Here is a 57,671-nt window from a genome sequence, read left to right on the forward strand (position 1 = left end):
GCTTCGTAATCTTGCCCTGGGTATGCCTGAAACTTGTCGTATTGATTAAGAAATACGCGAAACGGGGTTGTTCTATCTTTAAATTTAATTACGCAACAAAGCCGAAGCTGGCTTAGGTAATGCGGCGATTGGTTCATTATTTGATTTAGATAAAATAATCACCAATGAAGCTGGCACTCTGATAACGAAAGGCGAAGGTATTGTTTATTACTAATATTATCGAGCAATAAATACTACTAATATAAAATCTATTACAAGCCTCTTATTTAATTATAATGAGGCTTGTTTTATTCGGCCCGTTTAATGCTAGATTAGATAAATATTCATAAAATTGGAAGTTAAACCTGAAAATAATGAGTACATAATATTTTTAAATATACCAAAGCGTAATTATAACGAGACTTCATCCAAATAATGTTTCCAGTTCATTAAAAAACAATTCAATACGTTCACATCGGTGCATTCGCATCCGCTTGGTTCTCTGGCATCGCATCAATAAAAGCGGACAACTGATTACACGCTTCGACAATCGAATTTATTAGCGGATACGGCGACATATCAACATCAAAGCGCAACGCGTTATACACCTGCGGCACTATGCAGATATCGACAATGCATGGTGAATCCGTGAGGCTACACACCGAATCACCGTGTGTTTTTCGGTGTTTGGCCAGCTTCTCTTCTAACGCTGAAAACCCTTGGCTCATCCAGTAACGAAGCCAATCCATTTTCGCCTCTTGCTCGCACGACAATTCTCGCTCCAAATATTGCAACACGCGCAGGTTATTAAGAGGATGAATTTCCATCGCAATATCCTGAGCCATCGCCAGTGCTTGATAGCGCAGTGGTGTTTGCTCAGGAATCAGCGAGACTTCCGGGCTACTCTCACAAGAATAGTGCTCATCGAGATACTGAAGAATAGCCAGTGACTGATTGAGTTGAACGTCACCATCCACCAGCACAGGCACTAACTCACTGGCATTGAGTTCGCGATATTGTGGGTCATGCTGCTCGCCGCCATTACGTACCAAATGCACCGATTTAGACTCATAGTCGAGTTGCTTTAGGTTCAATCCAATACGCACTCGATAGGCTGCGGACGAGCGCCAGTAACCGTAAAGTATAATGTTCTTGTTCACGATGCTCTCGCTCATACTGAAACCCTATTACGTGGATTATAGCCCTCGATACTGGCTCACTTTTTGGTCTATCGCGCCAAAAATAGAATCACCTGCCGCATCAAACATCTCAAGCTTGATCGAATCGCCAAACGACATAAATTGAGTCGAAGGTTTACCATCGCGGATGGTCTCAATCATACGAACTTCAGCTATGCATGAATAACCCACACCGCCCTCGGCAATTGAGGTGCCATGGTCAGTGCCTTGCTTATTGGAAACCGTGCCCGAGCCAATGATTGCACCGGCCGATAGTGGGCGAGTTTTCGCAGCGTGAACAACTAATTCTGCAAAGTTGAAGGTCATATCCACACCTGCATTCGGGCATCCAAAAGGTGCGTCGTTGTAGGTCGATATCAACGGTAGATGTACCTTGCTGCCTTTCCATTGCTCGCCAAGCTCATCAGGTGTTACCGCAACCGGAGAGAACGCCGAAGACGGTTTAGACTGGAAGAAGCCGAAGCCCTTCGCAAGCTCCGCCGGAATCAAACCGCGCAGCGACACATCGTTCACCAACATCAGCAAGCGAATCGAGTCGTGCGCTTGTTTAGCGCTAGCGCCCATCGGTACATCACCGGTCACAATCGCAACCTCACCTTCGAAATCGATGCCCCACTCGTCGCTGGCAAATTCGATATTGTCACAAGGGCCGATAAACGCATCTGAGCCGCCTTGATACATTAATGGATCAACCCAGAAGCTTTCTGGCATTTCAGCACCACGCGCCTTACGCACCAGTTCAACATGGTTTACATAAGCACTGCCATCCGCCCATTGATATGCGCGTGGCAGAGGTGATTCACAATACTGAGATGCAAACACTTCACTGCCAGTCACATGCCCGTTGTTTAACGAGGTGTATAACTCTTGTAACTGAGAAGCCACGCTGTCCCAGTTATCCAATGCTACCTGCATGGTTGGCGCTAGATGCATCGCATGGAAAATTTCGGTTGCAGCTACACATTGTTTAAGATCTTTACTTACGACCATCAATAGACCGTCGCGAGTGCCATTTTTCTTGGTTGCTAATTTCATCCTTGTCCCTTACTTCTTATCGTCAGCCATGGTTTGAGAACCTGTCTCTTGCAAACCAGTGTCTTGCCAACTGTAGACATATTCTTTGTTCTCAACGCTATCGAGTTCATCAGAGAACTGCAGCGCGTGGCGAGTATCGATCATCACCGCCACTTCATCGGTAAACTTCTTCTTGTGCGCTTGCCCTGCCTTAAAGGCTTTAGGGTGAGGCCCATGCGTAAACCCAGCCGGATGGAAGGTCACCATGCCCGCCTCAATGTTATCGCGACTGAAGAAGTCACCTGCGTGATAGAACAGCACTTCGTCGTAATCATCGTTGTTGTGGTAGAACGGCACTTTTAACGCCCCAGGATCGCTCTCAATCGGGCGTGGCACAAAGGTGCACACCACAAAGCCTGCGCCAACAAAAGTCGTGTGTGCAGACGGTGGCAAGTGGTAGCGATGTGACATCAGCGGTCTGATATCGCGCCAGTTCACTTTCACCACAGCCAAGTCACCATGCCAGCCAATCGCGTCTAAAGGATTGAACGGATAAGTGATCACGCTGACTTTGTCGTGGCGTTTTACCTGAACTTGAGTTTGATCTTCTGAATACTGAGCGCGGAATTGATCGTTGATCGATGGTATTTCAAGAACCGCTGGATCAAACACCGCGTGATTGCCGACCATGCCTTTCTCTGGCAAGGAGTAAGCCGCGTCTGTGTTCTCAATCATCAAGATAAATATCGGCTCGCTTGGCTCTAAACGCCAGTTGGTCGAGCGCGGGATCATCACGTAATCCCCTTCACTCACCTCTAGATGACCATAGTCACAATAGAGATCGGCGCTGCCTTGATGAATGAACAGCAGCTCATCACCGTCGGAATTACGCACCAAGAAATCCATCTTCTCGTCCATGCGCCACACACGAATTTTGCAGTCCGCATTATGCAAAAGATGAGGCACAGCCCAAGGCGTTATCTGGCTGGCTTTTTCCACCAGCGTGAAATCAAAAGCGCGAGGGCGCAGATCACCCTCCCACTCCGACCAACCTGTTGGGGCATGTTGGTGATGAAAGTGAGCCGCTGGGCCGAAGAACCCACTTCGGCCCGCCTCTCGCTCATAAATTGCCTCTTCGGGAAAATCGGCGTGCGCTTGTTTAGAGCACACACCCTCCCGATGAGGAAACGAGATCCATTTATGCATCGTCTAATACTCCTCGACGAATCTGGTCCTCTTCAATCGATTCAAACAGCGCTTTGAAGTTACCTTCGCCAAAGCCTTCATTACCTTTACGCTGAATGATTTCAAAGAACACAGGCCCGATTACCGTCTGTGTGAAAATTTGCAGCAAGATGCCGTCTTTGGTCGGCGCACCATCAATCAGAACGCGTAGGTCACGCAACAGATCGGTATCTTCCCGGTGGCCTTTTACACGATCGTCAACTTTCTCATAGTAGGTATCTGGGGTTGGCATAAAGTCCATGCCGCGATCACGCAGGGTTTTCACCGTTTTGTAGATGTCATCCGTAGCAAGCGCGATGTGTTGGATACCTTCGCCGTTGTATTCACGAATGAACTCTTCAATTTGTGATTTGTCATCTGAAGACTCATTGATTGGAATACGGATCTTGCCACATGGTGAGGTCATGGCACGGCTCACAAGGCCTGTCAGCTTACCTTCAATGTCGAAGTAGCGAATCTCACGAAAGTTACCGATACGCTCATAAAACCCAGACCAAACATCCATATTGCCTTGTTTCACGTTGTGCGTGAGATGGTCGATTTCATACAAGCCAACATTGGCTTCGGCCATGCGCTGTTCCGCATCGTCATAGAATCGGAAATCGACGTCATAGATGCTCTGCTTGCCATAACGATCCACAAAATAGAGCAGGCTTTCACCGATGCCGTAAATGGCAGGAATGCTCAGCTCCATTGGCCCGATTTCTGTCTTGTACTCTTCACCACCACCGCTAGACGCCTGCGTCATTGCCGTGGTTGCATCGTTAACACGAAACGCCATGCCACACACCGATGGGCCGTGAACTTTAGCGAACGCTTCCGCTTGGCTGTGTGGTTGTTCATTGACGATAAAATTGATATCACCTTGTCGATACAGCCAAGCTTCTTTTGAGCGGTGCTTGGCTATCTCAGCAAAACCAAGTGACACAAACAGCGCTTTAAGTTGCTCTATTCCCTTGTGGTCAACGGCCGTGTATTCAACAAACTCGAATCCATCCGTGCCAAGCGGGTTGTATGTATCCACCATGAACTTTCTCCTTGTACCTATTGGTTTTGTGTTGTGTATTTTTTGTCCTTAATTAAATTTGGCCCACAAGCCGAGATAATGGAATGGGTGGAGGAAAATGGGCAATTTCGATGAAACCCTGTCAGTTTGTAAAATATTTGTTACACACAAACCATCGAGACAAGAAAGTGAGTGCTATCAAGGGATTGAAAGGTGGTGGTTTGATTTACAGAAGAAGAAGGAATGTTATTGAATTGTTACGTTTGAGCTTTATGGGCTAAAGCAGAAAGAGATAAGTGTATGTTGAACGTAAAAAGAGCATCACAAAACAGGTGATGCTCTTTTAAAAAGCTTCATATCCCAATGGTATTCTCATAGGGTGAGCCATCAACTCTAACCCATTACTTTAATGGTTGATGGTTGATGGTCAAATAGAGGTTGTTTATCTCGTGAGCACGTCATCAATTTAGGTAATCACAGAACGAGATTTTTTCAAGCGAACTGAAAGCACGGACATCAAACTGATAAGCACCAATAACCCGGTACCGGCACCACTACGTTCAACATCTTCAGCGCTATCATCACTTCTTTCAGCAATGTCTTCACTTGTTGCTCCAGATATCGGGATAAGTTTTACAGCCACCACCCTCTCGTCACCTACTCCATCATTACAATAAGCAAAGTGTGCGGTTGAATCATAAGCCATAGAAGAGGAGCTACTTTCACTCGCAAAACATTGTATTGCCGTCCCTGAGATAACACCCGCGTCATTAATGTCGGTTGCGTCCAATATTCTAAAGTGGTTGTTGGCATCACTGTCGTCACCACCGTTAGTTAGGTCGTCTAACCACCAAGCTTGATCATTATATCTTGCACGTCTATCAGCATCGGTACCAGTGTCGTTATAAGGGAAAATGAAGCCGCGATGCCTTCTTTCATGTCCGTCTACTTCAGCGTGAGTTTCGGCGTCAACATAGCCAACGATTTCATTGTAGCTGTTGATCTCACTTGCTTTTCCCTCTGCACTGTCAAAGAAAATGTCTTCACCTAAACTTGCGAAGAATGTGGCTGTTGGCGTTGTGTCATTCGCATCAGCGACGAACATACGATTATCAGACACACGATCCGACGGATAATCACCATCTCGTTTTGCATAACCAATAACCATCATGTTTTCATTAATGTCTGTTGCGACAGAATTACTGTGAATGTATGAATCACTAACTTCTACCGTCGCATTAGCGATAAATGTAGTCGTCCAAGCATTTTCCGAAACGCTGAAATTTGACGTACTGCTTGGCCTAAACACAGCAGCCTGCATAAGAAAGTTATCTGAATCATCTAGTTCCGTATTGTAACCAACTAAAACAGGATAAGAGCTATATGTCCCTCTAGACGAAATCGTTGCAGCCCTCACACTCGCTTGTGCTGAAGCTTCATCATCGTTGTAAGAGTAATAGGTCGAACTGGTTTCCCAATCGGATACTGCAAAACGGTTTCCATCATCATTGGGACCATTCGCATCGGTTATATTCCAGACAAAAGCTCTATTAGCAAAAGCAAAGTTCTGACACTCTGGATATAAAGCAGGCTCAATATCTTCATCGATACAATTATCTAGATCCTCAGCATCACTGTCGGATGTGTACGGAGAGTCATAATCTTTGTATCCATCACTGTAATAAAAAGTCGCAACGGACGCGCTTCCGACCACATAGCTTTCCCCTCCATAACTGAAAGAGTCAAAAGCCATCGTTCTTCCCATTTGGGATATTATATTCGCTTCGCCGTCAGCATCGCTGATCGTAATGCTGGTATCGGCTTCAGGTTGGAGAACCGTAAATTCAGTGCCTGTATCGTAGTAACCACGCTGCCTATACAACTGAATATATTGGTTGTTATAACTGTAGTAACCACTGCTGGTGTTACCAAGAACAAAACCATTCTCGTCAACTTTAGTGATGACCTTCTCCTCTGTTCCATCAACAAAGGAATAACTATAACTGCTCACATCAGGTGGGTTACTGCCAACATCGGGGATCTCACTTAATGAGTAAGAGTCATAAAAAGCCGTGGAATTCGTCTGATAGCTCAGCCCGTAATACGCATCACGCTCATTTTTCAAGCCTCCAATGCCTGCATCGCCATACCACAATAAAGAACTCCAAGCTTCACAAGTCGCGTAGCCAAGTTCGCTCGTGCAGTAGCTATAGATATCGTCATAATCCAAATAGTAGAACGTGTTATCGATACCAAAGGGGACCTCCTCTTTAAAGGAAAAACCTGGTTCTGCATTTTGAGCTTCCCCTGCGAATGCGTAGTCGGTGTCACCACAACTGGTACTAAAGCAATCCGTTGTACCAAGCTCTGGTTCAACTGCGACCCCATACACCGATTCCGTTTCTACTGGTGATTCCTCCAAAACCACCCTATAAAGCGCAGCGTTACTATAAGAAGCAACCAACAACGTAGAAGAGACAACGACTGATTTTTTTACCATTGCCTTCATTCTACGGCTCCTAAAAAATAATCCATTTCAATACCAACGATAGCTTTCTGCCTTTATTGCTAAAGGCATTAAATTCATGAGTTCAATAGTGGACTAGGATAAAAATAGAAAATGTGGAAACTATGTAGAAACAATGGAGGTTTAAACAACCTGACTTGATGAGCTGATGAACTGATGCCCTATTAAAGTTAAACGCTAACTTTCATCTCCTAGATTTATCCATTTTCTCTGCTAATTTGATCGCTAACCTATTTGCGTCAAAGAAATACACTTATATTTGGTTACGAATAGGAATTAAATTATGAAAAAAATCACGACAGCATTACTTTTACTGACATCGACATTCGCGCTTCAAGCGTGTGCTGAAAGCCGTGAAGGTCCAAGAGAAATGCCAAGTTTTGAAGAAATGGATGCAAACGGTGATGGCGAGTTACAATTAGAAGAGCTCAGAGGTCCACTCGCCGATGACTTTGATAAACTAGACGCAGATGGAAGCGGTGGTCTATCGGAAGAGGAAGTTCCGCCACCACCACCAAGACGTCAATAATGGTTAGAGGGTTATCCTAAAATAGTGATAATTCAATGCGAGCTGATGGGGTATAGCACCCTGTCAGCTCGCTATTCATTTCTAACAAAAGAGTGCTTATACATGGCCTAAGATGAATAAAGAAATCAATGTCCATATTTCCCACACGATCGAGGGCTAATATTGGTTTATCTCATTTTATTGTCTTAACTCACTCTATCGTCTTAATTCACTTTAATTTCTGGAGAGAACGTGCGCATATCAATTTTCACCAAACTGTTTGTTTCAATACTAATGGTGTGCGTGACCATGCTCTTTGTACTGACCTATTTTATTAACTCCAGTTTTCAAAGAGGGCTCCAAGATTTCACAAATAATAATGAGATTGCCCTAGCTCAAGAACTCGCCAATAACTTAAAGCAATATTACTCACCTTCCGAACAGTGGAGGCGGCTAGAGCGTGAACCACATTTAATCGCCAGTAGCATTGGCGGCCCCTCACGACCACATCCTCGTGACAGACACCCATCGCCACCACCATTAAGAGAGCCGGAAGCGCCAGGCCTTCAACCTATTTGGCAACGACTCAACATTTTAGATCAAGACGGGCGAGCCATAATTGGACCGCCTGAAAACCTACATCACCTTGAAGATGGTCAGCATCAAGCGCTAGTCGAAATAACACTGGATGATCAAGTTATTGGGTATATCTCTATCGTCCAGATGGATAAAATATCAGGGCCTTTAGCAGAAAGCTTTTTCAAACAACAAACGACGCATGTAAGCACTATCGCATCGATTACCGTGTTACTTTCATTCCTTATCTCTTTGTTTCTTGTTAGGCGATTTTTGAAACCATTGCGTGCTTTGTCGAAAGGTGCCAAATCTATCGAAAATGGCGATCTCGATTTCTACATTAAAAAAAGCGGCAATGATGAATTGTCTGATCTCATCGGAATATTCAACGGTGTTGTCGAGACACTAAGAAAACAGAAAACACTTAGAGAACAGTGGTTATCAGATATTTCACATGAACTTAGAACGCCTATCACCGTGCTTAGAAGTGAACTAGAGGCGCTACAAGACGGTATTCGATCACCTGAACCAAAATACATCGACTCGTTACATCAACAAATCATCACGTTGGGTCAACTCGTTGAGGATCTTCACCAACTCTCCCTGTATGACATCGGATTTAACCTCAATGTTAAAAACAACGTTGATATACATAAACTGATTGATTCTGTGATCGTTCAAAACTCGATCCGTTTAGAACAAAAAAACATCACATTAACAAAGCACTATGACCATTCAGCCCCACTGTTTACCTCGTGTGATGAGAGATTACTGACACAACTGTTTGTGAATCTGTTGGAAAATAGCGCACGATACACTAGCGATAATGGGCATGTATCGATAGATGTTACCGACATTAGTGATAGTATTATTATCAACGTTGAAGACAGTGATCCAGGTGTACCTGATGCATCACTTCCACGTTTATTTGAGAGGCTTTACCGCGTTGATAAATCGCGCAGTCGCTCAAGTGGCGGTTCTGGACTTGGCTTATCTATCTGTAAAAATATCGTTGAAGCGCACCAAGGACACATTACTGCCGACCACTCAGAATTGGGTGGACTACGAATCATCATAGCGTTACCAAAGGAAATAAAATCGTGATTTTAGTCGTCGAAGATGAGCCTGCATTAGCAAGTGTACTGTGTGAGTACTTAGAGCACTCTGGCCTTGAAAGTCATCATATTATCGATGGTAACCTTGTCATTGACTGGGTAAAGCAAGCATCGCCTAAACTCATTATTCTCGACCTCATGCTACCCAATAGAGACGGGTTGGATATTTATCGAGAGCTGAGAACGTTCAGTGACATCCCAGTGGTTATGGCGACAGCCAAGGTCGAAGAGATCGATCGACTCGTTGGGCTTGAATTGGGTGCAGATGATTATATATGTAAGCCGTACAGCCCGAGAGAAGTAGTCGTGAGGGTGAAAAATATTTTGCGCCGTTCCAACAAGTCCCAAGCCACGTCAACAACGAACGCCATTGATATTGATGAATTGAGTATGACCGCCGTCCTATGTGGTATTAAGCTAAGTTTAACGCCAGCTGAGTTTCGGCTTTTGCACCTTCTTTATCAAAATGTTGGCCGCATTTATAGTCGCGATCAATTGATTGATAAAATCTACGACGATAGAAGAGTGGTCAGTGATCGCACTATCGATAGCCATATTAAAAACTTACGCAAAAAAATGGTCTCGATAAATGAAAAATGTGACTACATCAAATCCATTTACGGGATAGGTTACAAACTAGAAATAGAATAATACGAATCAAAAAGCCGCTGTAGTCAGCGGCTTGATAAGTTCTAAAACGAAGCTAATTCGAATATAGGATTCACGTTAATCCCAGTTTAAAATCGACCAATTCGGTTGATCAGCCAGTGCTTTCAAACGCGGGCATGGGTTTACTAGGTAAGCAAAATCAGCGTGTTCACACAAAGGTAAGTCGTTGATTGAATCCGTATAAAAGTGAATGTCTGAGTAGTTAGTTTCTTGATTGTCTAACCACTCTTTTAAACGGGTGACTTTACCTTCACGGTAGCTTGGCACACCTGATATTTGAGAAGTAAAACGGCCTTGGTTTTCAATCAAATCAATACCGAGTGCATTCTCGATACCAATCTTGCGACCCACAGCTTCCACCAAGAAAGTCACGCTGGCAGAGATGATCAACATGTCGATATCATCATTCTCAAGCTGCTCAATCAAAGGTTTCGACTGCTTGAACTGTCTAGGCAAAATATGCTGTTCAACACACTCTTCCACCAATGCGGTGACTTGCTCTGTTGGCATATCGGCCAAAGGCTGCATGGAAAACGTGAGGTAATCTTCCATGTTCAGTTTGCCTTCCGAATACAAGCCCATTAAGCGCTTATCTTCTTCAATAAAGTTGGGCGCTGTGGCAATGCCCTTTTCAACCAAGAACTCATTCCAGAGCATCGCTGCATCGGCATTGATCAGCGTTTCATCCATATCAAATACATACAAAGGTTTGAACATCTTAGGCTCTCACAGGTTGAATTTCGTTAAGGTTAAACAGGAGTTCAAGTTGGCTGCCATTTGCCAACAGTCGTTCAGAGGAACGGTTAAGTAGGTCGACCGTTAATTCGCACTCATCAACGTCCACTTGGTAGCGAATCACGTTACCCAAGAGCTGGTGGTTACGAATGGTGCCCGTTTTCGGCGCGGAGATATGCTCGCCATACTGTCGACCTTGCTCCTTAACATAGATAGATTCAGGTCGAATCGCCACTTTCCATTCGGTTTCAATATTGAACAACTGCTTAGCCTTATTTGCTTGCACCAGATTGTAGTGCCCCATGAACCCTGCCACGAACTCATTGGCAGGTTGAGTGTAGATCTCTTCAGGCGTACCGGCTTGGACGATCTCGCCTTTGTTCATCAGGAAGATACGGTCAGACATGATCATCGCTTCTTCCTGATCGTGGGTCACGAAGATCGTGGTCAGGTTCATCTCTTTTTGAATATCTCGGATCTGTTGGCGAAGGTGTTTACGGATCTTCGCATCCAACGCAGAAAGCGGCTCATCCAACAACAAAATACGCGGCTTCACCACCAAAGCTCTTGCCAAGGCCACACGTTGGCGCTGACCGCCCGATAACTGATGCGGGTAGAACTTCTCTTTGCCCGTTAAGTCCACCAGCCCAATCACTTTCGCCACTTCACGCTTAATCTCATCAGCAGCAAGCTTTTTCATTTTCAGGCCAAAGGCAATATTTCCTTCAACCGTCATGTTCGGGAACAGCGCATAAGATTGAAACACCATGCCGATACCACGCTGTTGCGGCACTTGGTGGGTGATCTCTTCGCCGTTCACCCAGATCTCGCCACCATCGACAGGATTCAGGCCAGCCAAGCTGCGCAGCAGAGTCGATTTGCCACAGCCACTTGGGCCAAGCAGAGTAATGAATTCACCCTTCTCGATGGAAAATTGAATGTCTTCAAACACTGTATTGTCACCAAAGCTCTTAGTGAGGTTTTTCGCATTTACATAGCTCATTATTTTGTTCCCTGGCTGAAACGACTTGCCAACCAAGTCAGTAAGAAAATAAACAGGAAGTACGTCATCACAAGGGCTGACGTGAAGTGACCACTGGTTTGACGCATGTTGTATAGGTAGATTTGCAGTGTCTCGTAGCGTGTTCCCACCAAGATGTTGGCGAACACGAACTCGCCTAATAGGAACGAAAACGATAAGAACAGCGACACCATTAAGCCTTTCTTAAGGTTTGGCAGAATAATCAATAAGAACGCCTTGGTGGTGCTTGCGCCGAGCAGGTGTGCTGCGTCCATCAAGTCATGCAAGTTAATCGCTTCAAAGCTGTTGGCAATCGCGCGATACATGAATGGCAACGCGATGGTGAAGTAGGTGCCAATCAAAATCCACGGCGTGCCTATCAGTGAGATTTCACTGTCTGCATACAATTGAAGTAAACCAACCGATGACACTACTGGCGGTACTGCGAACGGCAATAAAATCAGGATATTCATCACCTTGTCGAGTTTCGGGAAATAGTAAAACACCACGAAAATCGCAGGTAAGACCAACACCACACTCAATGACAGTGCCGCCACGCAGATAAACAGTGAACGACCAAAGGCTTGCAAGAAGCGAGGATCGGTCAGCAGGTTGATGTACCAATCTAACGTGAAGCCATCCGGCAGGATCGTTGCGCCCCATCGAGAAGAGATCGAGTAGATAAAGGTCGCTAAGATCGGGATCATCATGATGCCGACAATCGAATAGACAACCGTTTTATGAAAGCGAGTATTTACGGTGTTCATTACTTTCTCTTCCCTGCGTAGCTTTTACTGATCAGCCATTGGTTAATCACTGTGATGAAGGCCAGCATCGCCATCAGAATCACGGAAATTGCAGCGGCTAGGTTTGGCTCTAGGAACAAGTCGCCCGATACTAAGCTCGCGATTCGAATCGTAATCACGTTGTAGTTGCCCGAGGTCAACGCATACACACTCGCATAGGCGCCAATCGCATTAGCAATCAAGATGATGAAGGTGCCGAACAAAGCCGGAGATAACACAGGCAGCGCGATTTTGGTCCAGTATTGCCAAGTTTTCGCGCCAAGCAGTGCCGAAGCTGCTTGCCAGTCGTCACTCAGAGCATCAAACGCTGGATAGAGCAACAACACCGCCAATGGGATCTGGAAGTAGATGTAAATCGCCAGCAAGCCCCACTTGCCGTAAAGGTCGAAATCACCCAGCAATCCATACTGCTTGAGCAATAAGGTAATCGCACCATTGGTGCCCAAGATGATGATGAATGCGAACGACAGAGGCACACCAGAGAAGTTGCTGCTCATATTGGTGAAGGCAATCACCGCATCACGGATTTTAGAATCAACACGGCGCAATGAAGAGACCAACAGAGTCGCGATTGCCAAGCCAACAATGCTCGACCAAATCGACAACCATAAACTGTTGCCAAAAGCCTGCATCATGAAGGCAGAATCGAAGACTTCAGAATAGTTTTCTAGAGAGAGCTCATCGTCATAGAAGAAGCTGTTGATCAGCACCCAAACCATAGGTGCCAGTTGGAACAGGTAGAAGAACAGCGCGAAAGGCGCAAGCCACAAAGCGGGCTTGAAGCGTTGAAACAAAGATTTGGTTTTGGGTTTAAGCGCAGAGCCATCGCTCTGCATGATTACAGAACTGCTCATAAGGCCAACAATTCCTGAGTGTAATATTTATCGTGTTCAAGGTTGAGTAACTGACAGACGCTGCCGCAGATATCGGTCTGTTTCACTGAACAGGCTTGGTGTGTGAACTTATCGCCAATCACAAAGAATGGCACTTCACGCTCTTCAGGCAGAATGCCACCGTGAGACAAGTCATTGTTCATGCCGTGGTCACTGGTGATGATCACTTGATAACCATCGTCTACCCATTTCTCAAGATAGTTTGATAGGTAAATATCCGCGCCACGAGCACTATTACGGTACTGGCGAGAATCCAGCCCATGCTTGTGTCCCATGTCGTCAATGTTCATTGGGTGAATCAGTAAAAAATCAGGCTGATGAGTCACGCGCAAGTGCTCTGCATCCAAGAACAAGGCTTCATCTGGGTAGTGGTCCCAATGGTAGAAACAGCCGTGTTGAATGTTCATGCTTTCATCGTTGGTAAAACGGTCACGCACAGCGTCAAACGGCGCTCGGTTATACAGCTCACTCACCCAATGATATGCCGCAGCAGCCGTCACTTTGCCCTGCGATTTAGCCAAGCTAAAGATCGACTCGTGATTCGATAAACGCACGATTTGGTTGTTAACGATGCCACTCTCGACAGGGCGAACCCCAGTTAAAATGCACTCATACAGCGGGCGTGACATAGATGGCAGCTCACATTGCACAGGGTAAAGCGTGGCGCGCAGTTTGTTTTTTTGCGTGCTCTGCGAAGTGCTCTGTTTTGTCTGCAAATTGCTTAGTTCTAGAAGGCCGTTCAGGTAGCCCATGCAATCACGGGCTACCTGATAGTTCAGTCCATCTAGAACAACAAGGATAACCTTATTGCTCATGGTCTATTCTCTATTGCTTGTTTCTATAAGCCACCCGTACAGGTGGCGTGTTAAGCGGGGTTATTGCTGGTGAATCAATACGCTTTCTTGCCATTGACGTGGCAGGCGGCGTGCTGATTTTTCCCATGCTGAGAAGTCAGATACTGGGTGCACGTTGCTGTATTCATCGTTCGAGATCAGCTTGTCTTGTACTGATTTAGGCAACGTAACGTTGCTACGGATTGGACGTGCGTAACCTTCTGCCAGGTTGATTTGGCCTTGGTCGCTGAAGATGTATTCACGAGCCAACTTCGCCGCATTCGGGTTTTGTGCGTATTTGTTGATGATGGTGGTGTAACCAGAGATCACTGAGCCATCTTGTGGAATGCTTACCGTAAAGCGCTCACGGTCGATCTTGTCGCGGTAGTTCAATGCGTTGAAGTCCCACATGATCGCGACTTCCACTTCGCCTTTTTCAAGGTTCGCAATGCTTGGATCTGTGTAAGATAGACGGCCTTGCTTCGCTAGTTCACCAAAGAATTTAATCGCTGGTTTTAGGTTCGACTCATCACCACCGTTAGCAAATGCAGCCGCTAGAATCGCGTTGTTTGCTTGTGCTGCTACGCCTACGTCACCAACAGTGACTTTGTAGTCGCCTTCTAGTAGGTCACTCCAAGATTTTGGGGCATCTTCAACAAGGTTATTGTTTGAAATGAACGAGATAGTACCTGTGTAAGCCAGAGCCCAGTGACCATCTTTGTCTTTCGCCCAATCTGGAATGTCATCCCAAGTCGTTGGCTTGTATGGCTGCGTTACGTCTTTCTGCACAGCGACACGTGCAAAGGCGAAACCAACATCACCGATATCTGCAGTTGCGTTTCTTTTCTCTGCTTCAAATTTCGAGATCTCTTGAGCCGAGCTCATGTCTGTATCCTGATGCTTCAAACCGTAGTTTGCTTTCAGATCAGTCCATGTGCCTTTCCAGTTTGCCCAACTGTCTGGCATACCTACACTGTAAACCGCACCCTCTTTTTGAGCGGCTTCAATCAGTGACTCAAGATCAGCATCCTTCGCCATCGCTGGCATTGAAAGTGTTGCCGTTATTAGCGTTGCGCCGATTAATTTTGCAGGTGAACCAATCAGTTTGGCTGGCGATACAGTTGAACGGCTAAGCAAAGTTTTCATTGTCTCTATCCCTCTGGACTAGGTCAGTAAGTTCGTTTTGTATGCTATCGCCAGAGTGTGACGCTTTCGCGCAACTTATTTGACAGTTAGGGTGCATTTTCGTGGCAGTTATATTTCACTCATATGACAGTAAGCCTTTGTTTAATGTCACATTCCTGTTAACTCCATGGTTTACCTTATTGAGCATACGAACTTATGGACTAGATCAGTAATGAGAACATTGGCTACAGCGCAATCAGGGACACAGCTAGGCAGAATTAAGGCGAGCATTAGAGAGCAGCTTCAATCAGGCATCTTCACCGAAGGGCAAAAACTGCCATCCGAAAGAGAGCTCAGCGAGCTGTTTTCAACCACACGAATTACGCTCAAAGATGCGTTGGTCTCATTAGAAACCGAAGGTTTGATATACCGAGAAGAGCGCCGAGGCTGGTATGTGTCACCCGAACGTGTTCGCTATAACCCATTATCACGTTCTCACTTTCATCAAATGATTCGTGAACAACACCGCATAGCAGAAACCAGACTGCTCAGCACCCGTACAGAGATGGCGACAGGCGATTACGCCAAAGCATTAGAGATAGAGCAGATAACGCCAATACACGTGATTGAGCGCTTGCGTTTTATTGATGGTAGAGCAGTGCTGTTTGTTGAAAATGTACTGAAAGCGCCCTTATTTGATGGTGTCTTGTCGGAAAACCTCACCATGTCACTAACAGGCATCTACCGAGAAAAATACGGCTACGAGACCCAACGCTCGCGCTTTGATGTGATTCCCACTTCTGCCCCTGCTCATGTCGCCAAGGCGCTGAATTTGGCAGAGGGACAGCCTGTTTTGAAGATCTGCCGAGTGAACTACAAGCAAGATGGCGAGTTGATGGACTGCGAACTGGAGTACTGGCGACCAGACTCTGTAGTCATTCATATTGACAGTATTGGTTAGCGCCACATGACCATTTGCCTAGATTTAGGTTTAGGAAGAAAAAGCTAACATACAAAAACTCCGACAAATTCTGTCGGAGTTTTTTAACGGTCGAACCTTGAAGCTGTGCAAGCTATCTAACTCATGAATCAAGCTTGAGGAACTGTCTTACCCTTGATGAATCTGGGTTAGTGAAAAACTTCTCTGGGTTGGATTTTTCAATCAAGATGCCCTTCTCAAGAAACACCACCTGATCCGACACCTGACGCGCAAACTCCATCTCATGTGTCACAACTACCATGGTGTAGCCCTCTTGCGACAATTTCTTCATCACCAATAACACCTCTTCGACCAATTCCGGGTCGAGTGCTGACGTTGGTTCATCAAACAGCAACACATCCGGCTCCATCGCGAGCGCTCTGGCAATAGCGACACGTTGCTTTTGCCCACCCGATAACATGCTTGGGTAGTTCTCTAGTTTGTGCGACATCCCAACCTTATCTAGCTGCTTACGAGCCATTTCCTCTGCGTCTGATTTCGCTATCTTCTTAACGTGAACGAGCGCTTCCATGACGTTTTGCAACACGGTTAGATGTGGCCACAAGTTGAAGCTTTGGAAAACCATACCAAGGCGCTCTCTGAGTTTCGCCAGCTCTTTATATTTGAGTGGTTTACCCGTTTCAGAGTTGATACCAATACGCTCATCACCCATAAAAATCGTGCCGCGCTCTGGCTGTTCTAGCCAATTCATGCAACGTAATAGCGTCGATTTCCCCGACCCAGACGAACCGAGAATACTCACCACATCGCCTTTGTTGATATTGAGGTTGATGTCTCGCAGTACTTCGATGCCATCAAACTGTTTCGACAGGTTTTCAACCTTGATGATCGTCTCACGCTCTTCCAATAATGGCTCGCACTCAATCACTTCCAAACTCACGCTAGAAGAAGGGTTAATCGGTGCTTCCGTTTCAATAATCTCTGATTGTTTAAGCATGGCTAAGCCCTCTAAGTTCAACTTTGGTTTGGATTCGTTTGGTGATGGTTTCAAGTGCAATACTCACAGCCCAGTAGAGCGCGATAGCAATGATGAACGCATTCAATGGGATGAAGTAGGTCGATTGAATGCTGTTGGCTGCCGCGGTAATTTCTGCGACGGTAATGATGCTAAGAAACGCAGTGTCTTTTAAGCAGATGATGAGTTGGTTCGTGATCAGTGGAACCGACTTAAACAACACATTTGGGGTAATAACTCGGGTAAATGTTTTGAGTTTAGAAAAGCCATAAGCGTGCGCCGCTTCGATGTAACCTGGCTCTAATCCTTTACGAACACCTCGGAAAATCTCACAAAAATAGGTACCGTGATAGAGACTTAGCGCGATGATTCCCGCTGTAATCGCATCGAGTCGAATACCAACCTGCGGCAACCCGTAATAGAGCAGGTACGCTAAGATAAGAAACGGCAAGGTGCGCATCATGCCTATCAAACTATTGATGGTGTACTTCACACCAAGTTTTGAGTTTTCGAGGCAATACAACAAACCGATGCCAATGATGAAACTCAAGATTGAAGACGAAACAAAAAGATAAAATGTGGTCACAAACCCTGAAGCAAACAGCTCTTTTTGTTGCCAGATAATATTCCATTCTTCCATATTTACTCCTTAAACTTACCCGCTCAATAACGCATCACAAGCAGGTAAATGGTGTTTCTGACCAAGTAGCCATGACGGCTAAACTGTGGTTGTTGTTGATAGCTGTGACTGAGGTAGATTACTGATAGCCACACTTACTACTGCAGATAAGTGGCTCGGTTTTCAGCCACAGCTTGCAACTTCACCAACACGCCAATAATCAACATGTAAATGGCACCGGCACATAGAATCGGCCCAAGTGGTTCATAGGTAACCGCAGAGATTCGATTGGTGACACGAGTTAGGTCGACGATGCCGATCACCGCAATCGCTGGGCTGCCTTTGATTAAGAACGACATCTCATTGACTAGCGCTGGTAGGCTCATGATCACCATTTGCGGGAACATGATGCGGCGAAAATAAGTGATACGTCTCATACCAATGGCTTCTGCCGCTTCCATTTGTCCTTTTGAAAAGTTAAGAAAGGCATTGCGCCAAATCTCTGCATTGAATGCCGATGTATTGAGTGTGAGAGCTAAAATAGCAGAAACGTGTTTATCTAAATTGATGCCAAATGACGGAAAAGAAAGGAAAATAAACAGAGCCAGTGTCACCAAAGGCGTTGCTCGTGCCCAGCTGACATAGATACCCAACATTTGATCCACAAACGGGATTTTCATCATTCTAACTAAGGCAATCATTAGGCCGATGACGACACCTAATACAATCGATACTGCCGATATCCATGCCGTTGCCCACGCGCCCTGTAGCAACTGTTCCCAAGCGTAATAATCCATAAACGACCTCTTTGATCAGCGACTTCTTTCGATAGATTGTGCGCCAATGACTCATGGGTTAAACCGCTTTGAACCCAATGGCATGGACACAAACAGCCGCTAACTGTTTGTGTCGGCGCATGCTTATTCATCTATTGAACGGCTGTTAGCTTGCGATACTGCTCAACGGAAGTGATGGCTTCTGAAGGGAGTTGGTCGAACGATTCACCGAACCACTTCTTCTGCAACTCTGCCATTTTTCCTGTTTGCTCAAGGTGTAGGAAGAATTCCGTTAGGTAAGCCAAAAGCTCAGGATTATCTTTAGGAACTGGCCAGCTAACGAAACCTGGGCCAGAGACTGCTTCGCCTTTTTTGAATACCTTTGACTTCGACTTCACTACCTCGTTAACTGAAACCACACTGTTGATCACATAGTCTATTCGGCCGATTGCCAAGTCGGAATACGCTTCTGGGTAGGATTGATACTGCACCACTTTACCCAAAGATTTGCCTTGTGCTTCGAGCATCACTTCGAGCTCTGGAAGCCTTTCTAGCAAAGCACTGCCCGCTTGTAAGCCCACTGTTTTTCCATCTAAATCGGCTACCGTATTAATATCTTCCGCGTCAGCTCTGGTTAAGAAGTAATGCTGCGCTGAAGCGATAGGTGGAGTGAAATCAAAGGCCTTCAAGCGAGCATCGGTAATGATCGCGCCAGTTAACGCCACATCATATTGACCCGCAGATACCGAAGCGAGTAGTCCTGTCCAAGGTAAGATCTCTTGTTCGATATCGAACTTCGAATATTCACGTAACTCATCAAGCAAATCTTTGTTAATCCCCGCAGGCTTACCGCGGTCGATATAGTTGAATGGAGAGTAGTTGTCTTCTGTCGCCACTTTCATGAAGCCTTGCTTTTCGATGGCTGCAAGCTCCGATGCTTGTGCGACTCCAAAACAACCCAGTACAACTGTCGCTGCCGCTGTTGAAACCCATGCCTTCATCGTCATTCCCTGTTTCATACGCTTTCCTTATCGAGATTATTTGCCTGCCTTTACTTTATGAACGGAATGCATCGGAGACGTAGAGCCAATTTAATTTTCAGGTTGGGACAGAACGATTTTCTAGTTTGGGACAACGTAATTTTCGGGGTTGAGAGAGAGCAAAACACACTCTTAAAACATCAATATGAACTCTGGCGCATTTCTTGCTCTTTTATACAAATTGGACTGAGGTTCACTGAGAATAAGGACTGTATCTAATGGCGATAAATCACAATTGTTTCATCGAGTTTGATTCCAAAAGAAGCCTGCAAGAACAAGTACGTAGCTATTTGGTGACGGCGATATTGAATGGTATTTTTCCGGCTGAACAAGCGCTTCCGTCTTGTCGTAAGCTGTCTAGCCAATTGGGTGTTTCACGCAATACTGTCTCGTTGGTGTACGACAGTTTGCTCGACGATGGCTACCTCATCAGTAAGCCTCGCAGTGGTTATTACCTTTCAGAAAAGTATGAAAACCCGAGTGATACTATCGACGCGAGTTTGGATCATTTTGAATCAGCCGACAGCGACAATGCACCGGATTGGAGCAAACGCGTTAAGCTGCAATTGGGCCAATACCCACGCATCGTCAAACCCTCGCATTGGAGTTGTTACCAATACCCATTTATTTTTGGCCAACCCTCTATCAATGACTTCCCATTAGCTCAATGGCGAGAAGCGACAAGAAAGGTCACCTCAGACCCACATGATCACCGCTGGCTTTGCGACAAGGTCGATAAAGACGTCGACATGCTGGTCGAACAGATACGCACAAGGGTGCTCCCACAGCGCGGTATTCATGCCCAAAGTGATGAGATCCTCATAACCTTAGGTTCGCAGAATGCGCTGTATTTGATTTCGACTTTGCTCATGAACCATCAGAGTCGAGTCGGAGTCGAGAACCCCGGCTACAAAGAAGCGAATCACATCTTCAATCTCTCTGGCGCGCAGTTACACCCGCATCAAGTGGATGAACAAGGATTGAGATTCAATGAGCACTCTTCACTGTGTGATCACTTCTATGTCACGCCTAGCCATCAAGCTCCAACCGGCGTCACCATGAGTGATGAGCGTCGAACTCAGTTACTTGAAATGGCCAAAGCCAATGACGCGGTAATTATCGAAGATGACTATGACGCCGAGTGCAACGTGGAGTGGAATCCTAAACCCGCGCTAAAAGCCAATGACAAGGAAGGGAGAGTCATCTACGTCAGCAGCTTCTCTAAGCTACTGGCACCCGGCTTGAGGTTAGGCTACATCGTGGCACCTGAAGAGTTAATCTACGATCTTAGAATACTGCGTCGCTTGATGTACCGACATGCGCCAAGCCGTGTTCAGATGGAAGTAGCGCACTTTATTGAACAAGGCTACTACGACAGCTTTGTGAGGCGCTTTAGAGAAAACACTCGCCAGCGCTGGAAGCTGATCAACGATGCTGTCTTGAAGTACTTACCTGACTGCAAGCGACTGGCTCAAAGCGAGCTGGCCAACTCTCTGTGGCTACAAACGCCCAGCCACATCAATAGCCAGCGCTTAGCGTCACGAGCCGCCCAAAAGGGCATATTGATTGAGACAGGCTATTCACACTTTATGACGAATACCGAAACGGAATCGGGCTGTGAAGCATTGTCAGAATATGACCCCAATTCCTATTTTCGATTGGGCTTTCACGCCATCGACAAAGATCTGATCGCACCCGGTATCAAAGAGCTGTCAGAGGTGATGAAGATCTAGCATCACTTAAGAGCAGTTTGACCAGACTGATTTAGTGAAAGAACGACAAAAGAGCATCAATCGATGCTCTTTTGTCGTTTCTGAAGGTTAGGTTTGGCACGTTGAAAAGAACGGGGAATTCTTTGTCAAAGTGCCTTGGTTGCTGTGCTGGCTATCTTATTGGAGACTTAAGAAGCGAGTTCAAACAACACTTCATCAATGATCTTAACGCCTTTCTTTATATCGCTTGGCTGAATAACCAAAGGTGGCGCAACGTGAATGCGGTTATTCACAATGAAGGTCAACAGGCCTCGCTTGGTCAATTGCGCTTTCAATTGCCCCATTTTTTCATTGCTTAAAGGTGTTTTACTTTCACGATCTTCCACCAGCTCAACCGCCCAGAACATCCCTTTACCGCGCACATCACCAATCATAGGGTGCAACTCTTGAAGGCTCAGTAGGAGCGGCCCTAGAACGCTGTTACCGACGTTATCAGCATGTGTGACAATGCCCTCTTGCTCCATCACATCGAGCGTTGCAACGATAGAAGCCATCGCCAAAGGGTGACCAGAGTACGTTAAGCCGCCCATAAAGAAGTTTGACTTAAAGTGCTCAACGATCGGTTCGCTGACCACCACGCCACCAGCCGGCACATAACCCGAGTTCACCCCTTTCGCGAAAGTAATCAGATCCGGCACTACATTAAAGTGCTCAAACGCAAACCACTTACCCGTGCGACCAAAGCCGACCATGACTTCATCGAATATCAACTGAATGCCATGTTTGGTTGCCAGCTCACGCACGCCGATAAGGTAATCTTTGGGCGGAATGAGAAAACCAGCCGTTCCCGGAATCGTCTCTAGGATAATCGCCGCAATCGCCGTTGGTCCTTCGCATTCAATCACTCGCTCTAAATGCTGCAGGGCACGCTCACTCTCTTCTGCCTCAGTCGCCGCGTTGAATTCGCTTCGATAGAGAAATGGATTGAAGAAGTGAACGTGCCCACGGCTATACTCGTTTGGAATTCGACGAAAATCCCCCGTCGCAGCAATAGCAGTACCTGTATTGCCATGGTAAGAACGGTAAGCAGATAGCACCTTGTCGCGCCCTGTGAATTGTCGCGCCATGCGAATCGCATTTTCGTTGGCATCTGCCCCTGCATTGGTAAAGAACACCTTCTTAAACGAGCTTGGCGCTTTCGACAAGATACGCTTAGCCGCCAAACCACGAGTGAGGTTGGCGGTCGCAGGGGCAACGGTCACTAATGAATCAGCCTGATCTTTAATCGCTTTGATCACTTGTGGATGCTGATGACCAATGTTGGTGTTAACCAGTTGGCTACTAAAATCAAGGTATTCTTTACCTTCGTAGTCCCACATTTTGCATCCTTGCCCACCCGCAATGGCGATAGGCTCCGCTGCTTCTTGAATCGACCAAGAATGAAATACGCTCTTGTCGAGGTCGATAATATCTTGGTTCACAAGCTGTTCTGTTGATACTTCCATTTCATCGTCTCCATTAACAACACTAGATTCACAGCCGCTCGTGCTTGGCTCGTCTTCGAGAATGAAAGACACAAAACACGACATTGAAAAGGCTGCGCTATCGGATGGAATAATCTTCATCCCAAACAGGGCGGAGGTCATAGTGTCAGTTTCAACAAAACATTGGGCCAGTACATCAGCCCAAGTCTCATCCCCGATCCAACAAACAGCCTGACCCAATCCAATCGTCGATCTGGCTCTATTCAAAACTCTTAGGTGTGAATAGATTGAAAGGCAGACGAGACAGGTCTCATCGAACGCTAATTAACGCAGCAGCAATATCAAAAGCAAAGAGGTGAGCAAGAGTGGAATTAGGATTAGCGATGACATTGATTCTGTTTGCAGGAGTAGTTCGAGGCTATTCAGGATTTGGGTTTGCGATTATCGTAGCGCTTTCCCTCAGCTTTATTGTTCCACCATTGCAAGCGGTAACCATCGCTATCTTGTTGGACTTTTTAAGTGCCTTTCCTCTGCTCAAGCGAAGTAAAACCACCATCAATATCCGGCTTATTGCGCCGCTGTGTATTGGCATGTTGGTTGCGGTGCCTTTCTCGCTGTATTTCATTAGCACGATATCGGAATCAGGCTTGAAGGCCTTTATCGCGATGATGTCTTTGGTCGCTGGCACGCTGATTATTTTGGACTTACGCCTCACTTGGTTGCACCAACGACACGCGTTTTGGGCGGGAGCCATTTCGGGGTTTAGCATGACCACCGCTTCTTCAGGAGGTCCGCCATTAGTGACGTATTTGATGAACCTGACCATTAAAACCAGTGAACAGAGAGCCACCGCGATTGTGTTTTTTCTGCTGAGTTCAGCGATTTCACTGACCGGCTTCATATGGATTGGCGCATTTAACCAAGAATCGTTCATCACAGGTTTATGGCTATTACCGGCAGCTTTGATTGGCAATGTACTGGGGCAAAAACTGTATCTATCAGTACCGAACTTGTCTGCAAAAACAACGACCGCGCCGATTTTGATCGGCATGGCACTACTTATGTTAATTTCAAATTAGAAGGATGTATTTATGGATAAGATAGCGTTCATTACAGGGGCAACCTCTGGTTTCGGCAAAGCGGCAGCAAAACGTTTCGCAGAAGATAACTGGTCGTTAGTGCTGTCTGGTCGTCGAATCGAAAGGCTACTCGACCTAAAGGAAGAATTAACGGTGCCTGTGCATGTAATTCAACTCGACGTTCGAGACGCAGACGCCGTAAAACAAGCCATTGATTCATTACCCGCTGAATTTTCATCGATTACCGCATTGGTCAATAATGCTGGGTTAGCTTTGGCACCAGAAGGCGCGCCTGATGTGGACTTGAAAGACTGGCACACTATGATCGATACCAATGTCACAGGCTTGGTTAATGTTACTCATGCGCTGTTGCCTACGTTAATTAAAAAAGGCGCAGGAAGCTCAATCATCAATGTTGGGTCAATCGCCGGACAGTGGCCTTACCCAGGAAGCCATGTGTATGGTGCCAGCAAAGCGTTCGTAAAGCAGTTCAGTTACAACCTACGTTGTGACTTACAAGGCACAGGGGTACGAGTGACTGACCTCTCCCCTGGTATTGCAGAAACGGAATTTACTCTTGTAAGAACTAAAGGTAACCAGACGGCTTCAGACAACCTTTACCAAGGCACTACACCGTTGTCAGCAGAGGATATTGCCGAGCAGATGTTTTATATCGCAACCTTGCCAGATCACATCAACATTAACCGAGTCGAAGTGATGCCGACACGTCAAGCATGGTCTGCGTTCGCAATCGATAGAGATTAAGTTCAAACCGACACATACAAAAAAGGTGGTCTTTTCAGGCCACCTTTATCATTTCTTTCACACGATACTTCAAATATAACCAACGGCATAAAAGACTATGTCTAATTCGCCTCATTACTCTTTTAATGAAAGTAAGATTAGAGATACTCAACTAAACAATTTGCTGCTCATGTTCTTTGTTTGATTCCGTCTCTTTCGACAAGAAACTCGCTACGATCTCTCTCAGTTTGCCTTGGTTAACCGGTTTAGGTAAAAACTCATCCATGCCTACATCGAAGCACAAATGCTTGTCTCGCTGCACGACGTTGGCCGTCAGCGCAATGATTGGAATATGCTTTGCAGCCCCTTCTTCGAGCGCTCGGATCTGCTTGGTCGCTTCGAAGCCATCGAGAACCGGCATCTGACAATCCATAAAAATCATCTCGTATTCGTTGGCTTTGAATTTCTCGACACCAATTTCACCGTTGTCGGCAATATCAACCTCAAAGCCAAGCTTCTTGAGCATCATCTTGGCGACTTGTTGGTTTACTCGCGAGTCTTCAACAACTAAAACTGTACCACTAAATTCTCCGGCAACTGCGACAGGTTTTGACTCTGCTTGAATTGGAGCTTGTTTATCGGCTGGTGTGGCGTTTACAGAGACAATGGGAGCATCTTTAACAACCGCTGCAGGTTTACTTAACGGCACAGGTTCATTGTCTTTAAACGCAACCTCTCCTCTGTTCGGATAGGTAAAGACTGAAGTATCAGCCGCTCTCGCGAGTACCTCACTGATGGTCCATTTAAGCTGATTATCTTGGTAAGGACGCGCAATGTAGGCAACAAAACCGACTTGTTTAGCACGAGCTTCATCTTGCTTTCTAGGGTCAGCAGAGATCATCACTAACTTGGGACACTCGCTACCAAAGCGTTCAACTAAGCTTCTCGCCAGTTGAAAGCCATCAACGGACGGCATTACTTTGTCTATCAGAACGAGATCATAAGGTGATGACTTAGCCACAGACTCTGAAACCAACTCTAACGCTTGGTTTGCCGTTTCACAGCACTCAGACTTAACGCCAAAGGATTGAAGCTGTGTAGACGTTATACGCATGTTCAGCTGGCTATCATCCACAAGCAGAACCGAAACCTTATTGAAATCGATATTGCTTTCATCGGCTTCTAAACACGGGTCAAAGTCAGCCGTAAAATAGAAGGTACTGCCTTTACCTTCAACACTGGTGAGTTCAAGCTTGCTGCCCATCAATGTCACTATCTTCTCGCATATTGTTAGACCAAGCCCTGTGCCTCCATAAATACGTGTGGTACTGCCGTCGGCTTGTTGAAACTTATCGAACACCGATTTCTGTTTGTCTTCTGCAATACCGATACCGCTGTCGACAACCTCGAACCTCACTCTGAGTTTTTGCTCAGGCTCAACCACCTCTTCCAAACGAAGCGAGAGCGTGACGTGGCCATGCTCGGTAAATTTAATCGCGTTGCCTACTAAGTTATTTAGGACTTGTCTTAGTTGAGTACCGTCGCCAATCACCATGGTTGGGATCTTAGGGTCGATCGCTAATTGGAATCGAAGCCCTTTCTGTTCGGCTTTCACTCGAAAGGTTGATTCAACGTCGGCCGCAATGCCCATCATTTTCATCGGCTCTTGCTGAAGCTCTAGTCGCCCCGCTTCGATCTTCGAGTAATCGAGAATGTCGTTGATTAAGTCGAGCAACGTAAGCGAAGAGGTGTTGAGCATGTTGATGTACTCTTTTTGCTCTTTCGGCATATCCATTTCAGAGAGCAAAGACGACAACCCTATAATCCCATTCATTGGTGTACGGATTTCGTGACTCATATTGGCAAGAAATTCACTTTTATTGCGGTTGGCCACCTCAGCAACGTCTTTGGCTTTTTCCAGCTCTTGATATTGTTGACGAATACGTTCTACCGATCGGTTATAGCTACTCTCTAGAGTCGATATCTCATCTTTGTAAGTAGAGTGAGTTGGCGTTATAAAGCGCGGTTTGTTGTCTTCGACCTGTTGTTGGTTGATTTGGGAAGACATAGTCATCAAACGTTTTACGACAAGACGATAGACGATGGTTAAACATACGAGAGACAACAAGAAGATTTTAACGGCTTCGAAGGCGAGCAACAATAACACTCGTTCTTCAAAGTCATCTAGGATCATGCTCAAGTCTGATTGCACCGTGAGCGTCGCCAACGGGAAGTCTGTGCCGCCCATCTGGTGCACCATTTCCCAAGACTGAGAATAAGATTGGCCTTCGGTCTTTTGACCTAACTCTAGAATTTTTTCATCGGGACTTTCGATAAGAAGGTAACTGACCGAAGGGAGGCGAGAGATGCCTTCGGCTTGCACAAACAATTGCTCTCGATCTTCAACCCACAAACTTGCCGTTAAACCAGAAAGGTAGCCAGCCTTGACCTGCTCGATCTGAGAGCTGATAAAAGAAACTCGACTTTGGTACTCTACATACAACCCGAGACCTGTCACTATAACTGTGAATAAGGTACTGATCGCTATTATCATCCCGATCAACTGTCGGGAGAGTCCAACGTAGCGTTTTCCTTTTGTCACCATACACAAATTACCATTATTGTTATCCTAGCAAACTACAATTACTCAACTAGTATAATAGTAGTCATTCATCAAATAACTAGGGAAGGTTATGAAAAAACATCTTATCGTTGCATCCATAGTCAGTTTGTTTTCAAGCAGTTATGCTTCTGCAAGCGAACCTCTTCACTACTACATTATTGCGAGCCAAGCGCAACCTTTTCAAATCGAAACTGACGGGTCATCTCACAGAGGAATTGTTTCAGATATTGTGGAAGCCGTGTTTGATGACAGCCAATATGAGATCAACTACCACACCTACCCTTTTAATCGAATGATCGACAAGCTCGATGCGAGAGAGAATCCAAACTGGGTTACCTATGGCAGCCCTAGTTGGGGGAATATTCAATCTGCGAACCTATCTGAAGACCCGATTTACAATGTAAAACACGTATTACTCAGCAGCGGTAAAAAGCCATTTGAGTTCAATACAATCGATGATCTCGATGGGAAAGCCGTGGTATTGCTGAAAGGATTTGAGTATCCGAACTTGGAACCTTATATCCAACAGGGCAAGCTCAACGAGATTCGAGTAAAAGATTACACTGCTGCGTTTCGTGTCCTGAACCGAGCACCTGGCGACACCGTGTTTGTGGAAATGGAATCACGAATCAAATACAACCTAAACGAACAAAAACTGAGTATTGATGATTACCAGATGCAAGAGTTTGGTTCTGTCATCAATAACTACCCTATCCATTTGGCGTTTGACCCTGAGATGGATCCTAAACTGCAAAGCTTCATCAACCAACGCCTAGATCAAATGAAAGACGATGGACAGCTTGACGACATCGTACAGAGTTACTTATAGCACCAGCGTAACTTAGAACTTAGCAACGGATAGCTTAGTCACGTACGTTAACTCTCGTTGATGCCTGACTCTTTAAAACCGAAAAGGCAGCCCTGCTTCATACTAGATAGCAGGGCGGCCTTTTAAATGCGTCTAAGGGGTAATCATAAGCATGCCGCTATCTGAATCGACGAATCAGTGCGAAGCAATCAAATGCAGTTGCTGAGTGCGAAGCTGGTGACGCACTGCCATCAGAATCTTACCCAAATGGTTCTCGCCGGTTCCATCGCCGCCATCGCCCCAGAAGTGGTCTTTGTGCGAATGTTCTTTGATCACCGAATCTCCGGTATTGGTAAGAAACAGCGCAAACTGTGGATTCTGTCTGAACTTCTCCGTCACAATAAACTGCATCACTTCAACACGAATGTCATACCAATCTTTGCGAACTTGGTCTTCGTAGTCACGACTTAAAGAGAACGCTTCAGCAGGTGTACTGGCTTCCAAAATGGTATTACGTAGCGCTTCGGAGGCAAACTTCATCGCTTGATAATAATGTTCGCTGGTTGCCCAAACTTGATCACCCACCTTGATAGGACAAGCGGCAAAATTTGACAGGTATCCGTTCGGATCTTCGGGTTCGTAAAACAGCACTTCTTTAGCTTGAGCCACAGAATTAGACATAGCCTTCTCCTTACCAACGACATCGCATATTTTTGCTTTAACTTTAAAATTAGTGGCGTTGAATATGACTGTCAAACAACTTAGCTCAAGAGTATGCCATGTGCGTGTTTTTCATCTGAAAAGCGTAATATCAAAAGGGTTAGGCTAAACAGAACAGTGAGCCAAAGAATCAAGGAGTTGATTAAATCTGGATAGGAAACATGAAAAAAACACTTATAAATCAAAGGGTGGCGTTGTGCCACCCTTCTAAATGCAATGGGGATTATTAGTGAATAAGACCTAGCTCCCTCGCTTCTTCCAGACTCAAACCGCTTTCTCTAATTTCTCTTAGAGTCTCGATACGACGACGAGCTTCAGCAGACTTCATTTTCTTTTCTGGTTTGAAAGATACTTCTTCTTCAGCATCCCACTTGTTTGCAATATTTGTCATTTCATCATGGTTGATAGAATTAATGGACATGTTTTCCTCCGAAAAGCACCATGTAATGGACAGGTAATCTGTAGCAAATGCTTTTTCGCTTGTTAAGAAATTCTGTACTGAAGTGTGATGATTCCGACGCTTCACAAAGCTAATTAATAAATGCCTCATTTAAACTTTGCCAAAGCCATTTTCTGCAATTATATTTAAAAGATTCCCCATAAGAAATGTGGTTTGATCCAACTCTCATTTTCCCCTCTTTCAATGCAATCAAATCCGTTAGCTTTCACATAGGCTAAGGCGAGATTTTCGGCTTAGCCGGAGAATAAGGCTGCGGGAAAAGCACCTGCGCACGATTGATGACCAAGGTTTAGCCTGCGACAGAGGGAGAGATACTGTTCAAAGGCAGAGACATCTCTACTCTGAAAAGCCGTAAAGATATCTTGGATTATCGCAGCCGTGTGCAAATGGTTTTTCAAGACCCCTTTGGTTCACTCAATCCCACTCACACTATTGATCACCATTTAACGCGCCCACTTAAGATCCATAAACAGGTAGCCACTAAACAGGCTCTCACAGAGCGCCTCAAAGAGTTATTAACGCTGGTGGAGTTACCCATCGAAACGCTAGCCAAATACCCGCACGAGCTCAGTGGGGGCCAAAGACAGAGGGTTAACCTAGCCAGAGCACTGGCCGTTGGCGCTGAGGTTATTCTTGCTGACGAACCCACCTCGATGTTGGACGTTTCGATTCGACTTGGCGTGTTGAACTTGATGCAAAAAATGAAGCAAGAGTTAGGCATAGGCTTTTTGTACATAACCCACGACCTTGCCACGGCACATTACATCGCTGAAGAGACGGCGGTGATGTACAAAGGGCAGATCGTCGAGTGGGGATCAACCCAGTCGATCTTGACCAATCCACAACACCCGTACACTAAGTTGTTGATCTCTGCGGTACCAGATCCCGATCTGCCATTTGGCGAACTCGTCAAAAATGAGCCAAACTATTCAATAGACGCTGATCGTATTCGAGAGCAGAGCAGTGAAATACAGCATGAAATCAAACAAGTTTCTGATAATCACTTTGTAAAACAGTGGGATAACGTTGCATGAATGAACTAGACACTTGGTTAGAGCGGATCGGAGATTGGTACAAAGACCGAAAGCATGATCAAGTGGACCGGTTAGAACCTTTGATCTTAACGCCTCCAGATGCGCTCTGGGGGCCATTGATCACGGATGAGCAGAGCAAAGGCATCGCATGTTGGCTAGACGGATGCCTGAGAATCTTTACTTTCTATCGCCACCTCGCGGATTCATCGAATCCGGACTTGGCTTCGCAGGAGGCCAACAGCTCAAGCCATCAAGATAAAGCCTACCAATACCTAATGTTTGCCTACAGTAAGCTGCAAGCGGTGTCATGTGACCCAAAATCAGAAGCAGGATTGCAAGAGTGGTGTACACAGCGGCTACAACACTTGTGTGTATTGGCTTTGGAGTTTACGAACCAACAGCAAGAACCACGTTGGAAAGCAGAGTCTGAAAAATTGATCGAGTCGCATGTACGCTTTATGGCAACCCATCCCCGAAACGATGATCAAGGAATTATTCAACGCCATCTCCACTGATCAAGCCCTTCTCGATCAAGCATCAAATCAGAATCTCACCAGAGCTAGATCCGTAGAAAGCATGATCGAGCCTTGATCATGCTTCGGCGTTTAACTCTGTAAGCTATTGAATTTTAATGATTGACTGAATTTTAGGCAAAAAAAAGCGAGTCCCTTGGGAACTCGCAAAAATCTATTCAGTATGATGTAACAAAATATGAGCCAATCTATTAATCACAAGAAAGGACAAAGGTTGTCTATTCGGGATAAATAATAATCAACTAGATGCGCTACTTTGTCATCACTTTGTCAGCGTTAGGTGCGATTTTAATCAGCACCTAATGTGTTCAAAACTATCCATTCAGCGACGGTAAAACAGGCTTATCGCGATAGGATAATGACTAGTGGCCAATCGCCATTTCATCGAGCGCAAGGAACACGTTTTCGTCTAAATGACCTTCATGAACTTGTTTACACACTTTACGACGCACCGCTAAACCAGAGATCAAACGTTCAATGGACAGATGTCGATTGCTGGTGCTATCTCGGTCGTTATATAGCTCAATCAAGCGACTCAGTGTTTCGTATGGGATAACGTCCTCCCCTACTCTCAACCAATCAAGCTTCTCAATGAGCTCTGAGCACTCTTCTTTGATTGAGGCATGTGAGTGCCCTGTCATAGCAGATAAAGCCGTTATGCTGCGTTCTAGAGCCTCTGCAGAGGTATATTTAGAGAGAGTAATCATGATCTCGTCAGCGTTGATCTCAACAGAGTGTTTACGCTGCTTAACTCGACGTCCCAATTTGCCTCTTGGCGACGGTGCTTTACGCTGAATGGGTTCAAACTCACCATCGATAATCTCAGACAGCTCTTCCAGTTTCTGCTTAGACACCATTTCGTTACGAAGTGGGTTCGGCAGCGTTGGTGCCATATTACGCTTACCTGCGTTAGTGGTACGCGCTCTTGAGTAACGTAATACTTCTTCCACATTACATTTGATATCTACCTGATAATCGGTCGTTTTCCCTTTTTCGATCAACGCGGTGATCGTCAAGTGATAACCCCAAAGATTAACCAGGAAGGTATCTTCTTGATCCCCGACTTCACCCAGCTTTCTGAGCTCGCGGATCAGATCCATCGAGAAACGACGCCAATCGATGTTACGCGCCAATTTCTGGTTGAGCTCACTGAGCAACATGCTATCTGAATGGCGACGTGCCATGCGGCTTCTAAAGTACGAATACATTTGGAAGACCAAGGTATGTTGCTTCAGGATTTCTGGCGGAAATAGGAAGAAATAGTCACGCGTCAGCAGCTCTTCGTAGAACGAAGGCTCCCAAACCAGGATGTATAGGTTCGGTTTAATGCGAATTTCGCCGTCAGAGCCTTCTGTAGGCGCTTCTTCCGATGCGGTAATGGTTCTAGCTAAGAATCGGAAACGATCACTCTTAAAGCCTTCTGGCATGTTCTCACTAAGCCAACGGCCTGTAAGCTCGTGCAGTTGGAAATCCGTGAATTCGATACGATCAATACTGTCGCGGATAGAATCACGTGCAGGGCCGCTGTCTTTCTTGCCACGTAAAGACAAAATATCAGTGATGTAGAGTGGTGTTTTGTTTGGCGTGTGTTTCGCGTCTAGATGGTAATCATCTTGGTGATGATCATGATATTGAACGGTGAGAGTGAATAACGCGAATAGCGTCATCAGATCGTCAACGGTCATGATGTTTTTAGAAGATCGTGTCTCGATCACAGCGCGAGTGCCAGAGATCGAAACCATGGATTTCTGGTAGCTCTTACGAGTTCTAGGTGGCGCTAACGCTTGATCAATAATCCCCGCCCAATTGGTTGGCGAAACAATGAATTGATCCGCTTCATCTTTCATCGTTGGTGGGGTATTCAACCCATGTTCATTCAGTAAGCGCTTGTTTACTTTGGTTTGAGCTAGGGCTTTAGAGCGCTTTTGCTTTTCATTTTGCTTCACGCTTTCTGTCACTAAGCTGGTGGCACCCAGCACCGATATCAATTGGTTTGGGTTCACAAAGCGATGCAACATGGTTTTACCAGCAAGGCCTTCTTCAAAGCGAACGGGGATTTGTTTGAACAATCCGATATTAACTGCAGCTCTCAGCCTTTGCTGTAAGGCTGCGCGAGTGACTTGACCATCGGTTGATTCAATAATCTCAGTGGTGGAAACGTACCCGTCTTTACTGCTAAACCCACGAAGTGAAATTAGGTTAAGAAGCTCAACTATGCTTTTGGTGACACCTTTGAAGTGTTGATATTGTTCTATCCATTCAACGGCTGTTTCAGATACCTCAAATAAATGACCATCTTTGTGGCTTCGTGCCTTAATTAACAATTTCTCTTCTGGTTTCATTTTTGATCCGTATCACACTAACCGTAATTTCACTATAGTTCCTGAATGATAAAGAAAGAATGATCATAAATAAAGAGAATTTATTGGCTTTTAAATAACTGATCTTTTTGATTAATATGATCTTAAATGATTAAGTGATCTAATGATCTGGACGTAACCTTGCTTATAAGTGGCTGAATTTAAAGCATTAAAATAAATCGCCTTGGAAAGCATGATCATAAAGGTTCCGAAACTATGATCATTAAACTTAAGAAAGCATGATCACAGAACATCAGAACGATGATCATTAAGTCATTGTAAGCATGATCATTATTGGTTCGAAAGCATGATCATTATACTTATACAGCTTATCCACAGATCGGAATTCAACATCGGTTTCTAAGTCGCTTTTGACTTGTCTAAGTGGACACTTGTGGTGGCCAATCTATCGGAACAATGATCAAGAGAGCATACTTTTTTATCGTTCCTACCCTATTGAGTGCAAAATTTAGTCTGTATCCGCTGGAAATGGATTGCTTTGATGTATTTAGAGCGGGTGGGTCTTAACTAGGAAGCATGATCATGAAATTGTCATGTTTGTGTATTCTTGGTCTGTGTCGATTGAATTTTCAATCATTGAGCCCTTATAGGCGTTGAATCCCCATTCCAAAAGCATTTGTCCGTAACTTAGTTCATAAATTACATGCTTCCGGAACTATGTTTACTTGATCATTTTTCCGGAGGTTGATCATTTCCAATCTGCAGTTGCTCGGATCAATATTGCTCAGTTTACGCCTTGGTCATGCTTCATAATTTGGCGTTATCAATTATCTTACACTGGATGTGCTCCATGATCATTCTTCCGGTTAAGTTCCAATCCTCTGTTGTTTTTTGACACCCCATCTTCTCTTCTGTTTTGAATTTTTTGGTCATTGAGTGTTTTTTAATTTTTATTGGATTGAAAATCTATAAATTCGAATGCAAATCACACCAACCGTAATCTACGGTTGTATTTCAATCGTTCCGAAGGTTTTTCGTTGAAATTCCATTTACATTGTAAATAAGTGATGCTGTAACATTTAAAATGTAGACTAGAAATAGCATGGTTATACATGATAGAAACAGTCATTTTTGTGTTTGTCTAAGGCGATGTTTCATCAAATTGTAAAAACGCGGTCTATTTTATGTGATTTTACTCATAAATGTATGTTCATGTTTTTGTTGTGTTTGTTGTTAATCGCTTTACAATTTGTACTTAGTTAATCATTACGGAAACTGGCAATGAAAAGAGAACAAACGATTGATAAGCTCTATCAGCTAGCCGAACAAACTCAACAAGTTCAGGCTGACCGAATTGAGATTATTTTGGAAGAGCGAAGTGATGAACATTTCCCTCCAATGTCTAAAGCTATGATGGAGACTCGTTCTGGTTTAACGCGTCGTAAGCTCGATGAAGCGATCACTAAACTTGAAGCTGATGGCCATCAGTTCACAAAGAACAACGCTAATCATTACTCGATTTCATTGACAGAAGCTCACATGTTGATGGACGCGGCAGAAGTGCCGAAGTTCCATGAACGTAAGCAGCACGCTGACAATAAGCCATGGATTATCAACGTACAAAACCAGAAGGGTGGTACGGGTAAATCAATGACAGCAGTTCACTTAGCCGCTTGTTTGTCTCTGAATTTGGATAAGCGCTACCGTATCTGTCTGATTGACTTGGACCCACAGGGCTCTTTGCGTCTGTTCCTAAATCCACAAATTAGTGGGGCAGAGCACGACAGCATCTATTCTGCCGTCGATATCATGTTGGACAATGTGCCTGAAGGCCAAGATGTCGATCTAGAGTTTCTTCGTAAGAACGTACTATTGCCAACTCAGTATCCAAACCTGAAGACAATTTCTGCTTTCCCAGAAGATGCGATGTTTAACGCTGAAGCGTGGCAAAGCCTTTCACAAGATCAGTCACTTGATATTGTTCGTCTGTTAAAAGAGAAGCTTATCGACAAAATCGCCGATGATTTCGATGTGATTATGATTGATACCGGCCCGCACGTTGACCCTCTAGTATGGAATGCAATGTACGCGTCGAACGCACTTCTGATTCCATGTGCAGCTAAGCGTTTGGATTGGGCTTCAACGGTTAACTTCTTCCAGCACTTACCAACGGTTTACGAAATGTTCCCGGATGACTGGAAAGGGCTCGAATTTGTTCGTCTAATGCCAACCATGTTTGAAGACGACAACAAGAAACAGGTGTCAGTTCTGACTGAAATGAACTACCTGTTGAATGACCAAGTAATGATGGCAACCATTCCAAGAAGCCGTGCTTTTGAAACCTGTGCCGACACTTACAGCACGGTTTTCGATCTAACGGTGAGCGACTTTGAGGGCGGTAAGAAAACTCTAGCTGTTGCTCAAGACGCAGTACAAAAAAGTGCTCTAGAATTAGAGCGCGTATTACATAGCAACTGGCCTTCACTTAATCAGGGATAACAACAATGGCAATTAAAACATCTGACTTAAATGCAAAGCTATTTGGTAAAGCAAACAAACGTCGCGTAGCAACACCACAAGAAGCGCAAACAGCGGCAAAAGAGCAGGCTCAAGTGATTGAGCTTTCTGTTGCTGGCGAAGATTTGGTTTCATTTGAATTGGTTCGAATTCCTGCGGCTGAAGTGGCTACTCGAACGGTTGTTTTTGAAGAGAACGCTCGTGAGCAATCTTTCTTAAACGAGCACGCGCTTTCTGATGTTCTTACAACATTGAAAGAACGTGGTCAGCAATACCCAGCGGTTGGTCGTAAGAACAAAGACGGTAAGATTGAAGTTCTTGATGGTAGCCGTCGTCGTATGTCATGTATTTTGGCTGACAAAGAGTTCCTAATCTATGTTGCTGAAAACATTAACGGCGAACACGCTAAGTTCCTATCAGACGTAGCTAACGCTCATAAACCGCTTTCTCTTTACGAGAAGGGCAAAGAGATGCAAGCGAAGCTGGATAAAGGCGAAGCTGAAGATCAGAAAGCACTGGCTAAAATGTTCCAGTGCAGTGAAGCTTTAGTGAGTGGTGCATTGAAAGCAGCCGCTTTGCCACTTGAATTGCTACAAGCTTACCCAAATGTGAGCGACCTTGGTCGTCCAACTATTGTTAAACTGCACAAGCAGTTTGGTGGATTGACGAGTGAACAGCAGCAAACACTGCTGACTAAGTGTGATGCTTCTGAAGGTTTTGTATGGCAGCGTAGCGAAGCTCAAGGCGTAACTCGTCTAACCAAAGACGTGACCGAAACATTGGAAGGTTGGATTCTTGAATTGGCGCCAGCGCCAGCGAAGAAAGCTTCTCCAAAAGTGGAGCTTATTAAGGGCCGCGTATCATACAGCCGCAAGGGTTCAAACTTGGCGTTGAACCTTAAGAAAGTTGATGACGCAACAATGGAAGAAATCCTCGCCTTCGTACAATCGAAGCTCGACTAAGTCGACGACTTTTCATTACTCCTCTAAAGCCGCTTTATGCGGCTTTTTATTTGGCTGTGATAAACTGTGTTTAGATGAATCTGGACGCTAACTATGACAAACCCAACCAACACTTTTCTACATACACTTTCTAATATTGCTCAGCATAACGATCACCGTTACGGCGTGGTCTTTGATGGCGATTTTGATTGGCAAAACTCTGCTGTTTTTACCTTCCTTCAAGATTCAAACACTCCGAGCATCTTCCAGGTTGGCGGTACGCCATTTGAAGGTGTGATTCATGCTCCAGTAAAAAAAGGCCAACAACTGCTTGGTCGTGAGTGCCAAGTTCTTGTTTGTGATTTTAGAGAGCAGTTCGATGCGAATGGTTTTAGTGCCGCGTTGGGTTCGTTAGTTGGTGGTGGGTTGTTGTTGGTGTTGCCGCCAAAAGTTAATGCCTCTGAAGATAGTGAAAGCTTTGGCCAACGTTGGTTAAAACGTCATTTCGATAAACTGATTTCTGTTTCACAACACAATGAAGCGGGCGATGTAGTTCAAGCAACTCACGCTCTTCCTCAGATGCAAAGCGCCCAAAACGGATTGGATAAATTTGAACAGCAAAACACGGCTGTTGAATTAGTCAAAAAAGTGGTGTCTGGACATCGTAAACGTCCTTTGATTCTCACTGCGGATAGAGGGCGTGGTAAAAGCTCGACATTGGGTATTGCCGCAGCGCAGCTGTTAGTTGAGCGTCACGGTTTTAATATTATTGTTACTGCACCTTCAGTGAAAGCGGTAGAGCCGGTATTTTCTCATGCTGGCCAAGGGTTAGAATCTTGCGAAGTGGTCAACGCTACTCACATTCGCCATCAAGGGGGAAGTTTGAGATTCGTCGCGCCAGATGAATTACTTAAATCCAAGCCCGATTGTGACCTTCTATTTGTTGACGAAGCGGCTACAATTCCAATTCCGATGCTTAAATCCATGGTCGACATCTATCACCGTATGGTTTTTTCGACCACGGTACACGGTTACGAAGGCAGTGGACGAGGGTTCGGTATTAAGTTTGAGTCTTGGCTTTCTGAGCATCGTCCGGGGTGGAAAGGCTTTAAGCTCGAACAACCGATTCGTTGGAATAGCAACGATCCGCTAGAAGCTTGGTTGTTTGATTGCTTCCTACTTGGTAATGACGCATCAGTCACTGAATCGGCGGTTGATGAAATCGAAGGCTTTTCTGCTGACGCAATCAACCAATTAAACTTGGGCGAGTTATCAAAATCAGAATGCTTGGCTAATCCTGAGCAGCTACAACAATGTTTTTCTCTTCTCGTGGATGCGCACTATCAGACCTCGCCAAATGACTTAATGCAGTTTCTCAACAATCCAGCAATCCGTTTATACGCCGCTTGGCAGCAAGGTGAATGTTTAGGTTGTATGTTGGTGACGGAAGAGGGTGGTTTGGACAGCGAGTTGATTACTCAAATTCAACTTGGAAAACGCAGGCCTCAAGGTCACCTTGCTCCAGTATTACTGGCAAACCAACTTGGCTGTACTCATGCGGCGAGCAGTCGTTGCCTTCGAGTGATGCGCATTGCTGTTTCAGCGCGTCATCAAGGTTTGGGTATTGGCCGTTGGATGTTGGCTCAGTTATCACAGCAAACCAGCCAAGCAGATTATCTGGCGACAAGTTTTGGCGCGACCAGCGAATTGATTTCTTTTTGGCGTGGTAGTGAATTTGAAGCTGTGCACATCGGCCACCAGCGAGATCAGGCCAGTGGCTGTCACTCGGTTCTGATGGTTAAGGCGCTTAACTCAAACTCTCAAGGCTGGATAAGCCAAGTTCAAAATCACTTCGAGCGTAGCTACTGTTTTCTTGTTTCAGGTTCTTTGGTTTCACTTGAAACCGATATGGTACGAGCGCTGCTGCCAAAGAGTGTTCACACTGTTAGCGAGTTTGAAACTCAGTTAGTTAGAAATCACGTGAACGGTGGCAACAGTTATGATGCGATCAGCTTCAGCGTACTGAACTTGATTCTACTCAGCAACGATCGAAACATAGGTATTTCTGACTTACTCATCGCAAAGGTTGTTCAGCAAAAAGAGTGGGGGACTTGTGTCGAACAGTTTAATCTTGTTGGTCGAAAACAAGCAGAGATTCAGTTTCGTAAAGATGTCGATGTTTTGCTAGCAAATTTACAGTGTAAATAGGCTAGCCATCATTTAAATAGACTGACCGCTACAAATTAGATTTACAGTGTAAATTAGAATCTTGGATTTACACTGTAAACTGAAGCTCCATATTCAAATCCGTTTTTACCCTGATTATCTGTTACATCACTTCTGTTTCATCTCTCCACTACAGCCTTTAATCTTCTAAAGCTATTCGCCTTTACTATCTAGCCCTACATCGAATCAACATTCAATCGCACGAAATATTCTGAAAAAATTTTCCTATGTATTTGTAAAGGCGAAGCAGATCATAAAATGTGTAAGTCTTATTTATGAGTCATGTTTGCAGAATCGAAAGTAAGTGATGTGACGCTGATTATTCTAATAATGTGATACTCAGCGCAGAATGAATTATATAGACTGAATAACAACTGAGTCATTAGGGATACTCAATTCGAATGTGGGATAACATCGTTACATTGTCGGAAGACAAGCAACAAGTAATGGCATGTCTGCCAACCGGGACTGTGGTTGACGCAAGCTTTGATAACAAGACGCTGCCACCAACCTTGGAAGCTTTGAATGCATCAAACTATTTTCTTTTCGAAGAAGAGGTGTTGCGTTTCGTTACTCTTGCTAAAGAAGGTAAGGGTGAAGCTTATGAAGGAATCTTGATTGCCGAAGTTCGAAATGCCACTGTTGCGGTCGAACTGTCTGATGATGAGATGTTGGCGAGCCTCGTGGTCACTGGTCCCTACAATGGACACCCACTGCGTGGCAGCGACATCATTCATTGTTTATCTCAAGCTCAAATAACAAAAGGAATAAATAAGTTAGCGCTCAGAAAAGTTCTGATGATGAGTAGCAAACTTAAGCCCGGCGAAAAGTTTACTCAGCCAGCCGCTAAAGGGACACAACCAGTAAAAGGTAAAGACGCTAAGTTTGCCGCTTTGGTTGAAGATATTACTCGTCAAGTATTGAAGCCTCGCAGTAAAGACGAAGGCAAGATTGATATGCGAGACTTGGGACAAACCATTACCGTTGGTCAAAATGATCACTTAATGAAACGAACCCCCGCTACCAAAGGCATCGCTGGCTTTACCGTTCAAGGCCGAATTATCCCACCGCTTCCTGGACAAGACAGTTTAATCAAGCCTGGAAAGGGCACTTACATCTCCCCTGAAGATCCCAATTTACTACTCGCCTCACACCCTGGATTGCCCATCATTAAAGACCGAACCATCGAAGTGGATGACGCCTTATGTGTCAGCAACGTCGATGTCTCAACTGGGCACGTTAAATTTAAAGGTAATGTCTTTGTCTCTGGCAACATCGAGCCGGGGATGATCGTCAAGGCGACCGGAAGTGTTACGGTTGGTGGCTTTATCGAATCGGCCGAAGTGCAAGCTCAGGGGGATATCAAAGTCGCCAAAGGCATTATCGGCCACACGACCAAAGAGGGTGAGCCAAAAAGTTGTAAGGTATTCAGTAAAGGCTCTATCACAGCAAGCTACGCACAGAATGCCGAGCTACAAACGGCCAATGACCTTCGACTTGGTGTGCACAGTATGAGTAACGACATTCGCTGTGGTAACAACCTTATCGTGATGGACAGCTTGAAAAAACACGGCACGCTAAGCGGTGGTGAAGCCAAAGTTGGCGGAAAAGTAGAATGTGTCTTCTTAGGTGTTGAGGGAGACACCGCAACTAAGGTACATGGTTTTGCGCGCTACGATGGTTACCGCCAAAAGATAGCTGAGCTGAAGGAAACTTATAAATACACTCAAGAGCAAACCATGGGTGTGATTCGCCAAGAGTTAGAATTTAAGAAGCGCCCGAAAGCAGAGAGAAGCGAAGAGCAAGCCCTAGAAATAGAGCAGCAACGTGAGAAGAATAACCTCGCAATTGAAAACACAAAGTCGCAGTTAGATACACTCGAAGCAGAGTTTGAAACCAACCTTGCTGAATGCACGGTAGAGGTACACGAAAAAGTGTATACCCGAGTGACGATTCAATTTGGTGATGAGACAGTCACAACCAAGCGGACCCACGGCGGAAGTGTTTTCTCATTCAACCAATACGAGATCCAATGTTCGTTTAAGATGGAGCAAGAGGATATTGCTTTGTAGGCTTTGTGTTGAACATAAGTGATGTATGGTTAAGGTTACGATACTGACAAATCGAAAAAGGGGAGCTGATGCTCCCCCTTTTGGTTTCTACTGATAATTATTTAGGTGGCTTGAGCGCTCTAACTAACGGCTCTCACTCGGCCTTGTTTAAGGTCTGAAAGAACCTGTGCTTTAGGACCATCTGCAATGATGCAGCCTTTCTCCATTACGATCACTCGATCGACAATGTCCAACATCGACGTTTTGTGTGTAATCAGAATCAACGTCTCGCTTGGTAGCAATTGGTTAAGCTGGTGCTTGATGTGCATCTCTGAACGGTTATCCATAGCACTGGTCGGCTCATCCATTAACAATACTGGGGGGCGTCCTAGGAAGGCTCTTGCAATGGCAATTGACTGACGTTGACCACCAGACAGCAAAGCACCACCTTCACCCACTTGGCGTTCCAAACCTGCAGGATCTTGCTGAGTAAACGCAGTTACGCCTGCACGGTTTGCCGCATCCATTACGTCACGGTCATCCACCAAAGGGCGACCTAAAGTAATGTTGTCTCTTACTGAACCGTAGAACAGGTTACTGTCTTGCGGAACACAACCTATATTGCGTCGTACGTCGACATGATGCAGTTGCTCCATATCCGTGTCATCAATACGTACATGGCCTTCTGTGGGCTTGTACAGGCCCATAATCAGACGTTCTAGTGTGGTTTTACCTGAACCAATACGACCAATGATTGCTACTTTCTCACCAGGACTAATATTGAGGGTTAAGTCTCTAATTGAAGCCACTGGTGAATCTGGGTAGTGGAACGTCACTTTATCTAGCGCGATATGGCCCTGAATAATCGGACGGTGAATGTAGCGTTTACCTTCTTCTTGTTCATCAGGCATCGACATCACTTGCTCAATCAGAGTCATTGATGACTTTGCTTGGTTGTAACGAGTCGAAAGCAAAGACAGCTGAACAAGCGGGCCAATCGCTCGGCCGCTCAACATGGTTGCAGCGATCAAGCCACCCATCGTAAGTTCACCTTCTGCAATTAGATACACGCCAAAGATGATCATACCAACGTTAGTACTTTGCTGAACAAAGCCGGCGGTGTTTTGGATGCTGTCAGTGATGCGTCGGCTTTTGATATTCCAATTCGCCATGTGAGCAACAGCTTCTTCCCAACGGAATTGGAATTGGCTTTGCGCGCTGAACAGCTTAACCGTCTCTAACCCTGCCAAACTCTCAATCAAGTTTGCGTACTTCTGCGAAGCAAGACGAGAGCCTTCTTCAATGGTGCGGCGCAGTGGGCCTTGGATTAGCAATGCATAGACGATCAAAATGACCACGCCAGCAACGGGAACGAATACAAGGTTTCCAGCCATTAGCCAAATTAGCGCTAAGAACATCAGTGCGAACGGTAAGTCGATTAACGAGCCAATGGTTGCAGAGGTAAAGAATTCACGAATGGATTCGAACTCTTGCAAGTTTTTAGCGAAAGCACCTACGGAAGCAGGTTTCGCTTCCATACGAATCCCCAGTACTTTACTGAACAGCTTGGAGGAAATGAGAATATCGGATTTCTTACCAGCAACGTCAATGAAGTAGCTTCGCATCAATTTGAGCAGCAAATCGAATAGGAACACGACAAAGATACCACTCGCTAGCACCCACAAAGTTTCAAAGGCGAGGTTAGGTACGACTTTGTCGTACACCAAGCGTGTAAACATCGGCGCGGCTATCGCGAAGATGTTGATCAGAATGGAGGCAATCAACACATCGCGATAGATGTTTTTAGATTCCCAGATCGTACTCCAAAACCAGTGACCCTTACGTGTTTTTAGGACTTCTGGTGAGCGCTCATCATAACGGAACTGTTTTTTTACTAGGAAGTAACGACCGATGAATTGCTCTTTCAGCTCGTCTAGTGGAATGATGATCGGCACCATTCCACTCTCTGCTGTGATGATCTCTGCTTCTTGTTTTTCTGAATCAATACTATTCAGAACGCATGCCTCGCCCTGCTTGAGAAGTAAAATAGCAGGTAGAATGAGGTGAGGAATACTTTCTAAGTCGCAACGATTTTCTTTTGCCACTAATCCTGCTCGCTCAGCAGAACGAGGGAATAGGAAAGGGGTTAGCTTTCCATCAGATAGTGGTAGCCCATTGATCAACGCTTCGGGCGAGTTAGCTAACCCGTAATACCGGCTAACGTAGATCAGTGAGTTCAATAGTGGATCTTGCATGTGATATAACCCTTACAACTATTTATCAACAATGAAGCCTTGGAACACTTCTACGTAGTTATCAGACAGGATATCTAGCTGAGTCTGAGTTTCTATTCGAGACGCGATGGTGGTGACGCCTAGGTTGTGAGCGGTTCTAGAGATCGACGTTAAGGTGAACTTCTGTTTTTCGTCATCAAGGTTATGTGTGAACAGGTAATCTAGTTTCACATAACTTGGACGGTATTCGTTGATGTAATCCAGTGATTGGAAGTTACGTCCGTAGTTATCGACACCAAACACCGCTTCAGCGTTGCGAATGGTGTTACATAATAGTGCCGTGTAGTGCGGAACGTTGATGAAGCAGTTTTCTGGAATCTCAAAGTGCAACAGGTGAGCGATTGAAGCATTCTGTTCAAGCGTCTTACCGATCCAACGGATGAAGCTTGGTTGAGAAATGCTGCTTGGTGAAATGTTAATAGCGACAGGGCTGGTTACTTCTTTTGCATTGAGCTTTTCAATCATCTTCTCGATAACGTATTGGTCGAGGATGTGGCTCATTTCAAGCTGTTCTAGCGCGTATAAGTACTGGTTGGCACCGTAACGCACGCCATCTTTTTCAATCGCAGAGAACACCTCTTGGTGATACGTTTTACCAAAGGCATTGTTTGCAGCCTGCAGACGGAAGGTAATGAGGTCGTTAATGATCGCTTCTTCAACCAACATACGCCATTGTTGTTTGCCCATCACAGCGCCGTGATCGTCTGCGGTTACGTAGCCGTAAGCAAGCTCTCGATTCGCCTTGGCACTTGAAAGTGCGTTATCCACCAGCGACATGATTTCAGTACTGGTTTTACGCGTGTTGCTGTATGTCACACCAAGAGCAATGTGTGGGTTCGCAGTGCCTGTTGGGTCTGAACCTAGGCTCTGGATACAGTTTACGATGCTGCTCGCGACAAGTTTCAGTTCGCTCTCATCAATGTTTGGCATGATGAAACCAAATTCGTCACTAGAAATTCGGGCGATGGTGATATCTGGTGATGAGATTGAAGCCTGTAGCTGTTCAGCCAGTTGATGAACCAAGGCATCACCTTCTTGATAGCCCTTTTCATCGTACTCTTCACTAATAAACTCCGCTTTAAGTACCGCTAAACCACCTAAGCTCGACTCTTCTAACCATTGAGTTAACTGAGACATGTAGTAAGCACGGTTACCGAGCTGAGATACAGGGTCGATATACGCTCTTTCACGTAACTTCTGAGCTTCTTTCGCTTGGTTTTTAAATGCCAGTTCAACTTGAGTCGACATGTGGTTGATACCATCGACAACCAAGGTGAGATCTTTTGTCTTTGGACGAGCCAGAGGTTCGCCAAACTGATTCTTAGCGATCTGATCCATCTTCGTAATGATCAACGAGAGCGGGCGTAAAGCGCGCTTAAGGATCCAAGAAATAGATACCAAACCGAGCAAGAAGATCGTGCCAAAGATGCTCAGTAAGCGGATAAATGCTTGCCAAAGTTGATCGTAGGCAGGACCTGGATGACTTACGATCTCGACTTCGGCCAATTGCATCCAGCCACTGGTGATCACGCGGCGGTCATGAACAGGCTCGAACAGGTTTAGGTTGGTAAACCACTCCGGTACGCCGGTTGGCTTTACAGGGTATGAGCGGAGAATGTCTTCACCGCTGTCGAGAAATATCAATCGAACGACTGAGTAAGAACTGCCATCAAACAGGGCGTTGATAACAGACTCTACTGCCACCTTGTCCTTTTCTTCTAGGTAAGGGGCGAGAGCCAGTCCAACAGTATTAATGGTATTACTTACCTCAGAGCGTTGCTGCTCCTCTAAGTATCCACGGGTGGTATTGAATTCGATCATAAAAACTGACGTCATCAGCAGTATGAACACTGCAACCATCCCGACCACAAGCTGTTTATATAAAGTCATTGTACCTACTCATCGTAATTGATAATGGGTTTGTTTAATTTTAGAGAGCGCTCACGTGAACGTAAGTCGTTCCATAAGCTCAATCTTGAAGATTTCCCTGCTAACTTGCCGCTGCCTGCTGCCGACTTGATCAACCAAAGATTTTTACCGTTGAAACTGTAAATTGGTCGTAGATCTGGGCGTTTGGAACCGCGTTTAATTTCAGGGTTTAAGTTGTCCAAAATTAGTGGTTCTGCACTCGGTGTTGAGTAGTACGCCAACACCATGTGGAACTGGTTTAGCTCCAGTGCTTTTACGTACACTAATCGTAATTTCTTATCTGGGACGCCCAGTTCAAGCAAAGAGAAGTATTTTGCGATTGTGAAGTCTTCACAATCACCGGCGTTGCTGCCTAAAAATTCCAGTGGTGTTGCCCAGTAATCATTCTTTCCCCACAGTATGTTGTCATCGACAAAGTACATCTGGTTGAAGAACTGGTTCACCGACCTGAGCTTCTCTTTTTCACTTAATCCGTCGTATGACGTCATATTTGAGCGCCATGTTGCCACTCGCTTTCCGGCTCTATCGCCGTAGGTTTTGGTCACTGCATCTATCCACCGTTGGTCGCTCTTGTTGAGCGCCACAGAGGTGAAAGAGGTGAGGACCAGCAGCAATAGCGAAATCCGAGACTTCATAGCCTCTGCTCTTGTCTATTTGCTGTGTATTGAAAGGCGTTATCAAACATCAAACGTCCTTACTCTTTTAGTGCATTGTTTTGAGCGCTTAATAGTGGCTTCAACATGTACTCAAGCACGGTTCTTTTACCCGTGATGATATCGACAGAGGCGGTCATACCTGGAATGATTGGCAACTCTTCGTTCTGTCCAAAATTGTGTTTTTCGGTGCGCACGCGCACGATATAGAAGCTATTGCCTTCTTCATCTTGAGTGGTATCGGCACTGATGTGCTCTAACACGCCTTCTAGACCACCGTACTTAGTGAAGTCATAAGCACTGAATTTAACGATGGCAGTCAATTCTGGGCGTAGGAACGCGATATCTTGCGGGGCGATTTTCGCTTCAACCAATAGAGAGTCTTCTGTTGGTACAATCTCAACGATGTCCATACCCGGTTGGATAACCCCGCCGACAGTATTAATACCCAATGTTTTAACGGTGCCTGTTACAGGAGAAACCACCACGGTACGGTTTACTCTGTCTTCTAGGCCAACGGCAGATTCGGTCATTGCAGAGAGCTTGTCTTGGGCTTGATTGAGTTTTTCTTGTTGTTCGGAGCGGAAGTTCAGTGCGGCGTCAATACGGCTGAGCATGGATTCTTTGATTGCTGAGCGTAAAAGAGGAATTTTTAGCTCGCTCGAAGTCATTTCTCGGCGAGTGTCGTTCACTTGTCTTTGCAGTTTAAGTAATTCAATTCGTGGTACCACCCCTTCATCGGCGAGAGGTTTGGTGATATCCAGTTCTTGGCGAGCAAACTGGTAGCTCTGTTTTAGGTTTCGAACACGCGCTTTAATCTCAACTAGGTCTTGCTGTTTCTGTTCAACTTGTTGATCAAAAACGGAAAGCTGGTTTCTCAGATTATTGAGATCTTGACGGTATTCTGCTTTTTGACGATTAACCAGTTGAGGTTGAAGTTCATAGAATTTAGGTGGGAACGCAAGCTTGCCATAATCGAGAGTGACACTTTTTTTCCATTCTTTTTCAGAGAATTCTTCGTTGATGACAACACTGGTCAGGGAAGCGGAAAGCATTAACACGTTGGCGGTCAAGTTCGCGACTTGTTGTTCACGTTCGCGGAAGTCAGAACGGAATCGTGTGTCATCGATTAACAGCAGTTGTTGACCTTTTTGAACGCGTTGGCCTTCTTTAACTAAGATCTCTTTAACCAAGCCACCTTCAAGGTTTTGTACCACTTGGATCTGAGAGGAGGGGATCACTTTGCCTTGGCCAACGGTAACTTTGTCGATCTCTGCCCATGCAGACCACCCAATAGCAGCAATAAAAAACAGAACGATCACCCACAACATAATTCGCGCACTGGTGGGCGTATTGAGGAGTAGTGCCGCTGTTTTATCATCGACATACTCAAGCTCGGTCTCGTTCAATTTGCTGAAATTTTTCTGACTCATAACAGTCCTTGTTCGCTAAATAAAAGTGCAAGCCTATTGAGTGTATTCTTACTTTTGATAAATGTTAAGATTTTGCTCCTTTAAATCTTTGAATTTATATATTTTTTTAAGACTTATCGGTTCTTGAAATCTGTTTTATCGAGTTGGTGCTTTCTTAGTTTGTCATACAGTGTTTTTCGCGACACCTGCAGCTCTTGTTGTACCTCTTTTAAACGACCTTGATGGCGATGTAGCGCCTCAATCAAGATAATTTGTTCAAAGCTATCGGTGCGTTGGTTCAACGACTGTTGTTGCTCTTCAATGCTCATATCGAGTTCATTTTGCTCATCAGTATCGCTGTCGAGCGACGGCTGCTTAATTTGAGTCAGCACTCTGAGTTCAGCATGTTGGCGAAGCTGACGAATGTTCTCCGTCCAATGCGTTGCAATGAGTCGCTGAATCTCTTTTTCTGTAATGACGGGTGGCGGCAGTTGATAGCGACTGGCTGCACCACGAGCAAAGTGTTTGAACAAAGAGCCAATATCTTCCGTTCTTTGCGCCAAGGGTAGTAAATTAAATCGGCGCAGTTCACCTGTAATTGTAGTAGGAAATACTGTAGTTGCGATAATGATACAAGTTGCATTGGTCTTGCATGAGTTTTCATGAAGTAGAGTGGGTTTTAGAGCGGCTAACCATAGCCATTGCTGCGAAGTTAACGCTTCTGTTTCATGGATATAGAGTGTTCCACCTTGATGCTTTAAGAACAGTTGCAAAACAAACTGATGGAATGTCGCTTCGTCACTGCGTGGCAAATTAAACGCCGCGACAGGGCAAAGCTCCGCGGTTTGATGACTGTGTAAATCATGGGTGTATTGTGCAGTGACCCTTTTCCCCGTCCCTAAATCACCAACAAACAATAGAAGTGGGTTAGTTTTGGTATCTAGGGTGATCAATTCTCGGCGCAATGCCTGCATTGATGGAGATTGACCAATCAGTTTTGGGCCAACCTGATTTTGCATTGCCAACTCTTTGCGCAATAGGTTGTTCTCTTCAACCAGTGCGAGTTTATCTGCGGCTTTTTTAACGGCAGTGAGTAGGGCATCGACCACAAATGGCTTTTCCAGAAAATCGTAAGCGCCGGCTTTCATTGCGGATACCGCGGTTTGCACGTCACCATGTCCGGTAAGTACGATGACCTGAAAATGAGGGTTTTGGCTCAGTAATTTTTGCGTTAATTGAATGCCATCCATCACTGGCATGTGAATATCGGTGATGACAATTCCGGCTTGCGTGGTATCTATTTTCTTTAATGCCTCAATAGCATTGGGAAAGCAGACGATATCGATGCCTTCAATGAGCATGGCTTGTTCTACGGAGTCTCGAATGGCGGGTTCATCGTCGACAAAATAGAGTTTAGGCATAGAGTGCAAAAGTCGAGTCCTTAGCTGTAGGTGAGATTAGCAGTATGTGAGATTCGTTTTCTAATCAACGATAACAACGGCGTGTTAGCCCTTATCGTTATATAACGGGATGTTTAGCGAGAATACCATGCCTGAAGGCTCTAACCGGTTCGCGCTGATCGTGCCGTGATACGCTTCAATAATCCGTTTCGATATTGAAAGCCCTAGCCCTAAACCTTCCGGTTTGGTGGTAAAAAACGGGTCGAACAGCTGTTCTAGCTTATCGTTCGGCATGCCAATTCCGTTATCCCAAATGATCAGCTGACAAGAGTCATGATGCAGTTGCCATTCGATGCCTATCTGTGGGCTAGCCTGTTGGTCAACGCTTTCCAGGTTTTGTTGCTCCTGCAAGATTTTGTGTTCAAGAACTTGTTGTTGCAGCGCTTGAGTCGCGTTGTGAATCAGGTTCACTAGTACTTGCTCGAGTTCGGTTGGATGAATCGCAATATTGATGTCATCTGGCACCGTGCTTAGCCTTAGCCTTAGCCTTAGCCTTAGCCTTAGCGTAATGCCTTGCTTGATCATCAGCGCACTGAGAATGCTAGTGGCGTTATTGACCGCTTGATGCAGGTTCGCCACATGATGTTCTTGTTTGGTGACCTTGCGAGTAAAGACTTTGAGTCGCGCGATGATGTCGGTAATGGTGTTGTTGAGGCCAATCATTTTCTCAAGATTGCTTTTCACTAAATCGGTTCGTTCCATTTCCAGTAGCTTTAAGCTGTTTTCACTGTAGGTTCGCAGTGCTGCAAGTGGTTGGTTGATTTCGTGGTTAATGCTGGCTGACAGCTCACCGAGTACCGCTAGTTTCGCGGTTTGTGTCAGCTCTTGCTCTGTCTGTTTCAACTTGGATTGCGACTCTTGGTATTGAAAAAGGGTTTGTTGCAGCTGTTGATTGGATTGCTTCAAGTAGTGGGTACGTTTATCTACGGTTTGTTCTAGGTTTTGGTTGAGTCGGGTCAACGCCACTTTCGCGAGATAAGTCTGGCGCCACGACCAAGCGATGAGCATCACCAAGCTGTAAATCACTACGAAGATGACATCGATCTGAAAGATTTTAATAAGTTCAGCTCTGGTCTCTTTTAGGGCGACGACTTGGTACTGGTTGTTGCTGATGGTAGCGGGGTAAAGATTAAAAGCACCAAGCTTGAATAACTGGTTGGCGGTGAGCTCTTTTCGGATTTCATTGGATTGAAGGTTGCTAGATTGATTGGCGTTGCTAGCTTCTGACTGAGATCTTGAAGAACGAAAGGCTTCGATGATCGAAATTTCGCTTTGACCGTATTGGCGTTGAAGTGCGATATCCGTTTGTTGTTGCTGCGTTAATGGCAACAGTGAATGATAAAGCCATGGAGCTTGGCTTGATAGAAAGACCACTTGGTTCGAGTCGAGTACTACGATCTCAAAGTCGTCGCTGGTCAGGATGTTTTCGAGGTTTTCTAAACTCACTTTTACGGTGATAACCCCCACAATGTGATTCTCAACATACAGCGGTGAAGACAGAAAATAACCGCGTACGTTCGAACGAGCGCCTAGCGCGACATATTGTGTGTTGTTACCTTGAATGGCAGAAGCAAAGTAGGGACGAAACGAGAAGTTCTCACCTACAAAGGTACGAGGCTTTTGGTAATTACTGGAAGCGACCACAGTACCGCTCGGGTCATGAATATAGATGGTGTCGGCTTGGCTTTGATTCGACCATTCAAACAGCAATTGATTGAGCTGCGCAGCGGAAATCTTGTTTGCTCGTTGTGATGAGTCAAAATAAGAGAGCAAGCGCGGGTCATGACTGAGCAAATCCGGGATCTGTTTGAATTTATCCAGTTCAGAATCGATTTGTAGATTGGCTTTATTCGCCGCTTCATCGAGTTGCTGAGTGACGATTTTTTCTTGGAATTGTACTGCCATAAAGTGGGTTGCGGTCAGCCCTGCAGCTCCCAATAACAATGAGAATAAAACAAAGGGCGTCATTAGGTTAGGCAGTATTTTGGTCACTCGGATCTCAGCTTGTCATCGGTTTGTATAAAGATTATCAATATGATGGAGAGAGTACCGAGATCTTGTTAACACAGAGCACCTTCTGTGAGACAAAACCATGGCTTAGACTTGTGTTTCAAAGGATTACGGCGCAAAATCACAAAAAAATTAAAAGGAGCAACCAAATGGAACTGACAGATATTCGTCGCGAATACGCTAAGGGTGGATTGAGACGCAAAGACTTGGCCGCAGACCCGATTGAGCAATTCAATCTATGGCTAGAGCAAGCCATTGAAGCGAAGTTGATGGACCCTACTGCCATGACAGTTGCTACGGTTGATGAAAATGGTCAGCCATTCCAACGAATTGTTCTGCTGAAGAATGTTGATAAAGACGGGTTCGTTTTTTACACCAACTTAGGTAGCCGCAAAGCGCACCAGCTTGAGCACAACAGCAAAATCAGTTTGCACTTTCCTTGGCATCCACTTGAGCGACAAGTTCATATTACGGGCACGGCTGAAAAGCTAACGGCTATGGAAAATATGAAGTACTTCTCGTCACGTCCAAAAGAGAGCCAATTGGCCGCGATTGCAAGTAAGCAGAGTAGCCGCATTTCAGCGCGTGGGATTTTAGAAGGTAAGTATCTAGAGCTTAAACAGAAGTTTGCCAAAGGCGAGATTCCTGTGCCTTCTTTCTGGGGTGGCTTCCGAGTTCGTGTTGATAGCATTGAGTTCTGGCAGGGTGGTGAACACCGCTTGCACGACCGTTTCTTGTTCTCTCGCCAAGACAACAGTTGGGATATTGATCGTCTAGCGCCTTAGGCTGCTTGATCGCTTAGCTGCTTAACAGATCCAAAAGTGCCGTTGATTAGACTGATCAAATCAACGGCATTTTTTTGTCTGCATTTTCAGCTGAACAGTCAATCAGTCACTGTGAAGAACAACAGAGATCTGTTTTTTGAGCAGAGTTTCTGGGATCACTGAGCCCAATCCTGAATCCAATGCATACTCAATCAATTGGCTTTTACTGCGTGCATCAAACTTCTGTTTCAATCTGGCGACATGACCTTCGACCGTTTTGATTGAAATGTTTAACGTCAACGCGATGTACTGTGGCTTCTTGCCGAAAAGCAGTAAGAACAGTACCTCTGATTCTCTCGAAGTCAGCCGCTTTTGCAGCTTAGACACGCGCGGCTCTGACCCCGCAAGCGATGCCTGATCGCCTTTTGTCCCTGTGGCCTGACAAACCCAATGACCAACCTCTAAGATCGCGGTATCGGTAAGCTCTTGGCCATAGAAGATGGTGCCTTGGACGTTGTCGTCATCATCAAGCCAAGGGGTTTTGGTAAAGATATGGGCGTGCCAGCGTCCGTCTGGATAGGGGTGAATATCGAGAATCTTAAGGGTACTGCGTGTATCCATCACATGTTTATCTTGAGCCCTGAAATCTTGTGCGCACTCCGTGGTTTGACTGGGCATGTCGAAGTCGGTCAAGCCAGTACAAGTCTCATTGGGTTTTAAGCCAATCAATTGGTTGTAAGCAAGGTTGGCGTACACGAAGACCGAGTCAGTATCTTTGCAGCCCCAGCAGCCTGGAAGTTGTTCGAATAAAGAACGATGTATGGAGTTGAGTGGATCTGGCAAGGTTTTATCTCGTGTGTTGCGATGTTGCAATAATATCAGTTTCTTATAGCGCTGCAATGGCAATTAGAGTACGAAAAATAAGGGGGGACTGACAGTTAAACGGACTGCTGACTAACTGTGTCAATCACGGAGAATCGATGGGCATAAAGGGTGATAATCAGGCAAAAAAAAAAGCCAGCCTGAAGAGGGGCTGGCTAAAGACAAGATATGCCTTGTCGACATGTAGAAGATTTTCAGTCTAATTTACGAGGGTCAGGTAAATTAAACTGAGGCATCAATTTGATACCCAGAGTGACTTACTACTCTATCGACGAATCTACTCCTAGGAGTGCTTATGCATAAGGGGGGAATTCCCCTATAAATGCTGCTCAATGTGATAATTGAGAACTTAGAGTAAATATTTGAGATTCTGAGCCTGTGATTGAGAGCCTACAGCTCTCGCACGACTCTGAATCCTAGATAGTTCGCTGCCGTTGAAGGCGGTACGTACAGTTCGTTAAACACTTTTGCCTCTTCTGGAGAGAAGCTCCACGCGCCACCTTTCGCTAAACCTTTCTGAATGGTTGTCCATTCCCATACGTTACCCACCATGTCGTAGAAGCCTGTAAAATGTTTTTCGTGTTCGTGTTCGTGTTCGTGTTCGTGTTCGTGTTTGTGTGATTGCTTTTGAAGCCCCTAAACTCGCCGGAACGATTGGTTTTACAATGCCCGTAGTTTGTACACTCTTGATCATCTTTCCGGAGGCATGATCAAGACGATCGCGGTAATGATCTTCTGTTTTAAGGCGAGGAAATGACTCTCATGATCATTTACAAATTCATCTTGTGCAGATTTCAGAGTATTATTCTCACTATGTCGATCTGAGTACTTTGCTGTCATGCCAAAACCTTTACCCTTTCCTAACCTAGACCTTTCTCCGCTAGGCCTTACTGGCCCTCGTCCTGCTGAGATCATCACTTTGCCATCGCATATGGATTGCCACGATCACCATTATTCTCAGGTGGTGATTGGTTTAAAAGGTCAGGCGGAATTTGAAGTGAGTGGTAAGGGGAATCTTGTTGGCCCAGGACAAGGTTGTGTGGTGACAGCGAGCTCTGATCATGCTTTCGGCGGAGTGGTTGGTCAGTCGGATATTCTCGTGCTCAACATGCCTATGCCAACCGATGATGACCCTCTGATGCTAGAGAAGATTAACCAGTTAGAATCATCGAACGTCTACTTCCAATTAGATGCGCAAATTCAAAAGCTTATCCATATGTTGGTGCAAGAGATGCAGGCCAGTCCTGATGATCTGTTATTAAGCCGTGCGTGCAATGATACGGTGATTGCATTGATGCAAAGGCACATCTCGGCATTTGAAACCTCAATCAAAGATTCACGCTTTGATCTTGAAGCGTTGGATCGCTACATAGAACAGCATTTAGCAAACAAGATCTCCGTCGCGCAGCTTGCGGGTAGTGTGTTCTTGGGTGAAAGCCAGTTCCATATGTTATTCAAAGAGCAAATGGGCATTACCCCTCACCAGTACGTTCTTGGCAAGCGCATCGACCGTTCTCGTCGTTTAATTGAACAAGGTAATCTAAGCCTTGGTCAGGTCGCTGAACTGGCTGGTTTCTCCGGTCAATCTTCCTTTACTCACACCTTTTCACGCCTTCAAGGCATGTCACCATCCCAATACAAAAAGAAAATTTCTGTTAAATAGTGAAACAAAACGGCATATTATTTTAAAGTTTCATATGTGACCTTGTGTTTGTTTTGTTAATAAAGCGAGTTTTTAGCAAAAAACTCGGAGTTTTTGACAAGTAATCCTTATATACTCTAAATACACTGCAGCCATTGTAGAGATCCCGAACTCTTTTCGGGTGTGAGATTAAGGAAAACGCATGTTTACAGCTACTGATGTGTTAAAGCCAGAATTCAATGAGCAGTCGCTTGCTGATCTTTGGACGCTTATCTCACCATTATATATGGTGGATGAAACCCAATGGCTAGAGCAACTTCTGCCGCTAGCTACCCCTTCTGAGTCTGAAAAGCAGCAAATTACAGACAAAACGACGTCGTTGATTGAGTCTATCCGTGCGGATAAAACATCTATTCAGATGATCGACGCCTTGTTGCTTGAATACAGCTTAGATACTCAAGAGGGCATCTTGCTAATGTGTCTGGCGGAAGCCTTGATGCGTATTCCTGATTCGGCAACCGCTGATGCGTTGATTCGCGACAAACTTAGCGTTGCGGATTGGAAATCTCACCTGAAGAATTCTGACTCGGTTTTTGTTAACGCATCAACTTGGGGCCTAATGCTAACAGGCAAGGTGGTTGGACTTTCATCTAAAGAGCAGAGTGCAGGTCAAGCGGTTAACCGTTTAGTGAACAAGCTTTCTGAGCCGGTGATTCGTAAAGCGATGCACCAAGCGATGAAGGTGATGGGTCACCAATTCGTTCTTGGTCGCAGCATTGCTGAAGCGCAGAAGAACGGTAAGTCTATGCGTGACAAAGGTTTTACCTACTCATACGACATGCTAGGTGAAGCGGCACTGACCACTGCTGACGCAAACAAATACTTCAAAGATTACCTAATGGCGATTGAAGCCGTAGGTCGAGACACATACGTCTCTTCAAAATCTAGCCCAGCACCGTCTGTTTCTATCAAGCTTTCTGCGCTTCACCCACGTTATGAAGTGGCGAATGAAGACCGCGTACTGACTGAGCTATGCGACACGCTAGAGCAGTTACTGCGCCGTGCGATTGAGCTTGATGTTGCGATCACGATTGATGCAGAAGAAGCGGATCGCCTAGAGCTTTCGCTTAAGTTATTCGAAAAACTGTATCGCAGCGAGCTAGTGAAAGGCTGGGGCAAGTTTGGTCTGGTTATTCAAGCGTATTCAAAGCGTGCGTTACCGGTTCTAGTTTGGCTAAACCGCCTAGCAAAAGAGCAGGGTGACTTAATCCCACTTCGCCTAGTTAAAGGTGCTTACTGGGATAGTGAGATCAAATGGTCACAACAAGCTGGTTTCGATAACTACCCTGTTTACACTCGCAAAGAAGCGACTGATGTAGCCTACCTAGCGTGTGCGCGTTATCTATTGAGCCCAAGTGTTCGTGGCAATATCTTCCCGCAGTTTGCTAGCCACAATGCTCATACGGTTTCCGCTATTGCAGTGATGACAGACCATAAAGACTTTGAATTCCAACGCTTACACGGCATGGGTGATTCACTTTACAACCATGCAATGGAAGCTTACCAACAGTCGGTACGTATTTACGCGCCAGTTGGTAGCCATAAAGATCTACTGCCATACCTAGTACGTCGTCTGTTAGAGAATGGTGCAAACAGCTCGTTTGTACACCGTTTGGTTGATGCTCGTTGCCCTGTAGCAGAGCTAACACAGCATCCAGTCGACATGCTTTTGGCATTCGATACGTTGAACAACACTAAGATTCCTCTGCCGCCAGCGGTATTCCCTGAGCGTAAGAACTCATACGGTGTGAACATTGATATCGAGAGCGAAGCGCATCAGTTTGAAGAGCAAGTAAAAGGCTTTTTGAACAATCAATGGACTGCTGGACCTGTGATCAACGGCGAATCTCTTGCCGAAAGCATGATCAAGGCTGATCAGAATGTTGAACAAGTAACAGCACCTTACGATCGTCGTATTAGCGTGGGTCAGGTGGCTTTTGCAAACCTTGATCATGTTTCCGCAGCGATCACTGGTGCAGACGCCGCATTTGCTGATTGGAATGCGACATCGGTTGAAACCAAAGCCGCTGTGCTTGAGAAGTTGGCGGATCTGATGGAAGAAAACCTGGCTGAGCTGGTGGCAATTTGTCATCAAGAAGCGGGTAAGACAATTCACGACAGCATTGATGAAGTGCGTGAAGCGGTCGACTTCTGTCGTTACTACGCAAAACAAGCGAACAACCTACAAGGTTTTGAGCTAAAAGGCTTTGATGGTCTAACTCGAATCGCTTCGCGACAAGGTCGTGGTGTATTCGTTTGTATCAGCCCTTGGAACTTCCCATTGGCGATCTTCCTTGGCCAAATTACAGCTGCACTAGTGGCGGGTAACACGGTTGTGGCGAAACCTGCAGAGCAAACAAGCTTAATTGCAGCTCGCGCAGTGGAATTGATGAATGAAGCGGGTTTCCCTGCTGGCACGATTCAGTTACTACCGGGTCGTGGCGCTGAGATCGGCAGTGCGCTAACCAGTCATGATGCGATTGCGGGCGTTGCCTTTACGGGGTCAACACCAACAGCACAACGTATCAACGTGTCATTGGCGAGTCGTAACGCTAAGCCTGTTCCGTTTATCGCGGAAACCGGTGGTCAGAATGCGATGATCGTCGACAGTACCGCACTGCCTGAACAGGTAGTCCGTGATGTTATTCGTTCGGCATTCGCTTCTGCAGGTCAACGTTGTTCTGCGCTACGTGTGCTTTACATTCAAGAAGACATTGCAGATCGCGTGATTGGACTAATTCACGGTGCGATGGATGAGCTAAGCGTTGGTATTCCACATCTTCATAAAACGGATGTGGGCCCAGTTATCGACCAAAACGCGAAGCAGAAGTTGATGACGCACCTAGAAAATATGACTAAGACCCAGAAGAAAGTGGCTCAACTTTCTCTAGGAGCGGATTGTGAACATGGTGACTTTGTTCCACCAAGTGCATTTGAAATCGATGACATCAGCTGTTTGAAAGAAGAGCAGTTTGGTCCTGTACTGCATATCGTTCGCTTCAAAGCGAGTGAGTTGACACAAGTAGTAGACCAAATTAACCAAACCGGTTTTGGTCTAACTATGGGTATCCACAGCCGTAACGAAACAACTTACCGTTGGATCGAGAAACACATTCGTGTGGGTAACTGCTACATCAACCGTGACCAAGTGGGCGCTGTTGTTGGTGTTCAACCATTCGGCGGTCAAGGCTTGTCAGGTACTGGCCCTAAAGCGGGTGGTCCTCACTACCTATACCGTTTTACAGATGTTCATTTCTCTCAATCACAAGACAAGGTATAAGGAGCAGCATCATGGTTCATCAAGTGACAGGTTTTTCTGATGCTTTGTTAGCGTGGGAACAATGGAATCTTACCGACTTTGATCATAAGAGTGCTCAGGTACTTTCATTTAAATCAGAGATCGAAAGCCAATCTGTGCCTTTGGCTGCAGTGGCAACTTATCATCTAGAGCAAGCGTCTGCGCTGCTTTCAGATCATCATCTAATGGCAGGTCCTACGGGCGAAACCAATGAGTTGTATGCCGCAGGCCGCGGTGTGGCTTTGGTGATTGTTGATGATTGCGAAGAGAAAGTGCCGGCACTGCAAACTGCAACAGCGATGATTACTGCAGCACTATTGGCAGGTAACAGCGTTCAATTGTGCAGTGATGACGTGCAGTTCAATACCTTAAT

44 protein-coding genes and 3 pseudogenes (1 of these 47 running past the window's edge) are annotated in these 57,671 nt (G+C 45.4%); 19 read left to right on the forward strand and 28 right to left on the reverse strand.

What is annotated here, in order from left to right:
* Positions 1-103 precede the first annotated feature (103 nt).
* Positions 104-214: pseudogene (locus AB4209_RS09165) on the forward strand (carbamate kinase); the annotation flags it as partial.
* Between the two features lie 235 nt (positions 215-449).
* Here the strand turns inward: AB4209_RS09165 and maiA are convergent.
* The 5 genes from maiA to AB4209_RS09190 form a co-directional block, all read right to left on the reverse strand.
* Positions 450-1,154, reverse strand: coding sequence for a maleylacetoacetate isomerase (maiA, locus tag AB4209_RS09170; RefSeq protein ID WP_372055622.1), 705 nt, complete (start codon positions 1,152-1,154; stop codon positions 450-452).
* Between the two features lie 21 nt (positions 1,155-1,175).
* A complete protein-coding gene (locus AB4209_RS09175) occupies positions 1,176-2,213 on the reverse strand; it encodes a fumarylacetoacetate hydrolase family protein (protein ID WP_372055624.1) in 1,038 nt (345 codons plus the stop codon).
* A gap of 9 nt (positions 2,214-2,222) precedes the next feature.
* The gene (locus AB4209_RS09180; protein ID WP_372055626.1) at positions 2,223-3,398 is read right to left on the reverse strand and encodes a homogentisate 1,2-dioxygenase; all 1,176 of its coding nucleotides are present in this window, start codon (positions 3,396-3,398) and stop codon (positions 2,223-2,225) included.
* Complete coding sequence (gene hppD / locus AB4209_RS09185) at positions 3,391-4,464, reverse strand: 4-hydroxyphenylpyruvate dioxygenase (protein ID WP_372055628.1); 1,074 nt, start codon at positions 4,462-4,464, stop codon at positions 3,391-3,393. The genes AB4209_RS09180 and hppD overlap by 8 nt, the downstream gene beginning before the upstream one ends.
* Positions 4,465-4,909: 445 nt before the next feature.
* Positions 4,910-6,952 (reverse strand): DUF3466 family protein, encoded by a 2,043-nt coding sequence (locus AB4209_RS09190; RefSeq protein WP_372055630.1) that lies wholly within the window; start codon positions 6,950-6,952, stop codon positions 4,910-4,912.
* Between the two features lie 301 nt (positions 6,953-7,253).
* On the opposite strand from AB4209_RS09190, the gene AB4209_RS09195 reads away from it, so the two are divergent.
* The 3 genes from AB4209_RS09195 to AB4209_RS09205 all read left to right on the forward strand — a co-directional run bounded on the left by AB4209_RS09195 (position 7,254) and on the right by AB4209_RS09205 (position 9,820).
* A complete protein-coding gene (locus AB4209_RS09195; RefSeq protein ID WP_010432281.1) occupies positions 7,254-7,499 on the forward strand; it encodes a hypothetical protein in 246 nt (81 codons plus the stop codon).
* Between the two features lie 288 nt (positions 7,500-7,787).
* Positions 7,788-9,158, forward strand: coding sequence for an ATP-binding protein (locus AB4209_RS09200; RefSeq protein ID WP_065584490.1), 1,371 nt, complete (start codon positions 7,788-7,790; stop codon positions 9,156-9,158).
* Complete coding sequence (locus AB4209_RS09205; RefSeq protein WP_372055632.1) at positions 9,155-9,820, forward strand: response regulator; 666 nt, start codon at positions 9,155-9,157, stop codon at positions 9,818-9,820. The genes AB4209_RS09200 and AB4209_RS09205 overlap by 4 nt, the downstream gene beginning before the upstream one ends.
* Before the next feature lie 75 nt (positions 9,821-9,895).
* Here the strand turns inward: AB4209_RS09205 and AB4209_RS09210 are convergent, their stop codons facing one another.
* The 6 genes from AB4209_RS09210 to AB4209_RS09235 are packed head-to-tail and all read right to left on the reverse strand — an operon-like array spanning position 9,896 to position 15,272.
* On the reverse strand, positions 9,896-10,555 hold the full coding sequence (locus tag AB4209_RS09210) for an HAD family phosphatase (protein ID WP_102248759.1): 660 nt from the start codon (positions 10,553-10,555) through the stop codon (positions 9,896-9,898).
* A 1-nt stretch (position 10,556) separates the two neighbouring features.
* A complete protein-coding gene (locus AB4209_RS09215) occupies positions 10,557-11,576 on the reverse strand; it encodes an ABC transporter ATP-binding protein (protein WP_017061235.1) in 1,020 nt (339 codons plus the stop codon).
* The gene (locus tag AB4209_RS09220) at positions 11,576-12,361 is read right to left on the reverse strand and encodes an ABC transporter permease (protein ID WP_372055634.1); all 786 of its coding nucleotides are present in this window, start codon (positions 12,359-12,361) and stop codon (positions 11,576-11,578) included. Before AB4209_RS09220 ends, AB4209_RS09215 begins: the two co-directional genes overlap by 1 nt.
* Positions 12,361-13,254 carry an ABC transporter permease gene (locus tag AB4209_RS09225; RefSeq protein WP_372055636.1) on the reverse strand — a complete coding sequence of 298 codons (894 nt, stop codon included), beginning with the start codon at positions 13,252-13,254 and terminating at the stop codon, positions 12,361-12,363. The genes AB4209_RS09220 and AB4209_RS09225 overlap by 1 nt, the downstream gene beginning before the upstream one ends.
* Positions 13,251-14,108 carry an alkaline phosphatase family protein gene (locus AB4209_RS09230; RefSeq protein ID WP_372055638.1) on the reverse strand — a complete coding sequence of 286 codons (858 nt, stop codon included), beginning with the start codon at positions 14,106-14,108 and terminating at the stop codon, positions 13,251-13,253. Before AB4209_RS09230 ends, AB4209_RS09225 begins: the two co-directional genes overlap by 4 nt.
* A 60-nt stretch (positions 14,109-14,168) precedes the next feature.
* Positions 14,169-15,272 carry an ABC transporter substrate-binding protein gene (locus tag AB4209_RS09235; protein WP_372055640.1) on the reverse strand — a complete coding sequence of 368 codons (1,104 nt, stop codon included), beginning with the start codon at positions 15,270-15,272 and terminating at the stop codon, positions 14,169-14,171.
* 211 nt (positions 15,273-15,483) lie between these two features.
* Between AB4209_RS09235 and AB4209_RS09240 the strand changes: the two genes are divergently transcribed.
* Positions 15,484-16,212: a UTRA domain-containing protein gene (locus AB4209_RS09240; protein WP_372055642.1), complete on the forward strand. Its 729-nt coding sequence runs from the start codon at positions 15,484-15,486 to the stop codon at positions 16,210-16,212.
* Positions 16,213-16,333: 121 nt separating this feature from the next.
* Here AB4209_RS09240 and AB4209_RS09245 read toward each other — a convergent pair whose 3' ends face one another.
* The 4 genes from AB4209_RS09245 to AB4209_RS09260 all read right to left on the reverse strand — a co-directional run bounded on the left by AB4209_RS09245 (position 16,334) and on the right by AB4209_RS09260 (position 19,620).
* On the reverse strand, positions 16,334-17,188 hold the full coding sequence (locus AB4209_RS09245) for an amino acid ABC transporter ATP-binding protein (RefSeq protein ID WP_061037768.1): 855 nt from the start codon (positions 17,186-17,188) through the stop codon (positions 16,334-16,336).
* A complete protein-coding gene (locus tag AB4209_RS09250; protein WP_333912026.1) occupies positions 17,181-17,846 on the reverse strand; it encodes an ABC transporter permease subunit in 666 nt (221 codons plus the stop codon). The genes AB4209_RS09245 and AB4209_RS09250 overlap by 8 nt, the downstream gene beginning before the upstream one ends.
* A 137-nt stretch (positions 17,847-17,983) precedes the next feature.
* The gene (locus tag AB4209_RS09255) at positions 17,984-18,622 is read right to left on the reverse strand and encodes an amino acid ABC transporter permease (RefSeq protein WP_017061227.1); all 639 of its coding nucleotides are present in this window, start codon (positions 18,620-18,622) and stop codon (positions 17,984-17,986) included.
* Positions 18,623-18,753: 131 nt separating this feature from the next.
* Positions 18,754-19,620 carry a transporter substrate-binding domain-containing protein gene (locus tag AB4209_RS09260; protein ID WP_372055644.1) on the reverse strand — a complete coding sequence of 289 codons (867 nt, stop codon included), beginning with the start codon at positions 19,618-19,620 and terminating at the stop codon, positions 18,754-18,756.
* Positions 19,621-19,859: 239 nt separating this feature from the next.
* On the opposite strand from AB4209_RS09260, the gene AB4209_RS09265 reads away from it, so the two are divergent.
* Positions 19,860-21,374, forward strand: coding sequence for a PLP-dependent aminotransferase family protein (locus AB4209_RS09265; RefSeq protein ID WP_372055646.1), 1,515 nt, complete (start codon positions 19,860-19,862; stop codon positions 21,372-21,374).
* Between the two features lie 167 nt (positions 21,375-21,541).
* Here AB4209_RS09265 and AB4209_RS09270 read toward each other — a convergent pair whose 3' ends face one another.
* On the reverse strand, positions 21,542-22,858 hold the full coding sequence (locus AB4209_RS09270) for an aspartate aminotransferase family protein (protein ID WP_017066353.1): 1,317 nt from the start codon (positions 22,856-22,858) through the stop codon (positions 21,542-21,544).
* A 362-nt stretch (positions 22,859-23,220) separates the two neighbouring features.
* Between AB4209_RS09270 and AB4209_RS09275 the strand changes: the two genes are divergently transcribed.
* Positions 23,221-23,916, forward strand: a complete 696-nt coding sequence (locus AB4209_RS09275; RefSeq protein WP_372055677.1) for a sulfite exporter TauE/SafE family protein — start codon at positions 23,221-23,223, stop codon at positions 23,914-23,916.
* A gap of 12 nt (positions 23,917-23,928) precedes the next feature.
* Positions 23,929-24,681, forward strand: coding sequence for an SDR family NAD(P)-dependent oxidoreductase (locus AB4209_RS09280; protein ID WP_017061222.1), 753 nt, complete (start codon positions 23,929-23,931; stop codon positions 24,679-24,681).
* Positions 24,682-24,832: 151 nt separating this feature from the next.
* Here AB4209_RS09280 and AB4209_RS09285 read toward each other — a convergent pair whose 3' ends face one another.
* Positions 24,833-27,265: a response regulator gene (locus tag AB4209_RS09285; protein ID WP_372055648.1), complete on the reverse strand. Its 2,433-nt coding sequence runs from the start codon at positions 27,263-27,265 to the stop codon at positions 24,833-24,835.
* Positions 27,266-27,353: 88 nt separating this feature from the next.
* Between AB4209_RS09285 and AB4209_RS09290 the strand changes: the two genes are divergently transcribed.
* A complete protein-coding gene (locus tag AB4209_RS09290) occupies positions 27,354-28,112 on the forward strand; it encodes an ABC transporter substrate-binding protein (RefSeq protein ID WP_019823349.1) in 759 nt (252 codons plus the stop codon).
* A 174-nt stretch (positions 28,113-28,286) separates the two neighbouring features.
* On the opposite strand, the gene AB4209_RS09295 is transcribed toward AB4209_RS09290, so the two are convergent.
* Positions 28,287-28,847 carry an NADAR family protein gene (locus AB4209_RS09295; RefSeq protein WP_372055650.1) on the reverse strand — a complete coding sequence of 187 codons (561 nt, stop codon included), beginning with the start codon at positions 28,845-28,847 and terminating at the stop codon, positions 28,287-28,289.
* Positions 28,848-29,037: 190 nt separating this feature from the next.
* Complete coding sequence (locus tag AB4209_RS09300) at positions 29,038-29,232, reverse strand: hypothetical protein (protein ID WP_017061218.1); 195 nt, start codon at positions 29,230-29,232, stop codon at positions 29,038-29,040.
* A gap of 185 nt (positions 29,233-29,417) precedes the next feature.
* Here AB4209_RS09300 and AB4209_RS09305 point away from each other — a divergent pair.
* Together AB4209_RS09305 and AB4209_RS09310 are read left to right on the forward strand one after the other, a co-directional pair.
* A pseudogene (locus AB4209_RS09305) lies at positions 29,418-30,305 on the forward strand (ABC transporter ATP-binding protein).
* Entirely contained in the window at positions 30,302-30,820 is a 519-nt protein-coding gene (locus AB4209_RS09310) for a transcriptional regulator (protein WP_102320933.1), read from the forward strand. The pseudogene AB4209_RS09305 and the gene AB4209_RS09310 overlap by 4 nt, the downstream one beginning before the upstream one ends.
* Before the next feature lie 380 nt (positions 30,821-31,200).
* On the opposite strand, the gene AB4209_RS09315 is transcribed toward AB4209_RS09310, so the two are convergent.
* Complete coding sequence (locus AB4209_RS09315) at positions 31,201-33,180, reverse strand: replication initiator protein RctB domain-containing protein (protein ID WP_017071247.1); 1,980 nt, start codon at positions 33,178-33,180, stop codon at positions 31,201-31,203.
* A 1,260-nt stretch (positions 33,181-34,440) separates the two neighbouring features.
* On the opposite strand from AB4209_RS09315, the gene AB4209_RS09320 reads away from it, so the two are divergent.
* From AB4209_RS09320 to AB4209_RS09335, 4 genes are all read left to right on the forward strand, one after another.
* Positions 34,441-35,658, forward strand: coding sequence for a ParA family protein (locus AB4209_RS09320; RefSeq protein ID WP_017061213.1), 1,218 nt, complete (start codon positions 34,441-34,443; stop codon positions 35,656-35,658).
* Positions 35,659-35,663: 5 nt separating this feature from the next.
* Positions 35,664-36,638, forward strand: coding sequence for a ParB/RepB/Spo0J family partition protein (locus AB4209_RS09325; protein WP_017061212.1), 975 nt, complete (start codon positions 35,664-35,666; stop codon positions 36,636-36,638).
* A gap of 93 nt (positions 36,639-36,731) precedes the next feature.
* Positions 36,732-38,825 carry a GNAT family N-acetyltransferase gene (locus tag AB4209_RS09330; RefSeq protein ID WP_372055652.1) on the forward strand — a complete coding sequence of 698 codons (2,094 nt, stop codon included), beginning with the start codon at positions 36,732-36,734 and terminating at the stop codon, positions 38,823-38,825.
* A gap of 419 nt (positions 38,826-39,244) precedes the next feature.
* Positions 39,245-40,915, forward strand: a complete 1,671-nt coding sequence (locus AB4209_RS09335) for a FapA family protein (RefSeq protein WP_372055654.1) — start codon at positions 39,245-39,247, stop codon at positions 40,913-40,915.
* A gap of 119 nt (positions 40,916-41,034) precedes the next feature.
* On the opposite strand, the gene AB4209_RS09340 is transcribed toward AB4209_RS09335, so the two are convergent.
* The 6 genes from AB4209_RS09340 to AB4209_RS09365 all read right to left on the reverse strand — a co-directional run bounded on the left by AB4209_RS09340 (position 41,035) and on the right by AB4209_RS09365 (position 50,634).
* Entirely contained in the window at positions 41,035-43,149 is a 2,115-nt protein-coding gene (locus tag AB4209_RS09340) for a type I secretion system permease/ATPase (RefSeq protein ID WP_372055655.1), read from the reverse strand.
* Between the two features lie 18 nt (positions 43,150-43,167).
* Positions 43,168-45,078: a LapD/MoxY N-terminal periplasmic domain-containing protein gene (locus tag AB4209_RS09345; protein WP_086969028.1), complete on the reverse strand. Its 1,911-nt coding sequence runs from the start codon at positions 45,076-45,078 to the stop codon at positions 43,168-43,170.
* Between the two features lie 5 nt (positions 45,079-45,083).
* Complete coding sequence (locus tag AB4209_RS09350) at positions 45,084-45,752, reverse strand: transglutaminase-like cysteine peptidase (RefSeq protein WP_019823329.1); 669 nt, start codon at positions 45,750-45,752, stop codon at positions 45,084-45,086.
* A 59-nt stretch (positions 45,753-45,811) separates the two neighbouring features.
* Entirely contained in the window at positions 45,812-47,203 is a 1,392-nt protein-coding gene (locus AB4209_RS09355; RefSeq protein ID WP_017061206.1) for an HlyD family type I secretion periplasmic adaptor subunit, read from the reverse strand.
* A 113-nt stretch (positions 47,204-47,316) separates the two neighbouring features.
* Positions 47,317-48,603: a sigma-54-dependent transcriptional regulator gene (locus tag AB4209_RS09360; RefSeq protein ID WP_372055679.1), complete on the reverse strand. Its 1,287-nt coding sequence runs from the start codon at positions 48,601-48,603 to the stop codon at positions 47,317-47,319.
* Positions 48,604-48,687: 84 nt separating this feature from the next.
* Positions 48,688-50,634, reverse strand: coding sequence for an ATP-binding protein (locus AB4209_RS09365; protein WP_372055657.1), 1,947 nt, complete (start codon positions 50,632-50,634; stop codon positions 48,688-48,690).
* Positions 50,635-50,801: 167 nt separating this feature from the next.
* Here AB4209_RS09365 and pdxH point away from each other — a divergent pair, with 167 nt between their 5' ends.
* Complete coding sequence (gene pdxH, locus AB4209_RS09370) at positions 50,802-51,437, forward strand: pyridoxamine 5'-phosphate oxidase (RefSeq protein ID WP_372055659.1); 636 nt, start codon at positions 50,802-50,804, stop codon at positions 51,435-51,437.
* Positions 51,438-51,539: 102 nt separating this feature from the next.
* Here the strand turns inward: pdxH and AB4209_RS09375 are convergent, their stop codons facing one another.
* Positions 51,540-52,322, reverse strand: a complete 783-nt coding sequence (locus AB4209_RS09375; protein ID WP_136974553.1) for a PAS domain-containing protein — start codon at positions 52,320-52,322, stop codon at positions 51,540-51,542.
* 366 nt (positions 52,323-52,688) lie between these two features.
* Positions 52,689-52,874: pseudogene (locus AB4209_RS09380) on the reverse strand (hypothetical protein); the annotation flags it as partial.
* A 262-nt stretch (positions 52,875-53,136) separates the two neighbouring features.
* On the opposite strand from AB4209_RS09380, the gene AB4209_RS09385 reads away from it, so the two are divergent.
* The 3 genes from AB4209_RS09385 to AB4209_RS09395 form a co-directional block, all read left to right on the forward strand.
* A complete protein-coding gene (locus tag AB4209_RS09385) occupies positions 53,137-53,961 on the forward strand; it encodes an AraC family transcriptional regulator (RefSeq protein ID WP_372055661.1) in 825 nt (274 codons plus the stop codon).
* Positions 53,962-54,142: 181 nt separating this feature from the next.
* Positions 54,143-57,280 (forward strand): bifunctional proline dehydrogenase/L-glutamate gamma-semialdehyde dehydrogenase PutA, encoded by a 3,138-nt coding sequence (gene putA, locus AB4209_RS09390; protein WP_372055663.1) that lies wholly within the window; start codon positions 54,143-54,145, stop codon positions 57,278-57,280.
* A gap of 11 nt (positions 57,281-57,291) precedes the next feature.
* Positions 57,292-57,671, forward strand: partial view of a 1-pyrroline-5-carboxylate dehydrogenase gene (locus AB4209_RS09395; RefSeq protein ID WP_372055665.1) — the 5' portion only. 325 nt of this gene lie beyond the right edge of the window; the window shows 380 of its 705 coding nt (coding positions 1-380); its start codon is at positions 57,292-57,294; its stop codon lies off the right edge, out of view.

Source organism: Vibrio sp. 10N.286.48.C11 (assembly GCF_041469805.1).
GTDB lineage: Bacteria > Pseudomonadota > Gammaproteobacteria > Enterobacterales > Vibrionaceae > Vibrio > Vibrio crassostreae_C.

Bases quoted from the DNA above. Each gene is read 5' to 3' on its own strand.
- AB4209_RS09285 (WP_372055648.1), bottom strand. From the start codon at position 27,265: ATGGTGACAAAAGGAAAACGCTACGTTGGACTCTCCCGACAGTTGATC.
- AB4209_RS09360 (WP_372055679.1), bottom strand. From the start codon at position 48,603: ATGCCTAAACTCTATTTTGTCGACGATGAACCCGCCATTCGAGACTCC.
- AB4209_RS09260 (WP_372055644.1), bottom strand. From the start codon at position 19,620: ATGAAACAGGGAATGACGATGAAGGCATGGGTTTCAACAGCGGCAGCG.
- AB4209_RS09250 (WP_333912026.1), bottom strand. From the start codon at position 17,846: ATGGAAGAATGGAATATTATCTGGCAACAAAAAGAGCTGTTTGCTTCA.
- AB4209_RS09275 (WP_372055677.1), top strand. From the start codon at position 23,221: ATGACATTGATTCTGTTTGCAGGAGTAGTTCGAGGCTATTCAGGATTT.
- AB4209_RS09330 (WP_372055652.1), top strand. From the start codon at position 36,732: ATGACAAACCCAACCAACACTTTTCTACATACACTTTCTAATATTGCT.
- hppD (WP_372055628.1), bottom strand. From the start codon at position 4,464: ATGGTGGATACATACAACCCGCTTGGCACGGATGGATTCGAGTTTGTT.
- AB4209_RS09290 (WP_019823349.1), top strand. From the start codon at position 27,354: ATGAAAAAACATCTTATCGTTGCATCCATAGTCAGTTTGTTTTCAAGC.
- AB4209_RS09310 (WP_102320933.1), top strand. From the start codon at position 30,302: ATGAATGAACTAGACACTTGGTTAGAGCGGATCGGAGATTGGTACAAA.
- AB4209_RS09230 (WP_372055638.1), bottom strand. From the start codon at position 14,108: ATGAGCAATAAGGTTATCCTTGTTGTTCTAGATGGACTGAACTATCAG.
- AB4209_RS09300 (WP_017061218.1), bottom strand. From the start codon at position 29,232: ATGTCCATTAATTCTATCAACCATGATGAAATGACAAATATTGCAAAC.
- AB4209_RS09215 (WP_017061235.1), bottom strand. From the start codon at position 11,576: ATGAGCTATGTAAATGCGAAAAACCTCACTAAGAGCTTTGGTGACAAT.
- AB4209_RS09195 (WP_010432281.1), top strand. From the start codon at position 7,254: ATGAAAAAAATCACGACAGCATTACTTTTACTGACATCGACATTCGCG.
- AB4209_RS09340 (WP_372055655.1), bottom strand. From the start codon at position 43,149: ATGCAAGATCCACTATTGAACTCACTGATCTACGTTAGCCGGTATTAC.
- AB4209_RS09335 (WP_372055654.1), top strand. From the start codon at position 39,245: ATGTGGGATAACATCGTTACATTGTCGGAAGACAAGCAACAAGTAATG.
- AB4209_RS09225 (WP_372055636.1), bottom strand. From the start codon at position 13,254: ATGAGCAGTTCTGTAATCATGCAGAGCGATGGCTCTGCGCTTAAACCC.
- putA (WP_372055663.1), top strand. From the start codon at position 54,143: ATGTTTACAGCTACTGATGTGTTAAAGCCAGAATTCAATGAGCAGTCG.
- AB4209_RS09210 (WP_102248759.1), bottom strand. From the start codon at position 10,555: ATGTTCAAACCTTTGTATGTATTTGATATGGATGAAACGCTGATCAAT.
- AB4209_RS09280 (WP_017061222.1), top strand. From the start codon at position 23,929: ATGGATAAGATAGCGTTCATTACAGGGGCAACCTCTGGTTTCGGCAAA.
- AB4209_RS09220 (WP_372055634.1), bottom strand. From the start codon at position 12,361: ATGAACACCGTAAATACTCGCTTTCATAAAACGGTTGTCTATTCGATT.
- AB4209_RS09265 (WP_372055646.1), top strand. From the start codon at position 19,860: ATGGCGATAAATCACAATTGTTTCATCGAGTTTGATTCCAAAAGAAGC.
- AB4209_RS09355 (WP_017061206.1), bottom strand. From the start codon at position 47,203: ATGAGTCAGAAAAATTTCAGCAAATTGAACGAGACCGAGCTTGAGTAT.
- AB4209_RS09315 (WP_017071247.1), bottom strand. From the start codon at position 33,180: ATGAAACCAGAAGAGAAATTGTTAATTAAGGCACGAAGCCACAAAGAT.
- AB4209_RS09240 (WP_372055642.1), top strand. From the start codon at position 15,484: ATGAGAACATTGGCTACAGCGCAATCAGGGACACAGCTAGGCAGAATT.
- AB4209_RS09235 (WP_372055640.1), bottom strand. From the start codon at position 15,272: ATGAAAACTTTGCTTAGCCGTTCAACTGTATCGCCAGCCAAACTGATT.
- AB4209_RS09325 (WP_017061212.1), top strand. From the start codon at position 35,664: ATGGCAATTAAAACATCTGACTTAAATGCAAAGCTATTTGGTAAAGCA.
- AB4209_RS09385 (WP_372055661.1), top strand. From the start codon at position 53,137: ATGCCAAAACCTTTACCCTTTCCTAACCTAGACCTTTCTCCGCTAGGC.
- AB4209_RS09345 (WP_086969028.1), bottom strand. From the start codon at position 45,078: ATGACTTTATATAAACAGCTTGTGGTCGGGATGGTTGCAGTGTTCATA.
- AB4209_RS09255 (WP_017061227.1), bottom strand. From the start codon at position 18,622: ATGGATTATTACGCTTGGGAACAGTTGCTACAGGGCGCGTGGGCAACG.
- AB4209_RS09175 (WP_372055624.1), bottom strand. From the start codon at position 2,213: ATGAAATTAGCAACCAAGAAAAATGGCACTCGCGACGGTCTATTGATG.
- pdxH (WP_372055659.1), top strand. From the start codon at position 50,802: ATGGAACTGACAGATATTCGTCGCGAATACGCTAAGGGTGGATTGAGA.
- AB4209_RS09190 (WP_372055630.1), bottom strand. From the start codon at position 6,952: ATGAAGGCAATGGTAAAAAAATCAGTCGTTGTCTCTTCTACGTTGTTG.
- AB4209_RS09200 (WP_065584490.1), top strand. From the start codon at position 7,788: ATGCTCTTTGTACTGACCTATTTTATTAACTCCAGTTTTCAAAGAGGG.
- AB4209_RS09270 (WP_017066353.1), bottom strand. From the start codon at position 22,858: ATGGAAGTATCAACAGAACAGCTTGTGAACCAAGATATTATCGACCTC.
- AB4209_RS09320 (WP_017061213.1), top strand. From the start codon at position 34,441: ATGAAAAGAGAACAAACGATTGATAAGCTCTATCAGCTAGCCGAACAA.
- AB4209_RS09180 (WP_372055626.1), bottom strand. From the start codon at position 3,398: ATGCATAAATGGATCTCGTTTCCTCATCGGGAGGGTGTGTGCTCTAAA.
- maiA (WP_372055622.1), bottom strand. From the start codon at position 1,154: ATGAGCGAGAGCATCGTGAACAAGAACATTATACTTTACGGTTACTGG.
- AB4209_RS09350 (WP_019823329.1), bottom strand. From the start codon at position 45,752: ATGAAGTCTCGGATTTCGCTATTGCTGCTGGTCCTCACCTCTTTCACC.
- AB4209_RS09245 (WP_061037768.1), bottom strand. From the start codon at position 17,188: ATGCTTAAACAATCAGAGATTATTGAAACGGAAGCACCGATTAACCCT.